This is a genomic window from Nitrosomonas sp. (genome assembly GCF_019752415.1).
Lineage (GTDB): Bacteria > Pseudomonadota > Gammaproteobacteria > Burkholderiales > Nitrosomonadaceae > Nitrosomonas.
Window position 1 is genome coordinate 1 of sequence record NZ_JAIEME010000025.1, and the last position, 57,553, is coordinate 57,553.

The following is a 57,553-nucleotide window of genomic DNA, read 5'->3' on the forward strand; positions in this document are numbered from 1 at the left end:
GCGGTCTTTCACGTCGCGTTTGTTGACGAACGGCTGAAAGTTGGAGCCGTACTTGATGCCGTAAGGCGGGTCGAGGTAGATCATCTGTACCTGCCCGGCCATGCCTTCCTTTTGCAGCAACGAGTTCATCACCAGCAGCGAATCCCCGGCAATCAGCCGGTTCGCCCAATCGCGGTCGTGTTTGTAAAAATCGATGGCTTCGCGTAGCGGCAGGTTTTCAAACGGCGCATGGAACAAATCCGGCTGAATTGCGGCGCCGGGTTTTCCTTTGCCGTCTTTCAGCTTTTTCTGCACCGCAGCCAGAATCGTCGCCGGATCAATGCGTTCGTGCACATGCAGTGACACAGTGTCCACTGAAAAACTGGTGCGTTCGGCCTTGCCGCTCCAGTTCAAATACGGCGACTGCATGCGTTTGAGCTGTTCCAGTGCCGCTTGCATCTGCTCTTTGTCTCCCGATGCCAGCGCATCATCGATCAAGGTTTCAATCGTTGAGCGGCTGCTATCAAAATTCAGCGCCGGATCGATATGCGGGTCGTATTGCCAGGCGGTTTTTCCTTCCACGCCGTCGGAATGCGTGTCGACCATGCCGACATGCGGATTGTTGGTGCGTTTATCGTCATGCCGGTAACTGAGCACTTCGGAAGACTGATTTTTGCCTTTCTTATGATCGGGCACAGTCTTTCCGGAGGATGATTTTCTCGGTGTCACGGCTTCTGGCGATGCTTCTTGCAACTCGAGTGAGAATTCATCATCGAGCAGGGTCTCCTGCTGTGGCTTTTGGTTTGAACCGTTCACTGCTGTCTTGTCTTCGTTTGCTGCCATGATTGAGTTCAACTTCCTAAGGTGAGATTTTGCCTGGTCGCCACTTTATAACAACAAGTTACTAATGATGGATCAATTCTACCAGTGAATAAACGCATCGCATCAAAGCATTTGGGCATCACATCATTGTTTTCTTTCTTCTGATAGAATCAGGCTGTTGGGTGAAATTCTGTCAAATTCTTGATGCTGGCAGTCTGACACGCTATTGGTTGATCCATTAAGTCATACTTTCCACATCAATAAAATCCACTCACTATGAATGCTCCTTGTCCGCTTGATAATGTTCGCATCGTTCTCAGCCACACCAGCCATCCCGGCAATATCGGCGCGGCTGCACGGGCGATGAAAACGATGGGATTGGGCGCGCTGTATCTGATCAATCCCCGGCTTTTCCCGGATCGAGAGGCGGATGCGCGTGCGGTTAGTGCGCGCGATATTCTGGATAAAATTAAGGTTTGCACCGAATTGGATGAAGCGTTGGAAAACACCGTGATGGTTGCTGCGATGACGGCGCGACCACGCGACCTTTCGCATGATGTGTTCAATGCACGGCAGGGTGCACGAGAATTATTGCGTTATGCGCGGCAACAGCCGGTCGCATTGCTGTTTGGCGCAGAAACATCCGGACTGACTACCGCGGAAGTGAATAAGTGCCAGATCATTATTCATATTCCCGCCAACCCGGAATTCACTTCACTGAACCTGGCAAGCGCAGTGCAAGTGATGGCGTATGAGTTGCGCATGGCGCTGATAGAAAACGAAGAACCTGCATCCCCGATTGGATCACCCGTTAGTTTTAATGATCTGGAGTTATTTTATGCGCATCTTGAACAGGCGATGATTGCCAGCGATTTTCTTGATCCGCAAAAACCCAAGCTGTTGATGCAGCGCATTCGCCGTTTGTTTGCACGGGCGCGGCTGGAGAAAGAGGAAGTGCAGATTTTGCGCGGCATTCTGACGGCTTTGGGCAAGCGCTGGTAGCATCCCAAGGCTTCTTTGCACCTATAGAACTCCTGAAAAACTCACATTGGTCATTCCGAACGCAGAGAGGAATCTTTGTAGATTTCTCGCGGTGCTCGAAATGACAGTCAGTCAAAGATTTTTCTAGTTTTCCTTAATCAAAGTACCCACACCTTGATCGGTCAATATTTCCAGCAGCAGTGCATGCTCTACTCGCCCATCAATAATGTGACAGGATTTGACACCCTTCTTGACGGCATCCAGGGCGGATCCAATCTTGGGTAACATACCGCCGGAAATAGTGCCGTCAGCAAATAACTCATCGACTTTCTGCGCGGTCAATCCGGTCAGCAAATTGCCTTCTTTATCCAACACACCGGGGATGTTGGATAATAAAATCAGTTTTTCCGCCTTGAGAATTTCAGCCAGCTTACCGGCAACCAGATCCGCATTGATATTATACGACTCACCTTCGGCACCCACACCAATGGGTGCAATGACCGGAATAAAATCTTGTGTATCGAGCAGCGCAATCAATGAGGGATCGATCGATTCAATTTCGCCCACCTGACCGATATTGATCCATTTTCCCGCTGTTTCGCGATCTGCCATGAGCATCTTCTTAGCGCGGATAAAAGCGCCATCCTTGCCCGTCAACCCAACGGCTTTGCCGCCGTGGCGATTGATTAGGCTCACGATGTCTTTGTTGACCGATCCGCCTAATACCATTTCTACCAAATCCATGGTTTCCGCATCGGTGACACGCATGCCTTGGATAAATTCACCTTGCTTACCAACACGTTTGAGCATGTCGTCGATCTGCGGACCACCGCCATGAACCACCACCGGATTCATACCAACCAGTTTTAGCAGCACGACATCGCGCGCGAATCCATGTTTAAGATTTTCTTCAACCATGGCATTCCCGCCATATTTAATCACGATGGTTTTGCCATGAAAACGCTGAATATAAGGCAACGCTTCGGATAAAATTTTGGCTTTATCTTTTGCTACGGAGTGGGGAGTCGACATGATTCTCTCAATCACTTATCAAATAATTTGTAATAAAAACGTATCGGCATATCTTCAAACGGCAATTCATTCACGCGCAATCTGCAAGAATTTTTCATCACGGATCAATTCATATAGGCTTAATTCTCGCCATAGCCGTCCTTCTGTATCCTTATAATTTGCGGTAACACCCTTAGGCAGTTTCTTTTTGGCCGATTTAACCGGTGTAAATTCAGACAAATTTCTAATACCCAGCATACTGTTGACTATGAAACCACCGAACATCTTATTCCCTGGAGAAGCAAGTAAGATTCGTGATTTTAGGTTGAATTGCGTTGGATTTCCGCCTAGATAGACACCTATATCTGTGATTCCGTAGAGATTCCCGCGCACATTGGCCAAACCAAGAAACCAGGGCTGCGTTAACGGAACGTGCGCTAATTTGGGTATCTGTATGACTTCACTGACTTCAGTCATTGGGATCAAATAGCGATCCTCTCCCACTGCCACACCCAGCACCGTAGATGAAGCATCACCTTTACCCGCGCTTTGGATCTGTTCAGTTAAAGTATGTTGGTATTCTTCTATGCTCATAATGCCTGTTAAGTCACTTTGTAATGCTGTGTTTTAGGCTATTGATTATTCGTGATCCGGCTATTTTACTGTATTATCAGGCATGCAATTTTGAATTCTGTGGAGTAAATTAAATGAAATATCTCAATCAAACTTGGCTGGCTCTTTTTTTAATCTTCCCATTTCTGGTAGGTTGTGTTCCGATGTTTGCAGTTGGTACAGCAGCAGGAACTGGCGCATATATCTCCGAGGATCGTAGAACCAGTGGCATGTTCATTGAAGATGAGGGCATTGAATTAAAAGGGTCGCGGCGTATTTATCAACAATTTGGCGATAAAGTACACATTAATATCACCAGTTATAATCGCATGGTTCTGTTAACGGGAGAAGCGCCGACAGAAACCATCAAGGGGGATATTGAGAAACTGATTATGGGTGTTGATAATGTGCGCAAAATCTTCAATGAAATCGCTGTTGCCGGAAACACTTCACTGGCTTCCCGCAGCAATGATACATTGATTACTTCCAAGGTAAAGACTCGCTTTTTAACCGAACGCAAGTTTCAGATTAATCATGTCAAGATTGTGACAGAGAATGAAGTAGTGTATCTGCTCGGTGTGGTTACCCGACAAGAAGCCGATAATGCAGCTCAAATTGCCAGTGCTACATCTGGCGTGAAGAAAGTCGTCAAAGTATTCGAATATCTGAATTAATTTCATGATACCAGCTAATTTGATAGCTGATTTGCAGGGAGCATTTCCTCCCGATCGCTTTTATACCGATCCGGTAGATTGCTATTCTTATGCTTATGATAACAGTCGCAAAATATTTCCGCCTGATGCCGTACTGTTTCCGCTAACCGGAGAGGAAGTGCAACACATCGTAGCGCTTTGCAACCAATATCAGATCCCGCTTATTCCCCGCGGGCGTGGTACCGGTACTGCGGGCGGTAGCTTGCCAGAATTTGGCGGCATTGCTTTATCGATGGAACGCATGACCAATATCATTTCTATCGACCCTGCGAATCGTGTTGTCGTGGTTGAGCCTGGTGTATTGAATCAATCCGTACAAGATGCTGCCAAGCCATTTGGTTTTTTCTGGCCGCCCGATCCTTCCAGTGCCATGTTCTCAAGTGTTGGTGGAAATATCGCCACCAGTGCAGGTGGCCCTCATGCGGTTAAGTATGGCACGACCCGTGAACATGTTCTGGGTTTGAAAGCTGTGACCGGCGCGGGAGACTTCATTACAACCGGCTGTTACACCACCAAAGGTGTCGTTGGATATGATCTTACGCGTCTTCTAATTGGTTCCGAAGGAACACTCGCTGTGATTACCGAGGCAACACTTAAACTAACTGCTTTACCCAGTGTCGTCGCTGGCATTACAGCACATTTCCACGATCTTTCAAGTTGCGCAGAAGCTATAGTTAATATTATGTCACTACCACAACTGCCAAGCGCTCTTGAATTTCTCGATTCCGGCTCGCTAAACCTGATACGTGGCCGCTATCCTGACATGCTACCAACGAATACAACCGCCATGCTGATGATAGAAGTCGATGGTTCCAAGAATGACATTCCTGATGCGTTATCCGCAATACTTGCGGCATGCAGAACCGGCGGATTGATTCATGCCAACCAGGTGAATGATACTGCGGCACTATGGAAAGCCCGCAAGGCTTTATCCCCTCTATTACGTGAAATTGCGCCTAAGAAGATTAATGAAGATGTTGTAGTACCGGTTAGTACCCTGCCCCAATTTTTACACGGATTGACACAACTAAGTACGCAACATCACCTGCACAATGTAAATTTTGGCCATGCTGGGAATGGTAATATTCATGTCAATTTGTTGATAAACCCTGATGATGCTGAAGAAGTTGCACGAGCCGAATGCTGTTTGGATGAAATATTTGACTTGGTTATCACGCTTCGAGGCACTTTATCGGGAGAACATGGTATTGGTAGCGAGAAACGTGCTTTTGTAACAAAAGAGATAGACCGTGCAACACTGGATTTAATGAAGAGCATCAAACATTTGTTCGATCCCAACAATATTCTTAATCCTGGAAAATTGTTTCCTAAGACTGAGTCAATCTGAGAACTATATTTAATTTTCGCTTGTAATATGTGACAACCACATAATAACCACATATTACAAGCGCAATATTTCTGATACTTAAAGCTTAAATTCTAAAAAAAGAAATAGTGATCTACTAACAGTGCCACGAATAGCAACGCTAAATAGAGTATCGAATAACGGAACGCTTCCCGTGCCAATTGGTCACTATAGTTTCTGTAAATTTCTACTGCGTAGTACATAAAAATTCCATTTAACACAATAGAACTTCCCAAATAAATTAGTCCACTCATTTGAGTTATATAAGGCAGAGTTGTCACAACACACAAAATGATTGTGTACAACAATACTTGCAATTTTGTAAATTGATCACCATGTGTCACTGGAAGCATAGGCATACCAATTGAGGCATATTCATTTTTTCTGTATAGCGCAAGTGCCCAAAAATGTGGTGGTGTCCAGGCAAAGATAATCAAAAATAACAACAGCGCATCTGCGGTTACATCACCCGTCACTGCAGCCCAGCCCAATACTGGCGGCATAGCGCCTGAAGCGCCGCCTATTACGATATTCTGCGGCGTCAGCGGTTTCAGAATCACGGTATAAATTATGGCATAGCCTACAAAAGTGCCAAGCGTCAGCCACATAGTGAGCTCATTGATCCAGTGATACAGCATAAAAAGACCCAATCCTCCGACAATCAGCAGAAAGAACAGAGTTTCTGGAACACTCACTTTGCCTTGTGGAAGGGGCCTTCCTTTCGTTCGCGCCATCACGGCATCCATTTTTTGTTCTACCAGGCAATTTAATGCTGCGGCAGCCCCAGCCACTAACGCAATACCTATCGTTCCAAAGATTAGGATATCCAAAGGTACCGCCCCGGGGACTGCCAGAAACATTCCAATCACTGCAGTAAATACAATCAACGATACAACGCGCGGTTTCGTTAAGCGGTAAAACTGATTAATACGGGTTGCTGTTTCATGCCAAGTCATACTAGTAGACATGTCTTTGATCTCCTTTATCCATCTTCATTGAATATTTTTATATTTGATTCAAGCGAATCCTGTCTGCTGAGACACAATCAAATCTTAATGCTCTATTTGCGAAACATGTAACAATCTTTTTATGTCATGACCCATTTTTGTCCCATCTACGTTTTCTGGGAAACGCATCATCAAATTACCTATTGGATCAATTAAGTAGATGTGTTTTGTTTGAATTTCTTTGGTTTCAATAAAACTAAGAATCTCGCTATCCTGAGCTTTAACAAAGAATGTGCCATCATATTCTTTAACTAATTCCGCATCTGGAATGACATCGTCATTAATTAGCCAAAGCCGTTCAATTCGATGTTTTTGTTTTCCCTGCACTAACCGTACTTGTCGCATAAAATATAATTTTTTCTGACAAGCTTCGTCACAGTGCCCAGAATCTACTGTCACCAGAACCCACTTTCCATGCAGATCCTTCATACGCAGGATCGTATTATCAGCTTGGTTGGTTGCTTTTCCTGTCACCTTAACGATCGGTATTAAATCACCATAGTGCTTACTTTCTGGTTTATATTCCAGAAAATATAAGGCATAAGAAATTACAACCGGAGCACACATTAATGCCAGAAGTAGTAAAAATTTACGCCTATTAGACTTTTGTATTTTTTCGTTTAACATTCAACACTAAGAAAATAATTATTGCTGTAGTTGCTAGTAAAAACCATTGAACTGCATAGCCTAAATTCTTGGCAGCACCTGAGTCTGGCCTATCCCAATCACGCATCAGTCCATCTTCTACATTATTCTTTTGCAATACCATCAGAGGTTGAATTTCTTGCCCTGTCTCCTCCTGATAGCGCTGCAGATTAAAGTCATTCCAGACCTTACCTGTTGTTACCATTTCAGACAGCTTGAATGTCCTCAATTCTGGTGCTACCACTAACCCAGTTACATTAATAACACCATTAATTTCATTGACATGCGGCAATACTGATCTGTCATATCCTGTCGCGACCCACCCTCTGTTGATCGCAACAAGTAACGCGCTATTCACAATCTTAAGTGGTGTAATAACGTGATAGCCCGCATGACCCTGATGAGTTTTATTATCCAGAAATATTGTGTGTTCAGAAAGAAATTCACCCTGCACTTCAACTTCTCGATACTGAAAATCTTCTAGCTTGACCAAAGTATTTGGCAATGTCACTGCGGGTTGCTTTGCATATTGTTCAAGAAGCTCATGCCGTGCATTTTTTTCATCAGCGCGAGATAACTGCCACTTACCCAATTCAATGAAAATGATAACAGACACTGCGGTAACTAAAACCACCCACAGCTTTGGTTCAAAGCGGTATCCCAATACAATCATTTTCTGTCTGTATAAATTTTGATACTCGATTGACTGTTATTTTTAGGAAATGTATGTCCTATATTTTTAGTCAGTTTTAGAAGAAATACTAACTGAATTTCTTATCTTTTATCTCGCAAATAAAAAATTCCAGACTTTTACACCTCACAAGAAATCTTTTCTTCTAACTAAACTCTTAGTGTCTGTGTGCAAAAGCTGGAATCTTCTCTACCACCTCTGTTTCTTTTACATCAAATAAACAAAAATAAACAGCCCTAACCATACCACGTCAACAAAGTGCCAGTACCAAGCCACTCCTTCAAAACCGAAGTGATTCTCAGGAGTAAAGTGCCCGGCTAAACTACGGAAGTAGATTACTGTCAGCATGATTGCACCCACAGTTACATGGAATCCGTGAAATCCAGTCAACATGAAGAAGGTTGAACCATAAGCACCTGTTGTCAATTTTAGATTCAAATCATTGTAAGCGTGAATATACTCATAAGCTTGGCAGCCTATGAATAATGCGCCTAAAAATATGGTAGCGAGCAACCATTTTTTGAGTCCATCGCGTCTGTTTTCTTTCAGTGCGTGATGTGCCAGGGTACAGGTTACACCCGACAATAACAGTAACAGTGTATTGAAAGCAGGCAACCCCCATGCTCCCATCGGGGTGAATTGTTCGTGTACGCCAGGTCCCGCGGTTGGCCATGCACCATTATATGAGGACCAGAAGCTATTTCCCAATACTGAGCTTTCTGCTTCTAGCCAAGGAATCGAAAGGTTACGCATATAAAACAATGCACCAAAAAATGCACAGAAGAACATTACTTCTGTCAAAATGAACCAGCTCATTCCCCAACGAAATGAACGATCTACCTGCTGATTAAATTTACCACTTTCACTTTCCCTTGCTACAGTTCCAAACCAACCAAATAACATATAAATCAGTATGGCAAAACCTACTGCTAACAGACCATATCCAAGCTCCATCTTATTCATGGTCAGGGCTGCGCCTGACCCTAAAAATAACAGCGCGGTCGATCCTATTATTGGATATGCCGATGGTGCTGGGACATAATAGTGTCCGGATTCTTGACTCATTCTTATCTCCTCCTACTTATGATTTATTTAATTTCTAACTACCAATTGAACTAATAACAACACACAGATTACAAATACCAAGCCTCCAATAATCCCGCCTATGACAACATGAACTGGCTTCAAAGTTGCAGCATCATTCTCAAGATCACTCTTTGTGCGGATTCCCATAAATGCGGCCATGACAGCTTTAGCAATCTGCAAAATACTAACGCTACTTTGTTTTTCAGTAATCTTATTCACTTCCTCTGCCTTATTTTGTAGCCACGCTTCCACTACCGGGTAATTCAAAGAAAGTATATGAAATAGTCACCGTATTTATCTCTGGCGGCAATCCAGGTTCAATTACAAATTGCACTGGCATTTGTCTAGTCTCATATGGCTTAAGAACTTGTTTTGTAAAGCAAAAACATTCAAACTTCTTCAAATGTTTATCCAGAAAACGCGGGCTGTAACTGGGTATCGCTTGCCCGTTTATTTCACGATCTGAGTCATTTGTAATTTCGTACATCACACTGATTGCTTCACCAGGATGAATACGAGCGCTGGTTTGCAGTGGTTTAAATTGCCAAGGCAATCCTCTTGTATTCGCATCAAATTCCACTGTAATCCAGCGCTTTTCATCCACCCAATTCTCTTTAACCAGTACGTCTGGTTTTAGCAGATTATTAATTCCAGTTACTTCACAGAATTTTTCATAAAATGGTACAAGAGCATATCCAAAAACAAACATTATTAATGTGAAAACCAACAACTTTTTCATCATTACTACATTAGCTTTCGATAAGTTAGTTACCATATTGTTTGTAAATAACCGTTAAATAAAGTGCTACCACCGTAAATAACAGAAACAATCCAGTTCTTAGCTTTTTACGCTTTAATTCTGTATCTTGTGACATACGCTTTTCTCTGACTGTCTTTACTTAACAATCGGTGGTGTTTCAAAACTGTGGTATGGCGCCGGTGATGGCAAATGCGTCCACTCCAGAGTTGTTGCTCCATCCCATGGCGACTGAGGTGCTTTTTCCCCATTACGTATACAATCAATCACGAGGTAGAGGAATAGAAGCTGCGTCAGTCCAAACCCAAACGCGCCAAGGCTAGAAATCATATTAAAATCCGCGAATTGCAAATTGTAATCAGGAATTCTACGCGGCATACCAGCTAATCCCAAGAAATGCTGAACAAAGAATGTCGCATTAAAGAAAAACATCGATAACCAGAAATGCCATTTACCAAGCGTTTCACTGTACATATGACCGGTCCACTTTGGAATCCAGTAATATACGCCAGCAAATAAGGCAAATAAGGCACCTGACACGAGAACATAATGGAAATGGGCAATTACATAGTAAGTATCCTGTACTTGGATATCAATAGGTACAATTGCACAAATCACACCGCTAAAACCACCAATCACAAACAGGAATATGAAACCTATTGCGAATAACATAGGAGTTTCGAAAGTCATCGAACCACGCCACATTGTTGCTGTCCAGTTAAACACTTTTACACCAGTTGGAACTGCGATCAGCATCGTTGCATACATGAAAAATAGTTGCCCAACCGTTGGCATCCCTGCTGTGAACATGTGATGCGCCCAGACTATACAAGATAAAATCGCAATAGATGCTGTTGCATAAACCATTGATGAGTATCCGAATAGTGGCTTTCTTGAGAATGTTGGAATGATTTCAGAAACAATACCAAAAGCTGGCAAAATCATAATATACACTTCTGGGTGCCCAAAGAACCAGAAAATATGCTGAAACAGAACTGGGTCTCCGCCACCGGCTGCATTGAAGAAACTTGTGCCAAAATGACGATCTGTCAGCAGCATAGTTACGACACCAGCCAGAACCGGCATCACCAAAACCAGCAAATAGGCAGTGATCAACCATGTCCATACAAACATTGGCATCTTCATCATTGTCATACCTGGCGCGCGCATATTTAAAATGGTCGTGATGATATTAATTGAGCCCATAATTGAGGAAGCACCTAAAATATGAACTGAAAAAATCATTAGATCCACGCCCAGACCACCTTGTGTTGAAAGTGGCGGGTAGAATGTCCAACCACCTGCTGCTGCACCACCTGGTACAAAAAATGAACCTACAAGCAGTGTTGCCGCTACAGGTAACAACCAGAAACTCCAGTTATTCATCCGAGCAAAAGCCATATCGGGCGCACCAATCATCATCGGTACTTGCCAGTTAGCAAAACCCACAAACGCTGGCATGATGGCACCAAACACCATTATTAGCCCGTGTAACGTAGTAAATTGATTAAATAGTTCTGGCTGTAAAATTTGAATACCGGGTTGATATAGCTCTGCTCGTATTCCCATAGCCAAAAAACCACCTACCATAAACATAGTAAAACTAAACCAAAGATACATCGTACCTATGTCTTTATGATTGGTCGTTTTAACCCAGCGCATTATTCCACTGGGATGATGATCATCATGTTCGTGACCATGTACGTCACCGTGTACTGCTGCCATAGTTATCTCCTTTTACTTATTTTCTATATGCATTGATGTCTTAACAGCGGATGCACCTAACTGTGCAGCCACCCATTTAGAATAATCATCTGCATTCATCACTTCAACCACAATTGGCATAAATCCATGATCTTTACCACACAATTCAGCACACTGTCCACGATAAATTCCAGGAGCATCTGCTGTAAACCATGAATCACGAATAAAACCTGGAACAGCATCTTGTTTAACGCCTAATGCTGGCACCCACCATGCATGAAGCACATCATTTGCTGTGATAATTACCCGCACCTTCTTACCTACAGGTACAACGACACGATTATCTACTTCTAGCAAATAATTTTCGCCCTTAGGTTCTTTATTTTCATATTGAGCTCTTGGTGTCGACAATTTACTATAGAAACTAATCCCCTCTCCCTCCCCTTGGAGATAGTCATAACCCCACATCCATTGATAACCAGTTGCTTTGATGGTCATATCAGGACTAGATGTGTCCTTCATAGAAATAACTGTCTTAGTCGCAGGCAATGCCATAACCACAAGAATAATACAAGGTATTACAGTCCAGATAATTTCTACTGTAGTGCTGTGATGAAAGTTTGCTGCTTTGTATCCCACAGATTTGCGGTGCTTGAGTATGGAGTAAAACATGACACCAAACACACCAATAAAAATAACCAAACAAATCCACATAATCCAAATATGCATATCATAGGTTTCTCTCGCGATGATACTTTGCGGCTCTGGAAAATTATATTTAGACCCTACTGCCATACTTGAATACAAAGCGAGAGTGGATACCCCCGCCAGGGTTGCTACTAATTTACTTCTCATATTCCCCCCCACATGATTACTAATTTTACAGATTTCAGGTACGACTACAACGCTACAAACCTGAACGCTTATCCTGTTCAGCCAGCTACGGAAGTCATACGCCAAAATCCTGTTTTGTTAAAACCACACCATTATTGACGATAGTTACATTTCCTTGGCCGAATTCCCTTACTATCCGCAACTTAGATTTTCTTAGTTATAGAATCTTCTACACGCTAATTAATCGAATGGAAATTCTAGCACGGCGCTGCTGCCCAAACAAGGAAAAATCATGATTTTTATAGCAATATTCCCCTTCTTTTAAAATGGTATTCTTGTTTGGATACACATAAAGAGCATTGATAGGGCGCAGAATTCACACCTTACTTTTCTTTAGTGAATATCGATATTCTCAGCTGAGTTATTAGCTTTAACGTTTCAGTTTCAAGTTTGACTTCTTGTTGAAAGTTTACCGCTACAGATATTTAATATCTACAAGTACACTTAATACTCAAACAGCAAAGCAACTTAATTAGAGTGTGATGTCCATTGAATATTAAATCTAACTGAGAATGCTCAACCTTAGAAGAAATAAGTTTGCCAAAAAAATCTCTCTCTTGAATGCCTGTAGATCCAGAAAATCTGTATCACACTAATTTAACCAAAAGCATAATAAATAAAAAAACCACAACGACAGGGAAAACAAAACCCATCCAATCTGCCAATGTGCCCTTTGCGCTATTCTTCATCATATTCCGGGTAGCTGGTAACAGGACAATAATGAACATTAGAAGCGCCAAAGCAGAAACAATTTCCATCCAGTCCATATATTCGCTCTTCCTGAATGCTTTCTTCTACAAAACTCTTTGTCTAAAATAAAACCCCGGTTCAAACCGGGGTTTTAAATGTTCATACCCATCGTTGGGAACTAGTCATCATTTCCCATAATACCCAATATTTGTAGTAAGCTAATAAAAATATTGAAGATTGTCATGTACAAGCCAATGGTCGCCAGCACATAGTTAGTTTCACCACCGTGAATAATGCGACTGGTGTCATACAAGATAAAACCGCTCATAATCATGATAACTACAGCTGAAATCATCAATGACATGGCTGGTATCTGCAAGAATATATTCGCTAGTGCTGCCAATAGCACCAAAAGAAAACCCACCATCAAGAAGCCACCCATAAAACTGAAGTCTTTTCGTGTAGCCAGCGCATATGCTGACAATCCCATGAAAATGGCTCCGGTGCCTCCTAGCGACAACGTAATGATATTTCCACCATTAGGCAATGATGCATACATACTCAGTATTGGTCCCAATCCAAATCCCAGCATACCAGTAATGAGGAAAACAATTCCTATACCGGCTGATGAGTTAGCAAAACGAGGCAGAACAAACATGGCAATCACCATTCCACCAATAACAGATATCATGTATGTCATCGGTGGCATATTCATGAACATTGAAAGTGCAGCAGTAAGCCCACTGAACAATAATGTCAGGGATAAAAGCATATATGTACTGCGTAACACTTTGTTTGTCGCAATGGCTGACGATGATCCTTGAGCAGCTGTTGAGTAATTTTGATTCATAAAAACCTCCACTATAAAATTAATCCAAGACTATTCTAACGACAAATAAGACTATAATAAGCGAGATATAGTTCAAGGCATAATAGCATGAATTATACTGATCTATTAATTACCCTATTCTTGTGTAGCTTTTGCTAATGTAAAGTTGTAAACAAGAAAGAATCCTCCTCGCTCTAATAAAGTAATATTCATATTTACGGGCCCGGCATCAAATTTTGCAATGCCTGAATAATTGATGCGCTTCTCACCCACAAGTGAGAATGCACTGACTGTACGCGAAAAATTAAGTTCTTCAATAGACTGAAATCGACCAAAACCACGATACAGATTCATCAGTTTATCCAATTGTTCGTCACTCACTGTTTGCTTAGCTTCTGGTGCCAAATGCGTCAACAGCACGTGCTTTTCCCAGCCAGATATTTCAGTCAGTATCCTGGCAACAGCTGGCTCTGCGCTCTTAGTGTAATAATCTTTTTCTCGATTGGTGTAAAAATACAACATAACAACCAATGTAAGCAATAAAGCTACGATGATGCGTAATGTTTGAATTTGCATAAGCCGTGAACGATAAAATGATTGATTATAAGTTATTATCTTCCCAGAAAGCGCCGCTTAACCCATTTCTTGGCAATGCGATGCCAAAATGTTGATAAGTCGCTGCAGTTGCCATGCGCCCCCTTGGCGTACGCTTCAGGAATCCTTGCTGAATCAAATAAGGTTCTAGCACATCCTCAATTGTGTCACGCTCTTCACTAATTGCCGCCGCGAGATTATCCACACCGACTGGCCCCCCACTAAATTTTTCTATTACAGCCAACAACAACTTTCGATCCATGACATCCAACCCGATTGCATCCACATCCAACATACTTAATGCTGCTTCGGCTACTGCATATGTCACATGCCCATCGGCTTTAACTTCTGCAAAATCACGCACACGACGCAATAATCGATTAACAATCCGTGGCGTACCGCGCGAGCGACGCGCAATTTCAAATGCGCCATCGTGCGATATCTCCACTTTTAATAACCCAGCAGATCGGATGACAATTTTGCTAAGCTCTTCCGGTGTGTAAAATTCCAAACGTGAAACAATACCGAAACGATCGCGCAATGGATTAGTAAGCATACCTGCACGCGTGGTAGCACCAACTAAGGTAAATGCGGGCAAATCCAATTTCACAGAACGCGCGGCTGGCCCCTCACCAATCATAATATCAAGTTGATAGTCTTCCAGAGCCGGATAAAGTATCTCCTCGACCATCGGAGACAAGCGATGTATTTCATCAATAAATAAAACATCGTTAGGTTCCAAGTTTGTCAGCAAAGCTGCCAGGTCGCCCGGACGTTCTAAAACCGGACCAGACGTTTGGCGCAAATTAACGCCCATTTCTCTGGCGATGATATGTGCAAGTGTAGTTTTACCTAAACCTGGCGGGCCGAATAACAAAACATGATCAAGTGCTTCATGGCGATTTCTGGCTGCTTCAATGAATATCTGCAATTGCCCACGAATCTTTTCCTGACCGACATACTCTTCCAACTGTTTTGGGCGTAGCGCTCGTTCAAGAATTTCTTCTTGGGATGACGCAGGTGCAGCAGCAACAAGTCGATCTGTTTCAATCATTCATTAGGTCCGTCCAAGTCACATTCCGATTACTTTTCCTTAGATAGTAGTTGCAACGCTTGCCGTATGCCATCGGATACGGTCGCATTCGATGCGATTTTCTTAATGGCCCAATCGGCTTCCCGATCATTGTAACCTAATGATAACAATGCATTGAGTATGTCATTGTCATTGGTTCGCTTCGACGAACTCTGATTTAAGTCAGTCCCTGTAGTGCCCAGCTTATCCCGCAACTCAAGCAATAAGCGCTCAGCTGTTTTTTTCCCGATACCGGGCACTCGAATGAGTCGCGTACTATCCTGTTCTTCCACAGCACGATACAAATCAGTCACACTCAAACCTGACAAAAGCGACAGTGCAGTTCTTGCACCCACACCAGAAATTTTGATCAGTTGACGAAAAGTCTGACGCTCTGATTCTGTTGCGAAACCAAATAACAGATGCACATCTTCACGTATCAGAAGATGCGTATACAATGTTGCTTGTACACCTATCACCGGAAGATCATAAAAAGTACTCATTGGCACATCTATTTCATAACCAACCCCCTGAACATCCAACAGTACCTGCGGTGGGTGTTTTTCCAGCAAAATTCCGGTTATTCGCCCTATCATACTAAACGCCCTCGTTTCATGCGATAGCCCGTTGTCGCAATCTTTCCAAGCCCCATTCCACCATGGGCGTGACATATCGCACAAGCCAATGCATCTGCAGCATCAGCACTTGGACTGCCAGCTAGATTAAGTAACCGCATAACCATTTCTTGCACTTGATCTTTTTTGGCATGACCATTACCCACTACTGCTTGTTTTATTTGCAACGCGGTATATTCAGCCACAATCAAATCATTCATCACTGCTGCGCAAATAGCCGCGCCACGTGCTTGACCTAGTAATAATGTAGACTGAGGATTGATATTTACAAAAACCTGCTCAATAGCAACATGTTCGGGCTTGTATTGCGTAATAACTTCACTCAAATTATCCAGAATTAACTTGAGGCGAGAAGGCAATTCACCTTCAAAGGTTTTAACACTGCCACTGCTGACATAGGTTAAGTTACTTCCAATTTTATCGATCACACCAAAGCCGGTAATACGTAAACCAGGATCTATGCCAAGAATACGGATTTTGTCACCTGCCGATACAATACTTATTATTCTTCAAGAATTGCTGTGGTGTATACATTCTGCACGTCATCAAGATTTTCCAGAGCATCCAGTAATTTTTGCATTTTTACAGCATCATCACCAACCAATACAGCCTCATTGCTTGGTTTCATGGTCACTTCCGCCAACTCAGCCTTAAACCCCGATTTCTCCAGTACCTCTTTAATGTTTATAAATACATAGGGATCAGTAATTACTTCAATACTACCATCCTCATTGCTGATCACATCTTCGGCTCCACTCTCCAATGCGACTTCTATGAGCTTATCTTCATTAGTTCCAGGTGCAAAAATTAATTGACCGCAGTGTTTGAATAAGAAATTGACGGAACCGTCCGTACCCAGATTGCCACCATACTTAGTAAAGGCATGGCGTACATCAGCCACAGTGCGAACACGATTATCTGTCATGCAATCAACCATCACAGCAGCACCCGCTATGCCATAGCCTTCATAACGAATTTCTTCATAATCAGCGCCGTCCAGAGTGCCGCTGCCACGCTTAATCGCACGCTCCACATTGTCCTTCGGCATATTCTGATCGTATGCTTTATCCACCGCTAAACGCAAGCGCGGATTACTATCAGAATCCCCGCCACCCATGCGGGCAGCCACAGTAATCTCCTTGATGAGCCGAGTAAATACCTTACCGCGTTTAGCATCTTGTGCGGCTTTTTTGTGTTTGATATTAGCCCATTTGCTATGACCTGCCATTTATCTGTGCCCTTTATGAAAGTAGACTTCTGTTACCACCCGATAGCTTATGGATAAAGTACTGAACTCTAGTCACTTAAAACGATTAATTATTTTATATAACATGCTTCAGAATTAAATATATTTATTCCCATCTTTATCAGATTATTCTTATTCTACTGTTACTGCTTTAGCGAGATTCCGTGGTTTATCCACATCAGTTCCCTTCTCTAAGGCAACATGATAAGCCAATAGCTGAAGCGGTATCGTATGAAGAATTGGACTGAGTAAACCAGCATGCTCTGCTAATCGGATTACGTGCAGATTCTCTCCTTGCGCTATCTGGGAATCTGCGTCCGCAAACACATAGAGTTCGCCACCTCGCGCATGCACTTCTTGCAGATTCGATTTTAGTTTACCCAACAGTTGATCATTGGGCGCAATTGCAACAACTGGCATTTCGCTATCTACTAAAGCTAACGGACCATGTTTTAATTCCCCAGCCGCGTAGGCCTCAGCATGTATATAAGAAATCTCTTTGAGCTTAAGTGCGCCTTCCATAGCAACAGGATAATGAACACCTCGTCCAAGAAATAATGCATGGCGCTTTTGTGCAAAGTTTTTAGCCCAAATCTTTACTTGCGGTTCGACTTGTAGTGCATGCTGCAGAGCTACCGGTAAATGACGTAGCGCCATGATCATCCGTTGTTCATCTTCATTAGATAATTTATGGCGCATCTTCGCTAGTGTCACCGTTAGCAGTAAGAGTGATGCTAGCTGCGTAGTGAACGCTTTAGTCGAGGCCACACCAATTTCCGGACCTGCCCGGGTGAGGAAACGCAGATCAGTTTGCCGTATCAGAGCACTTTCCGGTACGTTGCAAATGGCAAGGCTATAGTGATGGCCCAGTTTCTTCGCATAACCCATGGCCGCTAGAGTATCTGCGGTTTCACCCGACTGGGAAATACCAACCACTAATGTAGTGGGGTCTGCAATGGGGTCACGATAACGGTATTCGCTCGCTATTTCAACATTACATGGCAATCCAGCAACAGTTTCCAGCCAGTAACGAGCAACTAAGCCTGCATGATAGCTGGTTCCGCATGCTAGTATCAGAATGCTGCTGGTTTTATTAAATATTTTCTCAGCTTCGCTACCAAATAAATTGGGTGAAATTGATTGCGCACTAAATACCATTTCCAGCGTATTTGCCACAGCACTTGGTTGTTCAAATATCTCCTTCTGCATGAAATGTGCATACGGCCCCATTTCTATTGCTTCACTCGCCAGATTACTTTCATGAACCGTACGTGCCACTTCTTGCACTAAACTGCCATTAAGACAGTTGACAATGCGATATCCGTTGCATGTCAGTTCAGCAACATCGCCTTCTTCCAGATAAATCATATTCCTGGTTGCTTTTAATAATGCAGATGCATCAGAAGCCGCATAATTCCCGCTTTCACCTAAACCTAGCAATAATGGCGCTCCGTTACGTGCAACAACAAGCTTTTCAGGTCGAGATTCTTCCATTACAGCAATTGCGTAAGCACCTTGTAATTCAGCAATAGATTCACAAACTGCTTTTAATAAATCAGCGGTCCGCTTAAGATTAAATGCTATGAGATGTGCAATAACTTCGGTATCGGTATCCGATATAAATTCAAACCCTTCCGCCTGTAAGCGCTTGCGCATTATTTCATGGTTTTCAATTATTCCATTATGCACGATAGCAATTCTAGTATCTTTTCCTACAGTTCCGGAAAAATGGGGATGCGCATTACGTTCTGACGGTGCTCCATGCGTCGCCCAGCGTGTATGGGCAATGCCCGCAAGCCCCTGTGTCTTCTGCTTAATTGCAAGTTTCTGCAGTTCGGTTACGCGGTCCGTCGTGCGTAATCTTTGCAGGCCATTACACGTCACCACCAGTCCGGCAGAGTCATACCCTCGGTATTCTAAGCGTAGCAATCCTTCCAACAACATTGGAACGACATTTGCATTAGCTACTGCACCAACTATTCCGCACATAGTTCACCCTCCTCACCATTCAAGCTGATAAATCAAAATCTACTGCATAAATAATTCTATTTTAAATTTTTAGCTTCTGCGGTCGCTTCCACCCAGCAATACTCAGTTGCTTCGATCTGGATAAAGTAAGTTGTCCCTCCGGCACATCCTTAGTGATAGTCGATCCAGCTCCGATTGTGGAACCTTTAGAAATTCTCACTGGCGCAATAAGCTGTGTGTCTGATCCAATAAATACGTCATCTTCTACGATTGTTTGATGCTTATTAGCCCCATCATAATTGCAAGTAATTGTTCCAGCACCAATATTGACATTTTTCCCTACTATGGAATCGCCAATATAGCTTAAATGATTTGCTTTACTTCCTAAAGCGATCTGACTATTCTTCACCTCGACAAAATTACCGATATGCACTTTGTTAGAAAGTTTGGTTCCAGGACGTATTCGTGCATACGGTCCAATCTTGCAATTTTCACCTATCTCTGCATCTTCAATCATGCTATATGGTAGTATAGTAGTGTCTGTATCCACCTTTACATTCTTCAAAATGCAGTGCGCCCCCACTTTTACAGAACCACCCAGCTTAACCATTCCTTCAAAAATACAGCCAATATCAATTTCAACATCCGATCCGCAGACAAGCTCTCCTCGTATATCAATTCGAGATGGATCTATCAAACTAACACCCAGATGCAGAAGCGCATCAGCACAATGTCTTTGATAGACTCGCTCAAGCTCTGCAAGTTGAGACTTGTTATTAATACCCATTACCTCCCAAAGATTTTTGGCTTGTGACGATTCGACTTGAATGCCTTGTTGAACTGACAAGGCAATGACATCGGTCAAATAATATTCATGCTGCGTGTTTTTGTTTTCAATTTTTGGCAACCAGTTATGTAAATAATCATTAGGTACCAGCATTATGCCGGTATTAATTTCATGAATCTCTTGTTCCTCAGTATTGGTGTCTTTTTGCTCTACAATAGCTTTAATTGCTCTTGTTTCAGGGTTGCGCACAATTCTGCCATAACCAAAGGGATTCTCGACTTCAGCAGTTAACAACACACAGTGCTTTTCCTCTGCTTTAACTATTAACTCTCGCAATGTTTGAGTGCTGATTAATGGCACATCTCCATACAGAATAAGCGTCAATCCATCTCTATCAAGATGCGGCAGTGTTTGCATTAGTGCATGCCCGGTACCCAATTGTTGGGGTTGCAGAACCCAAGTTAAATCATCACCGGCAATTGATTGTTTTACTATTTCCCCCCCATGCCCGATGACAATGCAGATTTTATCAGGTGATAACAATCGGGCCGTGTTAGTAACATGCATTAACAATGAACGTCCTGCCAAAGTATGCAATACCTTTGGAAGAGAAGAGCGCATGCGTTTTCCTTCACCTGCTGCAAGTATTACTATATTAAGTTTAATCACAATATTGAACTCCCTTTATTTTTAAGTTTATTCAATTCGATTCATCATGTATAACGAAATATACACTCTTCATTTATAAGGAGTATAGCGTGAGGATATGATCAGGAGCGTGTTTTGTTTCTCAATACTTTATCATTTATTGATCTAACCGGAGATATTTGGTTGAAATAATTAGCTAAAACTCAGACAACATACACAAAAAAGGCGACATAAGTCGCCTTTTTTTCATTCCGTATTTAATTAGTGTCCACGTTTTCTTAGTTTATCAATTGCGGCCAATTGCGCCATGGCTTCGATTAATTCTGCCTGGGCTCTTGCATAATCTAATTCAGACACTTTATTCTTCATAGCCTCTTCTGCTGCACGTTTTGCTTCAATAGCCTTGGCTTCATCAAGATCATGACTTCGAACTGCAGTATCTGCCAGTATGGTAACAATATCAGGCTGAACTTCTAACATTCCTCCTGAAACATATATCAGCTCTTCCTCTTTTAATTGTGCTTTTATCCGAACCATCCCAGATTTAATTCTTGTCAACATCGGAGTATGCCGCGGATAAATACCTACTTCACCCATTTGTGCTGGTGCAACTAAAAATTCCACTGGACCGGAATAGATAGATTCTTCAGCACTAACGATATCAAGATGAAAAATAGTACCCATTGATATTTTCTCTCAATTTATTGAAGGGTTTTGGCTTTTTCAACGGCTTCTTCGATGCCACCAACCATGTAGAACGCCTGTTCTGGCAGATCATCGTACTCGCCTTCAACAATACCTTTAAAACCTTTGATTGTATCTTTAAGCGATACGTATTTTCCTGGAGACCCGGTAAAGACTTCTGCAACGTTAAATGGCTGTGATAAGAAACGTTGAATCTTTCTCGCACGACTAACTGCCAATTTGTCTTCAGGTGATAATTCATCCATACCTAAAATAGCAATGATGTCTCTTAATTCTTTATAGCGTTGCAATGTTTGCTGTACAGCACGTGCAGTATTGTAATGTTCTTCACCTACAACTTGTGGATCAAGCTGGCGTGAAGTAGAATCAAGTGGATCCACAGCAGGGTAAATACCTAACGATGCGATATCACGAGACAATACCACGGTCGCATCCAAGTGACCAAAAGTTGTTGCTGGAGATGGATCTGTTAAGTCATCAGCTGGGACATATACAGCTTGTATTGATGTAATTGAACCTGTTTTTGTCGATGTGATCCGTTCTTGCAAACGCCCCATTTCCTCAGCCAGTGTCGGTTGATAACCCACTGCAGACGGCATACGCCCAAGCAATGCTGATACTTCAGTTCCTGCCAAGGTATAACGGTAAATATTATCAACAAAGAATAACACATCACGACCTTCGTCTCGAAATGACTCTGCCATGGTCAATCCCGTCAGCGCTACGCGCAATCGATTTCCGGGTGGCTCATTCATTTGTCCATAAACCAACGCAACCTTATCAAGAACTTTAGATTCTTTCATCTCATGATAAAAGTCATTTCCTTCACGAGTACGTTCCCCCACACCCGCAAATACCGAGTAGCCACTGTGTTCAATCGCGATATTGCGAATTAACTCCATCATGTTAACGGTCTTGCCAACGCCCGCGCCACCAAATAATCCGACTTTTCCACCTTTTGCAAACGGACAAATCAAATCAATAACTTTTATGCCAGTTTCTAATAATTCGGTCGATGCCGATAGTTCGTCGAAAGCGGGGGCTTCTCGATGAATGGACATGGTTTTTTCTGCACCAATTTCACCCATCTCATCGATTGGACGACCCAGCACATCCATAATACGTCCCAATGTTTTTGTCCCGACAGGTACAGTTATTTGTTTACCCGAATTTTTAACCATCATTCCACGGCGCAATCCATCCGAAGATCCCAATGCAATTGTGCGCACCACACCATCGCCCAGCTGCTGCTGTACTTCCAGAGTAAGTTCGGAACCTTCCATTATTAACGCATCATATACCTTTGGGATGAATTCACGTGAGAATTCCACATCAATCACCGCTCCAATACACTGAACAATTTTTCCTTGACTCATTGTTGTTCCCTAACTAGATACTAAAAATGTTTTAAACAGCCGCCGCACCGCCGACAATTTCCGACAATTCCTTGGTAATTGCCGCTTGACGAGATTTGTTATAAATCAATGTCAATTCATCAATGACACTTCCTGCATTATCAGATGCAGCCTTCATCGCCACCATCCTTGCAGACTGCTCAGACGCCATATTTTCAGTGACTGCCTGATATATTAACGCTTCGACATAACGTACCATAATATCGTCTATAACAGGCTTTGCTTCGGGCTCATAAATATAATCCCATGTAGCTTTTGGTTTATCGTTAGTTTGATCTCCCTTCTGCATACGCTCATCTGTCAATGGCAGCAACTGTTCCATCACGGGCTCTTGCTTCATAGTATTGATAAAGCGATTATAAAAAACATACACTCGATCGAATTGGTCCTGCGTATAGCCATCCAATACCACTTTAACCGCACCTATGAGTTTCTCCATATCAGGAGTATCGCCTAACCCTATAACCTGCGACGTAACACTTGCACCGATCCGGCTCATGAAACCCAGGCCTTTATTGCCTATGCAACAAACTTCAATTTGTTCACCATCCGCCTGCCAAGCCTTCATTTGATTAATAGCTTTACGTAGAACATTAGTGTTCAAACCACCACAAAGCCCTTTATCTGAAGTCACAATAATAATGCCAATACGTTTTACCGTATCCCGCTCTATCAAAAATGGATGTCGATATTCTGTATTTGCCCGACTCATATGTGCTGCGACATTACGTATTTTTTCACCATAAGGCCGCGCTTTTTTCATACGATCTTGCGCTTTACGCATTTTAGAAGCCGCCACCATTTCCATGGCGCGCGTTATCTTTTGCGTATTCTTTACACTTTTTATCTTATTTCGTACTTCTCTGCTGCCAGCCATTATTAATATGTTCCATTTTGCTTGAATTCTTTGATTGCAGCGGTTAAATCCTTTTCAGTTTCCGCATCTAGCTCTTTAGTATTTTCAATCTTATCAAGTATTGCTCCATGCTGATTACGTATATAGCTCTTCAGCGCAGATTCGAATGCCAATGCCCGCCTCACTTCAATATCATCAAAATAACCATTATTAATGGCAAACAAAGTAAGTGCCATTTCTGAAACACTAAGTGTTGCATATTGCGATTGCTTCATCAATTCAGTTGCCATTTTTCCACGCTCAAGCTGCTTACGTGTCGCCTCGTCTAAATCAGACGCAAACTGAGCAAATGCAGCCAATTCACGATATTGCGCTAATGCCAGGCGTATGCCACCGCCTAATTTCTTAATAACTTTAGTTTGTGCCGCACCACCAACCCGAGAAACGGACACGCCTGCATTAATTGCCGGTCGAATACCCGCATTAAACAAGTCTGTTTCCAAAAATATTTGCCCATCCGTGATTGAGATCACATTGGTTGGCACAAAAGCAGTTACGTCACCGGCCTGCGTTTCAATGATTGGTAGAGCAGTCAGTGATCCGGTCTTACCCTTTACTGCCCCTGAAGTCGCCTTTTCGACATATGCGACACTTACTCTTGCTGCTCTTTCAAGCAAACGTGAATGAAGATAAAACACATCGCCTGGATACGCTTCACGGCCTGGTGGACGTCTTAATAACAATGAGATTTGTCTATATGCCCATGCTTGTTTCGTTAAGTCGTCATAAACAATCAACGCATCCTGACCCTTGTCTCGGAAATATTCACCCATCGTGCATCCAGAATAAGGTGCTATAAATTGCATTGCTGCGGATTCTGACGCGGTTGCTGCCACTACAATGGTATATTCCATTGCTCCATGTTCTTCCAATTTACGTACCACGTTTGCTATCGAAGAAGCCTTCTGTCCGATCGCGACATAGATACAGAACATGTTTTGACCTTTCTGATTTATGATCGCATCAATAGCCACAGCAGTTTTTCCTGTCTGACGATCGCCGATAATCAATTCACGCTGCCCACGTCCAACTGGCACCATCGAATCTACCGACTTCAAACCTGTTTGAACTGGTTGATCGACAGACTGACGCCAAATCACACCCGGCGCTATCTTTTCGATAGGCTCAGACCTTACTGCAGTAATTGGTCCTTTCCCATCAATAGGCTGCCCTAGAGAATTCACAACACGGCCCAACAAGCCTTCTCCAACAGGCACTTCGAGTATACGTCCAGTACATTTAACTGTATCGCCCTCACAGATATGTTCATATGCGCCCATAATAACTGCGCCTACTGAATCTCGCTCAAGATTCAGCGCCAAACCGAAGGTATTACCGGGAAATTCCAACATTTCACCTTGCATCACATCTGACAAACCGTGAATACGCACAATACCGTCCGTTACAGAAACAATAGTTCCTTGTGTACGGACTTCTGCTGTATCAACAAGTCCTTCAATCCTTTTTTTAATCAGTTCACTGATTTCGGATGGATTTAACTGCATTTCATTTAACTCCTAGCTTTTAAGGGCAACGGCCATGGCTTCAAGTTTACCGCGAACTGAGGCATCAAGAATCTCATCACCAATTTCAACTTTAATTCCACCTATTAATTCTGGATCCACACTTACTTGTGCCTCTATCTTGCGCTTAAATTTTTTCTCGAGATCATCGATCAATTTTTTCAGTTGCTTACTTTCCATTGTAAATGCACTTACGATATTCGCGTCCAACACACCTTCGTGCTGCGCTTTTAGTTGCTCAAACAATTGATTAATCTGCGATAGTACTGTTATCCGTTTATTTTCCGCCAATAGCATCATCAGATTACGAGCATCAGAATTAAATTTATTTCGCCCAATCTCCAGAAACAATTCTCCGATCTGCTTTGCAGAAACCACCGGATTGCCAATGAGTGGCTTTACATGCTCATCTTCTGCAATCTCTACCGCAAGCTGTAACATTTTTGACCATTGATCCAAACTATCACTAGCAACTGCCAGCTTATAAACAGCCTCTGCATAAGGTCTTGCAACTGTAATCGCTTCAGCCATTATTTCAAATCTTCCCCAATAGAAACGAGCATATCGGCATGCGCTTTGGCATCGACTTCACGTCGCAGTATTTTTGCTGCGCCGGCAACAGCTAGTTCAGCAACATGTTGACGTAGCGCTTCCTTTGCACTAAATACCTCATGCTCTATATCTGCCTTTGCGCCAAGAATTATACGATCGCCTTCTTCTTTTGCTGTTCTTTTAGACTCTTCAACAATCTCTGAGGCTCGTTTCTCAGCTTGTAAAATTATTTCTGAGGCACGCTGTTTGGCTTCTTTCAATACATCAGAAGAGCGTTGACTTGCCAACTCTAATTCATGACGTCCGCGTTCTCCAGCCGCCAATCCATCGGCAATAGTTTTTTGACGCTCTTCAATTGCACGCAATAACGGCGGCCATACAAATTTAACAGTAAACCAAATAAATACTGAAAAGGCTACCGCCTGAGAGATTAAAGTAAAGTTAATATTCATGACAAGCCTGTAAAATCTGATCTATCCAGCAATAACATTATTATTGAATAACTGCCAGCAATGGATTACCAAATGCAAACAGCATTGCCAAACCCACGGCAATAATAAAGGAAGCATCGGTTAAGCCGAGCAACAAAAATACCTTGCCTTGCAAAGTAGGTATCATTTCTGGTTGACGTGCCGCGCCCTCAAGAAAACGGCTACACATCACACCCACTCCGATACACGCGCCTGCCGCACCAAGTCCAATCATCAAACCAATACCTATTCCGGTATATGCCTGAATCATTGCCAAATACTGCAAATTCTCCATTTTAGATTCCCTTTGTTAAAGATTAAAAATATACTACAAAAATAAAGCTTATAAATCTAGTGAGATTCATGTGCCATGGATATATAGACTACTGTTAGCATCATAAAAATAAAAGCCTGCAAGGTAACAATCAAGATATGAAATATCGCCCAACCTGCTCCTAGAATTGCACCAAAAATTGCACCCGATACACCTGTTGCTGCCCACATACCTAATAGCAAGAAAATTATTTCACCCGCGTAAATATTCCCGAATAAACGCAACGAGTGCGATAGCGGCTTAGAAACATACTCTATGAAATTAAACAACAGATTCAATACCCATAGCAGCGGATTTTTCCCAAATGGCGTACAAAAGAGCTCATGCATCCACCCCCCCCAGCCTTTGATCTTTACATTGAAGTAAAGCATCAAGAACCATATTGAAAGAGCCAAAGCGAACGTTGTATTTACATCTGTCGTCGGCACTGTCCGCCAATTATGCAAACCGAATGCATGCTCATAGATCCAAGCCATAATGTCTATTGGCAGAATATCCATAGCGTTCATCATCAAAACCCACACAAATATCGTTAACGCTGTAGGTGCAACAAACACATGTCGATTGCCATGAAATGTATTTTTAACCTCATTATCAATGAACTCAACCGCAAGCTCAACAAATGCCTGGCGTTTTGATGGCACACCAGGCGTTGCCTTACGAACAATCAGCCAAATAGATCCAAAACTAATAACACCGAGAATTAAAGATGTAACCAGGGTATCAACATGCAGAACCCAAAATGAGCCTTCGCTGACTTGCGTTGTTAAATTAGTTAAATGATGATTAATGTATGATGTTGGAGTAAGTTCTGTATCTGATGCCATGCGCTGCCTGCTCTACCATTAAATTTATCTTATTTTGTATCGTCTGATACAAATAACGCCATGCTATAGACTAAAACATTGAGGATAAACGTTCCAATAAACGCGAATGCATTTACATTCTCATAATTATTAAACACCATCCATAACATGCTCACAGTCAATATTATTTTTACTGCTTCAGCCCTTAATGCCGTTCTAATTGTTCCTTCCGCAGTATATCCTTTATGCCGAGATACAATTATCGCAAATGCTGCCGAGGATATCACGCTTACTGCCCCACCTAGTACCGCCGATACTGCGCCATGAATACTTAGGAAAAACCAAATAACAATTGCTGCTATCAATGTAACAAACAATTGCAGACGCAGAACAATATTGAGCGGCCTATTTTTTATCCAAGACATGCTATCTACCTACCCTTGGAACAGACAGCGTTATCTACGCTTAAAAAAGGCGTCACTATAGCTGAACCATTCACCTCAGTCAATGAAAATTCGGATCCATCAATCTATAACAGACCGTTAAAATATTCTCCGAAGTGTAAAGTCAAGCTTTTATAGTCTTTCAAATACTGCGGCCACTCCTTGACCGCCACCTATGCACATGGTCACCAGGGCATATCTGCCGCCACAACGATGCAGCTCATAAATAGCCTTAATCGTCAAGATACTGCCAGTCGCTCCGATGGGGTGGCCTAACGCAACAGCGCCACCATTCGGATTGGTCTTTTCCGGATCAAATTGCAGCTCTTTTGCTACAGCACACGCCTGTACAGCAAAGGCTTCATTGGATTCAATGACATCAAGATCCGCTATTTCAAGATTCGCGCGCCGCAATGCACTCTGAACAGCCGGTATGGGTCCGATGCCCATATATTTTGGATCAACACCGGCATGACCATAAGAAACCAGCCGTGCTAATGGTTTCAAGTCGCATTTCTGAGCAGCTTTACTCTCCATAAGCACCAGTGCAGCGGCGCTATCATTAATACCGGAGGCATTGCCTGCTGTTACGGTACCGTCTTTTTGAAAAACAGGACGCAGCTTAGCCAAAGTTTCCATATTTGTGTTTTCACGGGGATGCTCGTCAGTATCAAAAAGGATTTTTTCTTTATGTATTGTTATTTCAATAGGCAATATTTGCTCTTTAAAATAACCGTTTGTTATCGCATGAAGGGCGCGGCGATGACTTTCTACCGCAAATTCATCCTGTACTTCACGGCTGATTCGCCATTTAGTGGCAATATTCTCGGCAGTAATGCCCATATGCACGTTATCGAATGGATCGGTCAATGCCCCGATCATCATATCCACCGTACCACCGTCATTCATGCGTTGCCCCCACCGCAATTCGGGTAACAAATAGCCTCCCCGGCTCATGGATTCAGCACCACCGGCGACCGCCACATCGGTGTCATTCAGCAGAATATTTTGACTCGCCGATATGATCGCTTGTAGGCCACTTCCACACAGCCGATTCACTGTCAATGCGGAAGTACGCTGCGGTAAGCCGCCGTTGACACAAGCAACGCGCGCCAAATACATATCACGAGATTCTCCATGTATCACGTTGCCAAAAACCAAGTGTCCGACTTCATCTGGATCAATCCCCGCTCGCAACACCGCTTCTTGCACAACCTTTGCCGCCAAGTCAGCTGGAGCAACCTGTTTAAGTGCGCCACCATAGTCACCGATAGCCGTGCGTACACCACTTAGAATGACAACATCCCTCATGAATTTTCCTTTATTGATCCCTTAGAGTAGCTTCGCAAGAAATACGAATTCCCTTAAAATTATGTTCTTACATCGGATCTAATTGAGAATGGATCACGTTTGTTTCGATTAAGTAGAGAATTATTCTTTGAATAATTTTTGTTATCGGAAACGACCAGATTTTATCTAAGATTATGATTTGTTGAATTATTAGTAACGGTTTAGGGCTTATGCTACAGATCATTCATCCATATTAATAGCTCAAAAAACATCGCACCATCTGTGAGAAGACGATCCGTACCAACAAGATTGTCTTCTCAATTCATTTGGATATATTATTTCTTTACGAAATCAACCAATTTCTGATACGTGAACAAGTAATCCTGTGCTTGTAATGGCGTATGGCATTGCACGCAATTCAAATCATTACTTTTTGCAGTGCCGTCAGGATTGTAAACAGCAAATCCCCAGTCGCCTGTACGGTTTTCCTTAGGAAAAGCGGCATCCCAGTTATCCCTCTTTTCCATCACAGCAACTGCTGACAACGAATCGATTTCAAAGGTACCGTCACTACCTGCAATAGGTTTACCATCTGCATCTTTTTTTGGCGTATATATTTCCATAATCATGACAGCACCAGAGGCGCTCATATTTCCTTGTGTATAACTGGAAATCGCAACCTCGTTGGCATACAACTTAGCAACCTGCGTTTGATTCGCGCGATTCATAGTTGCATATTTTGTAAAGGTTTTTTCATAACCTTCTGGAAATTTAACGTGTTCAGGATCTCCACCTGCATTGGCGTAAAGCGGAGCTATGACAAGTACTGCGGCAACTGCTTTCAAAGTAAACTTCATATCTTTCTCCTTCTTAGATGTTGTTTCTGGATTTGGGCTACTATCATACCGCATTCGATGAATATTGATGACTGGGTTACTATTTTCGTTCTGCTATTTTGCAAGATCAAGGACCAGCGTGACAGACAAATAAATGACCAACAACGCAAGTGCCAAATGGATCATAAAACGCACAGGATTCTGCGCAACAGAATCCACGAAGGTTTTATTCTTTCCTTCTTGTTTTAAGCGATCGTACTCCTCCCGCATTCTGACCGTTCGTTCATTTTGATAAGCATCGAGTAATGCTTTCGCCTTCTCAAATTGATCGTCATCGCTGAGCCATATTGCCGGCATTGATACTCCCCAGTTGCCCGGCGATGTTTCATAAAAATCAATCGCATTATTGGTTAACAATTCGCGCACATCATTCGTTTCATCATCGGGTACGCCATTAAGTCGGAACAAAATTTTTGCCATAGACGGTCTTTTCTTATGTTATTTTCTGCTATAGAAAGTTTTGCATTGCAATTTGATGCTATCTTCACATCAAATCTGTTGTCAAGTTATGAAAAATAGCCGGTACATAAATTACACACTCACAGGTAAATCTGAGCAAATGAAAAAAACCATACTCATTACAGGATGTTCAAGCGGGATCGGTTACTGTGTGGCCAAAGCACTGCATGCACGCGGCTATCGCGTGTTCGCCACAGCCAGAAAACGAGACCGTGTTGAAATGCTTCTGGCCGAAGGTTTGGAAAGCTTCCGTCTGGATTTAACCGACTCAAACTCGATTCACTTCGCATTTGAAGAGGTTATGCGTCGTACGGATGGTGAACTGTACGCCCTATTTAATAATGGCGCATACGGATTGCCGGGTGCCGTGGAAGACTTGAATCGCGATGCCCTGCGTGCACAATTCGAGACCAATGTCTTTGGCTGGCAGGAACTCACCAATCTGGCGATACCGGTCATGCGCCGCCAAGGTTACGGAAGAATTATCCAAAACAGTTCGGTGCTGGGCTTTGTTTCTCTACCTTTCCGGGGTGCGTACAATGCTTCCAAATATGCCATTGAGGGACTCAGTGACACGCTCAGGCTAGAGCTAAGAGGTACTAACATTTACGTCAGTCTGATTGAGCCGGGGCCGATCGCCAGTCAGTTTCGCATGAATGCCGTCAAGGCACTGGCAAAATATATCGACATTGAAAACAGCTTTCACCGCGAAAAATACCAGGGTGTATTAGCACGCTTGAATAAGCCGGGTCCAGCCGTTCCCTTCACACTGCCGCCTGAAGCTGTACTCAAACGGGTAATCCACGCATTGGAAGCTGCCAAACCACAGCCGCGCTATTATGTAACATTTCCCACTTATCTTTTTGGTATTCTCAAGCGCATTTTAAGCGCACGTGCTTTGGATGTGCTGCTGGCCAAATCCGGGAATAACAACTAACAGGTTCTATAGTTATGAAACCAAGGTCTTTGCTGCTGAAGCCGCACACGCTTGCAGGATTTTCCAGGCTATATTACCCATGAATGAATCTCCCTTCAGGGATGCGTTGACTGTTGTGTCATCAATTTTTTGTAGCAGCAGGGCAAACGCGTAAACAGATTTGTCATTTTCACCGCGTTGTGCAGCTGACAGAATTTCCGGGGCCGGATTGCCATAGATGAGAATAGCATCGGGATTCGAGGGGGCGTAAGTCGAATAAGCGTTATGCAGATACCTTGTATCGTACGCATGAATCTCCGACGCTTGCATGTCTGGATATTGCCGATTCCTGAATTGCAGGGCACGCATAAATGACCTGCCATCGGACTGCAGTTTATTCGCCACACAACTTGCAAGCGCGGAATGTTCCCCCACAAACTTTTCTTCAAAAAGCTCAGCTTTTTCTTTTGAATCGGATAAGCTCGCACATGCCGTTATGAAGAATACGGTTAACAACATAATCAATATCTTCAAACAAACACTCCTGAGAAAAATCAGAGCATGATGCCGGATTACAAGAACCGGATCTTTACGCAATGCTATCCATTGAAATAAACATAGGGCTTCATGGGAACTGAAGATTCATTAAATTCCTTGTTTTCTTCTCTATTCTGATTTTTATCCCACCACATACTTCTTGCGGCCAGTCGCTTTTCTTGTATATGCGGATTTTTTTCCAGAAATTCACGCATAAATTTTGTGTGCTCAGATTCGTAACTGTAATCCATAATTTCACCCTACGCTTTAATGCAAAAGCAGAACTTTAGCACAGACCCGATTTTCTATACAGCTCAGGTTGTTTGATTCATCTTGTAATCACACTGATTGCTTGCAGCAATGCTAGAATAGCAGCAAAACATTTTATAACCTGCCTAGAACATACCCAACTTGAATATCTTTCATCACAAAGCTTTTTTCAAAATTATTTCTAGATTGGAAAACACTAACAGGCCATTACGCCACTTTTCCTGATGCTAGTTTTAGGCATTGAAACTTCTTGCGATGAAACCGGAATCGCACTGTTTGACACAAAACGCGGTCTGCTGAGCCATACACTCTATTCCCAAATTGAAATGCATAGTGAATATGGCGGCGTCGTACCTGAACTTGCATCGCGCGACCATATCCGGCGTGTACTGCCCTTGATCAAGGAAACGTTGCTTTCAGCCAAATGCGAATTGCACGAAATCAATGCTATCGCTTATACGCAGGGTCCCGGTCTGGCTGGCGCTCTTCTGGTAGGTGCCAGCATCGGCGCTGCACTGAGTTTTGCACTAAAAATTCCTGTGCTGGGCATCCATCATCTGGAGGGACATCTGTTATCGCCGCTGTTATCCACACCGGCACCGAACTTTCCATTTATCGCGCTGCTGGTATCGGGAGGTCATACGCAATTAATGCAAGTGGATGCGGTCGGACACTATAAATTGCTGGGTGAAACGGTTGATGATGCAGCAGGCGAGGCTTTTGACAAAACCGCAAAATTACTCGGACTGGGTTATCCGGGCGGCGCCGCCTTATCAAAACTGGCTCAGCAAGGCCAGTCAGGACGATTCAAACTTCCGCGGCCAATGCTCAATAGCGGCGATCTCAATTTCAGTTTTAGCGGGTTAAAAACTGCGGTACTCACCCTGATCAACAAACAAGAAATCACGCAACAAACCAGCGCGGACATTGCTTTAGCTTTTCAAGAAGCGATTGTGGAAGTATTAACAGAAAAATCACTGACCGCTTTATCACGGACCGATCTTACGCAACTGGTTGTCGCCGGAGGTGTAGGCGCCAACGATCAGTTACGTCAGAATCTCAGCAGCAAAGCCTCTGCAAAAGGAGCGACCGTTTTTTATCCGGAGCTTGAATTTTGCACCGACAATGGCGCCATGATTGCTTTTTCTGGTGCAATGCGCTTGCTAGCTTCCCCTGATAAAAATTGGCCACCAGCAAGTAGCTTCACCGTCAATGCGCGCTGGAATCTGGAAATGCTTGATGAACCGGATGATTGATCAAGAATCGGGGGATTTTTTCTCGCCGATACGGCCTTCTTTCCCTGCCAGCAAATTGACGATATTCGACCGGTGACGCCAGATCAGCAGCAGTGACATCGCCGAAACGGCCAGCGTCCCGGCTTCAAAACCCAGCAGGACGACGCTAAACAGCGGCGCCAATACCGCTGCGATCAAGGCCGACAGCGACGAAATGCGCCAAGTGAATGCAACCGCCAACCAGGTCGCCATCGCTAACAGCCCCAGCCACACATTCAAACCGAGCAATACGCCGACCGCAGTCGCTACCCCTTTGCCGCCCTGGAAACGCAAAAATATCGGGAACACATGCCCGAGGAATACCGCCAACGCCGCCACGGCCACCGCTTCATCGCCCAGCCCCCACACCGGCGAGTAAGTTTGCGCCAAGAACACCGCCAGCCAGCCTTTGCCAGCGTCGCCGAGCAAGGTCAAAACCGCCGCAGCCTTCTTGCCGCTGCGCAACACGTTGGTCGCCCCCGGATTCTTTGAACCGTAGGTGCGCGGGTCGGGCAATTTAAAAACCCAACTGGACACCACCGCAAAGGAAACCGACCCCAGCAAATAAGCCAGCAAAGCAAAAACCAATATCGTCATGAGTATTCGCACCACCCGAACAAAATAGAATAGAATCCCGTATCGCTCACATCCGCAAGACTTCCGGAAGCTCCCGAATAACCCGCACATTTTAGCGCTTAATCACCAATGGATATTATTTTTCTGCACGACTTTAAAGCCAAAACCTTGATCGGCATCTACCCGTGGGAGCGCATCGTTCCGCAAACGATTCAATTGGACTTGGAAATCGCACTTCCCACCAGCCGCGCATGCCAATCCGACAAAATCGAAGATGCTTTGGATTATGCATTGATCATTGAAAGAATTAACGAGATTTTAGCCAACAGACACTTTTCTTTATTGGAAGCATTGGCCGAACATATCGCGCAAACCATTCTGACAGAATTCCATTCGCCGTGGGTTAAAGTCAGCGTGGCAAAGCTCGGGATTATACGTGGGGTAAAAAAACTGGGCGTTTGCATTGAGCGGAGTGCTGATGTCGCATCAGCACAGTAAAAGTATAACCACAAACACGGCGTTTCATTTCTATCGCAATATAATCTTCCATTAAAGGTGTTAATTGGAAACAATAATATTAAAAAGATAGAATTGCATCGCTTCAAACGCTATAGGGATAAAACAATATCAACCCCTGAAGGATTCTGCCTATTAGCAGGTTCAAACAACTCGGGAAAATCTGCCTTTATTCAGGCATTCGCTTTATGGGAACTTTGCGAATCAGTAATTTCTTCAGAGCATGGTTTAAATGGCTTGCTTAACAAATATATTGTTAAGAAACAAGGTTTAGGTGTTAACGGAGAGAATTTTTTGCCTCTAAACATACCTTCCTTTAACACCTTTGGACTAACCTTAAGATTAATCCTGAGCAAGATCAGAAAGGTGATAGAGAAACACACGGCTATACCTTGTAGTTCGAAGTAAGGTGGCAAAATAGTTCCTATGTTCCTGAGCGTTATCTTAGATTCTCATTATCTTTGGCTAATGAAAGATTATTTGCAAAAACAACCAAATCAAATATAACTACCACGGAGATATTACCCAAAATTGCATATATCCCTCCATTCGCTGGAATATTGGTTGGTAAAGTTTTTCTTAGTATCAGATTCACGAGATATCTTTAAGAATCTTCAAAAAAATACGACAGATAACTCTTTATTTGATAATATTAATTCACTCATCTTTGCTCAGGAGGTGTTCAATGCGTACGTTACAAGCTATTTTGATCTTTTATGCTGTTGCACTAATGCTCTTCATGAATAATGCGGTTGCCGCTCAAGATTTAAGCGAGATTCAAAACCGATTTAATGCAGAAACCACCAACAAGCGTTTCAGTGTTCCGACTGATGCTGCATTAACATCAGCTCTCAAAGAAGCAACACAAAGAGGCACACCAACCAGAACGCAAAGCTTCGCACCCGGTTGTTTTGGTTTGGGTTGTATTTTGGGACAAAACAACTTTGGCTATGGCAGTTACTTTGGAGGTTATTCCCGCCCGTATTATGGTGGTTCTTATGCCGCCAATAATTATCTTCCTTATTATTCTGGTTGGTAATTTTCTGAACCGTGGTGAATGTAATTCTGGTATAAGCCATAAATAGTGCATTCGCTAATTGACAATGAACTGATAGATAATTTGCGTTGATCCTAAATAAAAAGTTTTTCATTTAATTACTACAAAAAGGGAGATGAAATGGGGCGCTTCACCAGCAAGAATACCTGGATACTGACCGGAATCATGATGTTTTCTTTGATTTTAAGTGGGTGTGCGGCAGTTCATACGTCCATTGCCAAGAAAGATCTGGATGTTCAAACTAAAATGAGTGACTCCATTTTTCTAGATCCAATTGAACCAAGCCAAAGAGTTATTTACCTGAATATCCGCAATACCTCCGACAAAACCAATTTTGATATCACACCTCCGGTTGCCAGAGCGTTGGAAGGCAGAGGTTACCGCATCACCACTAATCCCAAAGAAGCGCATTATTGGCTGCAGGCTAATATTTTAAGTGTTGACAAGGCCAGCCCTACCGCCGCAGAAGCTGCTTTAAGAGCTGGCTATGGTGGTATGGGGAGCGCCGCACTGGGTGGGGCAGTGGGTGCAGCCGCTGGCGGTGCAATGGATGGATGGACAGGTGCGGGGATTGGTGGATTGGCCGGCGCGGCTGCGTTTGGCATCGTCAGTACAATAGCGGATGCCTCGGTAAAAGATGTCACGTTTATGGCGATTACTGATGTTGAAATAGCTGAACGCGCCGAGGAAGGTGTCATCGTCCGTGAAGACCGGCAACAAGATGCTAAGCAAGGTGTGGGGGGTGCAAGAAGACAGTCTTCCACAAAAGTCAGCGAAATGAATAAATATCGTACTCGCGTAGTCAGTACGGCAAACAAGGTGAATCTGCTGTACGAAGAAGCTGCCGTTGAATTGACCAATGGATTGGCACGTTCCATTTCAGGGCTTTTTTAAAAGAAATTTCGAGCCAATTGATTACGTTCATGGTTTGAGAACTCACCATGAACGTACTTAATAGCTTTTCGTTCCCCTTGAAATTATCGAAAAATGTAATCGAAACATTCCATTAAAATGCAGCTTACTAATAAACTTTCGAAGATCATCGTGCAAAAAAAAACAATCAGCATGATTTTGTTTTTCTGTATTCTTGTTTCCCCAATTGTGGCACTGGCTCAAAAACAGAACTCAGCTCCAGATAGCAAGGAAGTTATCAATCGAATCAGTAAAGAGCTTGGGTTGAATGACACACAGAAAACCAAAGTCGAAGCCATACTCGATAATGAGAAAAAGAAAGTTGAAGCTGTATTCAATGAAGAGCGGAAGAAATTACAACAAATCCAAGAGATAACACGTACAAACTTACAGGCTGTATTAACACCCGAGCAAATGGAAAAACTCGATAAAAAAATGCGCGAACAAAGTAATAAGAATAATCCTCAGAAGAAATAGCAGTTTGATACGCCTAAATGACTTCAGATCATTTGTAATAATTTATGGAATAATCAGATATCGTGTTAGATCGGTTACGCCTGCCGCAGTAAATCCAGCACGCCGAATACGACAAGAATCACAAACACCACAGGCTCGTCCCAGCTCATCAGCCTGATAACAAGAAACGGTTAAACTGTAATCGACACCTGATGCAATTCCTTCCTGGATAATCTCTTTCTTGGTCATATGCATCAGCGGTGCATGAATGGTCAGTTTTTTGCCTTCAATGGCTGCCTTGGTTGCTAGATTCGCCATATTTTCAAAAGCCGTAATGTATTCCGGGCGGCAATCCGGGTAGCCGGAATAATCGACTGCATTCACACCGACGAAGATATCCTGACTATCCAGCGTTTCAGCCCATGCCAACGCCAGCGACAGCATAATGGTATTTCTGGCGGGTACATAAGTGACGGGGATATCTGTATTCTCTCCAGAAGTTGGAATTTCAATTGAATGGTCTGTAAGCGCTGATCCACCGAATGTTGTCAGATCGAGTTTTATAACCTGATGGGATTGAGAACCTAAAGATTGTGCGACTTTTTTTGCTGCTTCTAATTCTGATCGATGCCGCTGGCCATAATCGACACTCAAGGTATAACACTCGAATTGTCTGTTCCGGGCTATCGCCAGTATGGTTGCAGAATCTAATCCGCCAGATAGCAATACCACCGCTTTTTTCATGCGCTGATCAACTTTACGAACTTCACCGCCCCGGCCCCTCTCCCCACAGCAGTTTATGCATCTGAATCTGCATCCTTACCGGCAAGCTGTCACGCAATATCCAGGCTGCCAGTATCGCTGGATCCAAACTGCCATAAACGGGTGAAAGCAGGATTGGACATATTTGTTGTAACTGCCTGGTATGAATGATTTCGCAAGCCCATTGATAATCTGCTTCATCGCACAGCACGAATTTGATTTCGTCATGTTGTTTCAGATGAGCAAGATTGGACCAGTTATTTTTAGTTACTTCACCCGAACCCGGGGTTTTGATATCCATGACTTTGCACACACGCACATCTACTCTGGATAAATCCAATGCGCCGCTGGTTTCAAGTGATACGGAATACTGTGCATCGCATAATGCAGTTAACAAATCCAAGCAAGCTTTCTGTGCCAGAGGCTCACCGCCGGTCACGGTTACATAATTCGTTTGATAGCGAGCCACCTGGTTTAGTATTTCTGCTATCGATAGACTCTCACCGCCGGTAAAAGCATAAGCGGTATCACAGTAGCCGCAGCGCAAAGGGCAGCCCGTCAAACGCACAAAAACCGTCGGCAAACCAACTCGGCTGGTTTCACCTTGTAACGAAAAGAAAATTTCACTGATACGCAAGGTTGTCGTCTCTAACACTTGCATAATGATTGATCACCTGAAAGAAAAAAGAAACAGATTATATTACTTTGAAGGTAATGCAGAAAACAACAATTGACCGGCTATTTGTTCAAGCGAGGAGTTTATTTGATGTTAGCCAAGCGTTGCTTGGCTTTTTTTGCGGCGTCACTATTTGGGTATTTTGCCAGCAGATTTTCTAACGTATGCTTACTTGCCTTGCTATCGCCCATTTCCTGCTGGCTGCTGGCAATATTCAGAAATGCATCCGGCACCTTGCTGCTATCCGGATACGTGCTAATCAATTTTCTCTGTGCGTGAATTGCCAGTTGATAATCCCGCAGTGCATAGCGTGCATTGCCAATCCAATAAGCAGCACCAGGTGCCAAATTGGATTGCGGATAATTCCCCAGGAAGCTTTCGAATTGCGCAATTGCATTGGCATACTCACCATTCTTGAATAAGTCATACGCTTCTTTATAAGCGCTATTTTCTGCTGGCCCCGAAGGCGCTAGTTCATTTGCTGATACCACACTTGAAGCGGGCGCACCGGAAGCAGCAGCTTCATCCGATGATGAAGTTTCCGGCACCACACCACCAGCTAGTGGTGGTGCAGCTACTTGTTCTTTAACTGAGGTGCTATCGGAAAAGCTTGCTGGCGCTGCAGGAGCGGAAGAACTCTTCTTACCAGGTTGCTCAATCTGGCGCAACCGATTGTCCAAATCAATATAGAAATCCCGCTGCCGCTTCTGTAACAAGGCATTGTCATTACTCAGCATTTCTATTTGTCCGTTCAGTTTTCCCAATTCGAGCCCAAGCGTTTCAACTTGTGCATAGAGTTCAAGTAACGCTTGGCTGTTCAATGCTTGCTCCATCTTAGCAATACGCGCTTCCATTTCACTGACTTGCTTACGTAATGCGGTAATCTGTTCGCGTGCTTCATTATCACCAAACAATGAGGCATAACTGACATTACAGCTTAGCAGTAACAACAGTAAGAAAACGCGTATCAACATCTTTATTCACCCCGGTAAAGGATATCTGTGCGGCGATTCTGACTCCATGCCGATTCACCATGTCCCAATGCACGCGGCTTTTCTTCGCCCAAGCTGACCGATTCAATTTGCTCATCTCGCGCACCTGCCAAGGTCATCATATTTCTGACGCTATCGGCACGACGCTGTCCTAAAGCCAGATTGTATTCACGGCTGCCACGATCATCGGTATTCCCTTGCAGGATTACGCTGGCACTTGCATTATCACGCAAGAACCTGGCATGAGACAGTACCAGCTCTCTGTATTCACTTTTAACGGTGTAGCTATCATATTCGTAATAAACACTTCGCTGGGACAAAATACTGTTAGGATCCTGCAGTTGACTGAAATAGCTGGGCCTGTCTGAACCTGATCCCATCAAATCACTACCTCCTGAACCGGCACCCGCACCTGCGTTGAGATCATCAACTTCTGGTTGCGTGGTTTGGCTAGCGCAAGCTGATAACAGAACAATCAATGAAATCCCTAATAATTTCCTCATTTATAACTCCCTTAAATTAAAAATTTTACTTCCAAGTTGGCAAAGGACCCCATGCCGGTTCCCTAATATCGCCTATTTGTACTGAAAGATGCTGCCTTGTCTGCCCATCCCTGGAAACTGCGGATAATATACCATGCCCGTTAATCTCAGTTGCATATAAGATCATCTTACCGTTAGGCGCAAAACTAGGCGATTCATCAAATTTGGAGTTTGTCAGTATCTGTACCTGCCGTGATCCAATCTCCTGAACAGCTACGTTAAACTGACCATTGTTCCGATGGATAAAAGTAAAACCTTTACCATCTCGACTATAATCCGGACTGACATTGTAGCTACCTTCGAAAGTAAGCCGCTCGGCATTACTGGTTTCAGTATTGGTTACCGGCATTCGATAAATCTGCGGGCTGCCGCCACGATCGGAAGTAAATAAAATGTATCGGCCATCCGGAGAAAAATTTGGCTCCGTATCGATTCCAGAACTTCTGCTTAATCTTTGCAAGCCACTTCCATCTGCATTCACAAGAAATATTTGCGACCCGCCTTGCCCGGTCAATACAACAGCCAGTTTTTTACCATCCGGAGACCAGGCGGGTGCGCTGTTACTGCCTTTAAAACTGGCAACCGCTCGACGCTCACGCGTCGCTAATTTTTGTACATACACAATCGGCTTTTTGTTCTCAAATGAAACATAAGCCAATTGATTACCATCGGGTGACCAAGCAGGAGAAATAATCGGCTCCGTGTATTCGATGATGGATTGCGCGTTATAACCATCCGCATCAGCGACCTGAAGCGCATACTTATTACCGCGTTTCAACACGTAAGCAATACGAGTACTGAATACCCCAACATCACCCGTCAATGCTTCGTAGATAACATCCGCAATCCGATGCGCCGCCATACGCAATTGTGCCGTAGGAACCGTGATTGCCAATCCGGTCAACTGTGATTTTTTAGCGACATCCATCAGGCGGAATTGAATTTCCACCTGATCACCGGAAATAGCTACTACACGGCCAATTACCAATGCATTAGCGCCACGATTGGCCCAGTCGGAATATACGACTTCCACAGGCGCGTGCGGCGACAAGCCAGCAGGATCTACCAGTTTAAACAAACCAGTCCGTTGCAAATCAGCACTAATCACTGGCGTAATACTTTGCTGAAGTTTATTTTCATCAGCAAAAGGAACAATAGCAATAGGAATGCGTGATGCCCCGCCGCCAAAAATCTCGATATTCAGTTGCGCGTACACGGGCGCACTGATCAGGCATAAAAGCAGAATCAATGCACGATAAATAGATTTGGACCGATGTATTGACATAAGTATTAAATTTTCAAAAAGCAAAAAATTCCCCATTGATTATAACAATCATTCACGATAATGCACTGTAATATTCAAGTTACGAAATTCATTAAATAATGCAGGATCAGACGGTAACGGTAATGGCTTTGACAAAAAGATTGCACGTTCGACCGCATTATCAAAAACCGCGTGCCCGCTACTCTTACTTAACCGGACATCGAGAATATCACCGCCTGGAAGCAGTGTAACGTTGAATTCAGCAACCGGATTACCCGGCAAATCCGGTGGCATCACGATTCTGCTCTTTATCTTGGCAAGAATCAGCGCTTTATATTTCGATATCTCATTCGTTACCTGATTCCTTGCCGCAGCTTGTTGTGCAGCGCGTTGCGCTTCGGCTTCCCGCTGTGCTTTTGCTTCCCGCTCACGTTGCTGTTGTGCTGCCAGCTCTTTTTCTTTCTGTTTCTGCAGCTCCTTCTGCTTTTCCAGTTCTTTTTGCTTCTCTAATTCCTTTTGTTTGTCTAATTCTTTCTTATTTTCAAGCTCTTTCTGTTTTTCTAACTCTTTCTTTTTCTCAAGTTCTTTCTGCTTTTCCAGTTCTTTTAATCTTTCTTGCTCTTTAGTTTTTTCTTGTTCTTTTTTCTTTTGTTCTTCCAAATCCGGCTTAGTCTCTTTAAGCGGCTCAGGCTTCTGCTTCAACGCGATATCTGGTTTCTTTATAGGCGATTCCACAAGCGCTTTCTGTGGTGCAGGTTTGACCGGCTCTGACTTAACCGGCTCTGGTTTGGCTGGTTCAGGTTTGGGTGGCTCCGGTTTAAGTGGTTCCGACTCCGGTTTTGGCTTGACGGGTTCTGGAACTGGTTTAAGTTGCTTTGGAGGCGGTTGAGTTTTGACTGGTTCCTGGATAGGCTTAGGTAATTCAGTCCATATATCGACAACCATGCCTTCTGGTGGATGATCCTTCCAATCCAAACCAAAAATCATTATCGCAACGAAAATAAGATGTACCAGTAGCGCCAGTACACCTGCCAATAATATTCTAGGTTCGGAAGGGGATGAATTGCGTAAGACGCTCACACTCATTACATATCATTCATTTTTGTTGAGCCAGCAAACCCACTTTCTGCACTTGATTCTGTTGCAGAATATCCATTACTTTAATCACTTCTTCGTAACGCACATTTTTATCCGCTGCAATCACAACCGGTTGCTCAGCATTCTGCGCTTGCTTCTGTTTAATGGCTTCAATCAATTGATTTCTGTCTACTTTCTGTTCTGCCGCTGTTTTGGCACGATCACGCAAAGTCAGACTGCCATCTGCTTTAATGATCACTTCCAAAGGCGCTACTGGTGTCGCTAAGGATTTACCAATTTGTGGTAACTCGATCTGTCCATGGTTAATCATCGGCGCTGTAATCATAAAAATAATTAACAGTACCAGCATCACATCAATGTACGGCACCACATTGATCTCATTCATTAATCGATGTTTGGCACGACGCGCCATAAAATCCCCTCAGTTCTTTCTATTCGGCTGCTCGCCGTTGCAACACATTGGACAATTCTTCCATAAAGCTCTCAAACCGCGTTGCCAGTTGATCCGTTCTGCTGGCGTAACGGTTATAAGCAACTACCGCCGGAATTGCCGCAAACAAACCCATCGCCGTTGCTATTAAGGCTTCCGCAATTCCGGGTGCAACATGTGCAATGGTTGCTTGCGTAACGCTGGATAAGCTGCGGAAAGAATTCATAATTCCCCAGACGGTGCCTAACAAACCAATATAGGGACTGACTGATCCAACGGTGGCCAAGAATGACAAGTGAGATTCCAAATAATCCATTTCCCGTTGATAGGTAGCGCGCATGGCTCTGCGGGTACTTTCCATCACTGCGTCAAGGTCAGATCCGACCGGATGCTTGTTAAACTCACCAAAACCGGCAGCAAATATTCGCTCCAAACTGCCTGACTCATAACGTGAACTGATGATGCGTTGATGCAATGCATTCAAATCGACACCACGCCAGAAAATATCTTCGAATTCATCTGTTTTCTTTATTTCATAGCGGATGACGAATAATTTACGAAAAATAAACCACCACGATGACAGTGAAATCAATACTAAAATCAACATCACCAGTTGCACCAGCAAACTGGCGCTACTGATCAGATGAAGAAATGACATGTCTTGTGTTACTGTTGTACTCATGCGAACTTCCCAATTTTCTCACGTAATGGCACAGGGATACTCACTGGCTTGAGCTTTTCTGCGCCGACACACACCACATGAATCGTGGCACTCACTAGCTTGACATGGTTGCATAAAATTTCCTGAGATAACGTGATTCGACTTCTGCCTATCTCTGCAACTGCTACCGTCACATTCAATAAATCATCCAGTACCGCTGGCTTGAAATACTCGATTTCAAGCGAACGCACCATGAACAAGATCTTATGAATTTCAATCAATGAATTGACATTAAATTCCAACTCCCTGAGCCATTCATAGCGTGCCCGCTCCATAAAATTCAGGTATGTTGAATGATATACCACGCCACCCGCATCAGTATCCTGATAATAGACACGAATAGGGAGTGAGAAGTTATTGTTTAACATTCCGAGCTGGGTACCTAAATTGTACTGATACTTTGCGTATCTTATTCAGATGGCTAACAGAATCTGAATCCTGTGCATTATTAACCTGCTCCAGCGTCATGTTATAACCACAAGTCAGCAGGTCAGTCTGATGTAAAACCTGGATATTTATTCTAATAACAAACTCAGCCAATTCTCTTACGCCTTGCGTAAGCGATACAAATTATAAATTATAAACGTTGCCTGATTGAACTTTATTGCAAAAAATTCTGTGTCGCACTTACTTAAAATTGAAGATGCACCAATTTCCGTTCAAATTTCTCTAAGCAGGAAAAACCCCGGTAGACAAATAACGATCGCCGCGGTCACAAACAATCAGCACAATCACCGCATTCTCAACTTGAGCGGATATCCTTAACGCAGCCGCCAAGGCCCCTCCTGATGAGATGCCTGCGAAAATTCCTTCTTCTCTGGCCAGCCGTCGCGTCAGGTCTTCAGCTTCGTTTTGAGAAACGAACAACAGTTCATCAACCCGTTTCGGGTCATATATTTTAGGCAAATAAGCTGGGGACCATTTGCGAATGCCTGGAATTTGCGCTCCCTCTTCCGGCTGCACACCAATAATTTTAATCGTTGATTGTTGTTCTTTAAAGAATCTCGCACAACCCATGATCGTACCAGTAGTTCCCATACTACTGACAAAATGTGTAATCTTTCCTTGGGTATCCCGCCAGATTTCTGGTGCCGTACCTTCGTAATGCGCCAAAGGATTATCCGGATTAGCAAATTGATTAAGAATTATTCCTTGTCCTTCATTCTGCATCTTCTCCGCTAAATCCCGCGCATGCTCCATACTTCCTGCTTTTGGAGTGAGTATAATTTTTGCGCCGTATGCGCTCATGGATTGCCGCCGTTCTATACTCAAATTCTCTGGCATGATCAATACCATGCGATAACCCATAATTGCGGCAGCCATTGCCAGCGCGATACCGGTATTACCACTGGTCGCTTCAATCAGCGTATCGCCCGGTTTAATTTCTCCACGTTGCTGTGCATGAGAAATCATCGACAACGCCGGCCGGTCTTTTACCGAGCCGGCCGGATTATTACCCTCGAGCTTGGCGAGTATGACATTACTGGTTGCTCCAGGCAGGTGCTTAAGTTTTACTAAGGGCGTATTACCAACAAAATTCTCAATCGTTTTATACATGAGCGCTAATCTTATATTAGATCGTTTGAGATTATCACACATGCGGCCTGCAATGAAACACTGCGCTCATCCAAATAAAAACCCCCTCTGAATTTTCTTCAGAAGGGGTTTTTTAATCTAAAACAAAAACATTACTCCGGTTTAGATGGAGCCTCTGCGCTTTTCTCGCCTTCTACGGTAACCACATCACGCAGCTGTTTGACAGTTCCAGAGCCAATGCCACTGACCTTCTCCAAATCATCTATCGAAGCAAAGAGACCGACTTTCTCACGATACTCAATGATCGCTTTTGCTTTGGTAGGGCCAATCCCTTGCAGAGCTTCCAGCTCAGCTTGCGAAGCTGTATTGATATTAACAGCTGCAAATGCAGTGCCGGTAAACAGGAACATCAGAGCCATTATAAGAAAAAATTTCTTCATAGAATCTCCTTTATCAAGTACAAACACTGATGCATGAAACAAAAAACGCTTCAGTTTTTGTGGGTTAGAAAATACCCGCATACATAACTCGAAACCGCTATGCACACCGGCAAAAGTGATAACGGATTCAGCAGGAATTAATTTAGCCGCACATGAATCATCTATATTTCAGATACTTGACTATACAGTCTGTGAAAAAATTGAATAGAGCCGGGGTTAATCAAGCGTTACGAAAGCGTGAGTGTTTAACGATCAGAATCGTAATCAGCGGCAATACAAATCCAATAATTGTGACGGTAATCAACAGATGCCCTAACTCGCTATAGTCTGCCGGAATAGTCACTTGACCTGAGGCAATATCTTTCACCTCACGTTTCACTTCATAAAACTGATTGAGATACTTGGTTCCCAGTTGCGAGGCGGACAAAGCCAAGTTCGTAAAGGATGCCATCACCGCAAAAAAAGTAGCTTTAAGTTTTTCCGGTGCAGAATTTGCAATCCAGGCCAACATCGGGATCATAGCAATCTGACCCAGCGGTGATTCCAGTGCGGTATCAATCAGCACAATGAAACGCGCATCGACCACTCCCCCCGTTACTGACGCAGTCCACTCATGCAGACCAAAATACATGCCAATAATCGGCGCCGAAAGGAAAGTACCGACGACGGTAAGAAAGCCGATGATGTAAGCAATCGAGCGCTCGGCCATAAAGCGGCGGAAAATAAACATGCCGAATAGTGTCAATACGGCGCCAACCAAAGACAATACGGCGAGAAACTGCTGATCAAAGCCCAATGTATCAATCATCCACCAAGTGGAACCGGCACCCGGTCCGGGAATCGCACGGAAAACGAATATCATCACGGCTGTACCGACCAGCACATTACGCGCATCCGGTTCAAGCTCTCCAGTCAATCGCCACATCAGAAATATCACGATTGCCATGGAAATAATAAATACGATTTCTTCTCCACCGGATATACGGCTCAGACCGACGCCCAATGACAAGATAGTAAAAACTAATCCCCCGCCCAGAATCCACCAGTTAATGGATGGTGGTTCTGAATGAAGACCCATTAATACACCCGCCTCCTGCCGGCTATGACCTTGCGCAAGAAAACGTTTCATGTCACGCCGCTGCAACCAAGATGCGAAAACCACACCAAAAATTGAAACCAGCGGAATAATTAATGCCAATTGATAAACAAATAAATAGACAGCTTCTTTCTCAGCTTCTGGCAGCGTTCCAGCATCACGTAACAAAAAAACATTGGCGATGGATACCAGCACACCCCCGCCTATGATGGCGACACGCCCTAAGGTTTGCATGGTGACATGCATTAATTTACGTTTATCCGGATCCAGCTTCTGACCATTCTCATCGACACGCGGCACTGCTTCAACGGTCATAGCATCTGCCACCACATCCTGTAAAACATAACCAATCGGTGCCAGTAAAGCCGATATCACAAACCAAGTTTCAACCGAAGCCATGTTTGCCATCGCTTCGGTATGTCCAAGTAATCCGATCATGATCAGCAAGCTCAGCATGATCAAGCTGGCTCCTAAATACACCAGCAAACCTTTCCAACGCCACACCAGATCGACCAAATGACCTAAAGGCATCTTTAACGCCCACGGCAACATCATCCAGAATCCAAGCATGGCTAGAAATTCGGCGGAGAGTCCAAGCTTTTCCTTCACGTAGAAAGTGCCAACAATACCAGTCAGACCGGAAATGCCTGCAGCAACATATACCATCAGCGGCGGCAAATAAGACAGCCGCATTTCACGCCCTAATGCAAGAATATTAGCGCTAAACCATTGGGAAATGACGGATAAAAATCCGTTAGCTGGTAATAGATTCTTCATAAATTTTAGTTTGCTTCAGATTTGATTTTCTTGAATACGATTACTGTTGTTTAGGCCGTATACCTACTTTGACTTGGATTGTTTTTTCCTGCTTATTGCGGATCACAGTGACCGCAACCGTGTCGTTGGGTGATAACGCCGCAACCCGATTAAGCATGTCTGATGAATTCTTCATCGGCTTACCTTCGACAGCTATGATGATATCGCCAGGTTTGATGCCCGCCTTGTCTGCCGGACCATCTCTGAGCACACTCGCCACCAAGGCTCCGATTGGATTATCTAGGCCAAAAGATTCTGCCAGGTCTTGTGTCATATCCTGCATACTGACACCCAACCAGCCTCGAGTCACGCTGCCAGACTGGATAATTTGTTCCATGACCTGTTTAGCCACATGAATAGGAATGGCGAAACCAATGCCCAGTGAACCACCGCTGCTGGAATAAATCGCCGTATTAATACCGATCAAGTTTCCAGACGTATCGGTCAGCGCCCCTCCCGAATTACCCGGATTGATCGCCGCGTCGATTTGAATAAAATCTTCAAAAGTATTAATCCCAACTCGGCTCCGGCTCATTGCACTGACTATACCCATGGTAACACTTTGCCCGACGCCAAAGGGATTTCCTACTGCCAGCACCACATCACCGACCTTAACCTGTTGTGACTGGCCAAAAGTAATGGCAGGTAATTCTTTCAGTTTTATCTTCAGCACTGCCAGATCTGTTTCAGGATCTGAGCCGATAATGCTCGCTTTGGCTTTTCTACCGTCGACCAAGGCAATTTCAACTTCATCCGCAGCTTCCACCACATGATGATTGGTCAATATATAGCCATTAGGACTGACAATCACGCCGGAACCCAGACTTGATGTACGGCGCGCTTTGGTTTCAGATTGTTCACCAAAGAATCTGCGAAACATGGGGTCATTCAGCAACGGATGAGAAGGTTCTTCTTTTATTTCTTTACGGGTGAAAATGTTGACAACGGATGGCATAGCTATTTCGGCCGCCTTGGAATAACTGTCTGATCTTTCCGCATCAACGACAGGTGCGGCCTCTTTGACCGTCACGATTTCTCCCCGGGGTTTCCAGGGAAGCAATTCAGGCCGGAGCGTGGAGATCACAAAAAAAATAGCCAGCAATACCGCAGCCGTTTGTGCAAAAATCAACCAGAGTCTGTACATCAAAGCGTGTCACTCCAAAATTAAAATTATTGCGGTACTATTGATAGTAGTATATGCGCGAAGGAGAAAATCAATGCATAGAGATGAATTGGAAAATCATCTGAATCAATTACTGGATATACCCCGCTTCCATGATTATTGCCCAAATGGCTTGCAAGTGGAAGGGCGCAGCAACATTCTTACCATGATTAGCGGCGTTACGGCTTCACTCGATCTTCTGCAAGCAGCCGCAGCAGCCAAGGCAGATGCCGTTCTCGTTCACCATGGCTATTTCTGGCGCGGAGAGGATACACGCATCACCGGCATGAAAGCCCGTCGCATTGCGTTGCTTATGCACCAACAAATGAATTTATTTGCCTATCATCTGCCGTTAGACGCGCATCCGCAGTTCGGCAACAATGCGCTATTAGGAAAGAAACTGGGATTTATCGAAACGGGTCATTTTGGCGATCAGGATATTGCTGTACAGGGAGAATTGGCCCAAGCTACAACCCTGAGTGCTTTGGGGGAGAAAATATCACGGACTTTGTTACGCAAACCGAAGATGATCGGTGATCCGGATAAAACTATCCGGCGCATCGCATGGTGCACCGGTGCCGCGCAAGGCTATTTTGAAGCAGCGATTCAGCAAGGTGTTGATGCCTACATCACCGGTGAAATCTCAGAGCAAAATGTTCATGCCGCACGGGAATCCGGTGTCGCATTTATCGTTGCGGGACACCATGCAACTGAGCGTTATGGTGTCCAAGCATTGGGCGACCATCTTGCACAAAAATTCGGCATCCAGCATCAGTTTATTGATATTGAGAATCCAGTCTGACAGGTCATAATCTGGCAATATTTCAATCAGAATATATAATAACGCGTTGAATGGCCGTTGCTATCAATCTTTGTTTTCATCATCTTTCTTTTTTTTACCTGAAAACATGGTCCACCAGATAATAAAAGCTAATAATACCAATACCACAGCTGCTTCGACTGCAAGTAACCACATAATTTAAGTTTGCTATATCATTAAAAATCAAGCCGTCACTTTAACCAATATTTGATGAAAAACCAATTAAGTTTTATTGTAGCCGCTTCGTTCCTGTTGCTCGCCGCCTGCACGACAGGAACAATCAGTCCCACCCTGCCACCGAGTCAGCCGACCGAAACTGTAACACCACTGCCGGAGAAACCGCTGACAAAATCCATCCATAAACGCGCTCAATGGTCTGCGTTAACTGGTTGGGCGGATGATGATCTGTTCCCTGCATGGCAGGCTTTTTTGAAAAGTTGTACGGTTTTAAGCAAACAACCGGTCTGGAAAGAAAATTGCAAAGCGGCTATTTCACTGCAGAAACCCAATAACACAACACTGAGAAATTTTTTTGAAAGCTATTTCACGCCCTACCAGATTATCAATACCGATAACAGTGAAGAAGGATTAGTGACGGGCTACTACGAACCGCTGCTTAAAGGCAGCCGAAAACCCTCCAGCCGTTATCGCTACCCGATTTATGCTACACCCAATGAACTGCTAACCATAGATTTAGGCGCAGCATATCCGGAACTTAAAGATCTACGCCTGCGTGGCCGCCTGGATGGGCGCAAAATAGTCCCTTATTACAGCCGGGCAGAAATCATGACTAACCCGAAAATATTGAACGGTTATGAACTCTTGTGGGTAGAAGACGAAGTGGAATTGTTTTTTCTGCACATCCAAGGTTCCGGTAGAATCGTTTTCGATAATGGAGAAATGATGAAAATAGGCTTTGCCGATCAGAACGGCCACCCGTATAACTCCATTGGCAAGCTTCTGGTACAACGCGGCGAACTACCCCTGGAAAAAGCATCCATGCAAGGCATCAAGCAATGGGGGCAACAAAAACCGAGTAAGTTGCCTGCGTTGTTGCAACAAAACGCACGTTACGTATTTTTTCGTGAACTACCCGCCGATTTATCCGGCCCAATCGGCGCTCTGGGTGTGCCATTAACAGCTGGGAGGAGCATCGCCATCGATCCGCTCTCAATCCCGCAAGGCGCACCGGTATTTCTGGCAACCACCTGGCCAAACACCAATAAGCCTTTGAATAGACTCATGGTAGCCCAGGATGTCGGTAGCGCCATCAAAGGCGGAATTCGCGCGGATTTCTTCTGGGGATTTGGCCATGAAGCTGGCAATCAAGCGGGCAGAATGAAGCAATCTGGGAAAATGTGGGTGTTGATGCCTCGTAGTTATACGGCACCTGCATTGACGCGGCAATAGAAAAAGCTTGCTGAATTACTCCAGCAAGCTTTTTAGCGTGATTACCTTGAAACTTTATTTGCTCTTACTTGCGCTTTCCAGTTTTTCCTCAATCGCTGCCGCCGGAATCATGCCGCCCACAATCGAACCATCTGCAAAAACTAATGTTGGCGTGCCGCTTACTTTATTCTCTTGACCAGACTTTACCAGTACGTCCAAAGGTGTTTCGCAATCTTTACTCGTCGGCGCAACACCCTTCAGCATAAAATCATCCCAAGCTTTTATTTTATCATCTGAGCACCAGATCTTTTTGGATAACTCCATCGATCCTTTGAGCACCGGATACAGCAAGGTATAGATCGTAACATTCGTCACATTGAGCAATTCTTTTTCCAATTGCTTGCAGTACGGACAATTAGGATCGGTAAAAATCGCCACTCGGCGCTTGCCGTCACCCTTCACGATCTTGATCGCCGATTGCAACGGCAAAGAATCTAGCGGAACACGTCGAGCTGCCTTGATCTCCTGAATCCGTTCATTGGTCATGCTCGTCCGGGTCTTGGTGTCGATCACATGACCAAAAAAGAAATAATCGGCTTTAGCATCAGTATAAAACACCTCATCGCCCACAACCACTTCATACAACCCTAAATAAGGCGTTTTCTTCACGCTCTCAATTTTACTATCCTCAAAATGAGGCTGAATGGCCTTTCTTAAAGCTGCTTCATCAGCCCAGATTGCTTCAGAAAAAAAACCAAATACCAAGATTGAAATGAAAAGCTTCCAGCGCATAGTCATGATGACTCCAGTTTTAAAAATGTAATTTAATTCAAAGCGTTCTGCATTAGTTGATTCTTAATCAGCGGCAAGTGATTAGTTATCTCAAGGCCTAGATTCCGTAACCTGGCCAGTGTCGGATTGGAATTGTTGAATAATTTCTGCAAGCTATCGGTCACTAACTCTAAAGCCAATATGTCTTCCTTGCGCGCCAGCTCGTAACGCCGTAATAGCATAAAATCACCGCAATCTGTTTGCAATCCCCGTGCGCCGAGTACCGCGGCAAGTTCTCGCGTATCCCGCAAACCCAGGTTAACACCCTGACCGGCCAGCGGATGTATGCCATGCGCTGCGTCACCGATCAACACCAGTCTTGGCTTGACCAATTTCTCCACATGCACAAAATTTAACGGGAAACCCACTGGCGGTGTAATCAGTTGTAATGCCCCCAGCGTATGCGAAGCGGCCGCTTCCACCCGCCGGCAGAGATCTTCCGCCGGTAAATTGCGCAGTATCTCGGCCTGCTCTTCACTGGTTGACCAAACCATGGATACCCGCTTATCCGGTAATGGCAGCAACGCCAACACGCCATCTCGCCTGAACCATTGATGCGCAATATGACGGTGCGACAATTCCGCGCTAAAATTTGCCACCACACCAATCTGGTTGTAGGCGTGTTGTTTCACATCGATTTCAGCTTGCCTGCGCACCCAGGAATTTACGCCATCCGCACCTACCACCAATGCAGCCTGAAGCTGACTGCCGTCTGCCAATTGCACATCGACATGCGACTCCTGCCAGACAATTGCAGTACATTTTGCTGGGCAAAATATTTGCATATTCTCGTTCGGGGATTTAAGCACTTCCCAAACGGCTGTTTGCAGCTGGCGATTTTCCGCGATAAACGCAAGCTCCGATATGCCAATCTCATACGCGCTAAAATTAATGTGCGCGCTATTGTCATCACCAAATACCGCCATCTCATAAACCGGTGCCACACGTTCAGCTTCCAAGCGCTGCCACACCCCCAATTCTCCCAGAAAAGCCGCACTCCCCGGGCTGATCGCATAGACCCGGCTATCCCAACTCTCATCTCGCGGCAATGGCATAGGTTCATGCGGCTCTATCAGCGCTATTTTCAATCCGCTATCCTTCAGCGCAGCCACCAGGCTTGCTCCAACGAGTCCGCCACCAATCACTATCATATCGAATTTCATAAAACTGATTATACAACCGCTTTGCAACGGGCGGGTAACACAAACTGCATACTCGCTGCGCACAGGATTTTGTTCATTAACTCGACGAATCCGATGCCCGTGCAACTTAGTCAACAAACTTTAATCCTAAACACTGAATTAAAGTGCAAACGAACTGGTCTCAATCCCATGAAAACACGCATAAACCCTTGTCAAGTCACATTTTTGAGCTTGACAAACTATCCTCTCAAAGGCAGAATGCCGCCTCTTGCGTCTATGCATATGGCGAATTAGCTCAGTGGTTAGAGCAGCGGAATCATAATCCGTTGGTCCCCAGTTCGAATCTGGGATTCGCTACCAAATAAAACAAGGGGTTATCTTAACAGACTAATCCCTTTTTCTTTTCTGTGGGGCACTGTTGGGGCCATCTCAAAAAACAAACCACAGAAAATTACTCATCCTTATACTTCCATACCCTCATACTTCCGCGTCTTATATGCTAGATAAGACACTGTTCAATCTTGTTTTTCATATCTTAACAAATCCACCACAAAACCCACAAAAGCACTCTATTTTATTTTTAATAGCCCCATAGTTGCCCCATACAATAATTAATTAATTATATCTAATTGATAATTAATTACTGTACTTATGTTTACACGTGATTATATGTCCGTTGTTGCTATTTATGGTCACTATGTTGTAATCTGCTCAAAGTGATTAATCACTTGCAGGAGCAATTATGGCAAATATCGAAAAGCGTGTTTCTAATGATGGAAAAATCAGTTATCGGGTAAAGATAAGATTAAAAGGTTATCCAAGCCAATCCGCCACATTTGAACGCCTTACTGATGCGAAGAAATGGACGCAGCAAACAGAATCAGCAATTCGTGAGGGTCGCCACTTCAAAACCACAGAAGCGAAACGCCATACCCTAACCGAATTGATAGACCGCTATTGCCGGGATGTATTAGCTAAAAAAACAAAGAATGCCCGAGACCAAATACGGCAATTTGAATGGTGGAAAGCTGAAATAGGTAGTCATGCCCTATCAGATGTAACACCGTCTCTGCTTGTTCAGTACCGTGACAAACTAACTAATGGCATGACTTCGCATGGTAAGCTTCGCTCACCAGCTACCGTGAATCGGTATATGGCCGCCCTATCAGTTGCCTTCACTACAGCCGCAAAAGAATGGGGATGGATTGATGATAACCCCATGCGCAAAGTAACCAAGCCCAGAGAATCACGCGGGCGCGTTCGTTTCTTGTCCGATGAAGAACGTATATGCTTATTAAAAGTCTGCAAAGAATCCAGCAGCCCATATCTATACCCTGTTGTGGTGCTGGCATTGTCTACTGGAATGCGCCGAGGTGAAATTATGGGTCTGACTTGGGACGTGATAGATTTAAACCAAGGCCGTGCAATACTGCATGAAACTAAAAACGGCGAACGCCGCGCCGTGGCGATTACTGGTCATGCTTTGGAATTATTAAAGGAATTGTCCAAAGTTCGCCGGATTGATAGCAATTTAATTTTTCCATCCAAGGAAAACGCACCACAAAAGCCACAGAAGCCTATAGATTTACGCACACCATGGGAAACAGCCGTAAAAAAAGCCGAGCTACAAGATTTTAAATTTCATGACCTACGTCATAGTGCTGCAAGCTACTTGGCTATGAATGGCGCAAGCCTAGCCGAAATTGCCGAAGTATTAGGACATAAAACCTTGCAGATGGTTAGGCGATACGCTCATCTATCGGAAGGCCATACCGCCCGCGTAGTGGCTTCCATGAACGACAAGATTTTTGGAAACGTGTAGTTGCCATGTCTGAAAATATAACTCAAAGCAATCTCGAACTATGGGATGTAGTCGAAGCAATTAAACAAATAACACATGACGGTCTGCTAGATACAATTGAAATTATGAATCAACCTAATTTTTTCGTAGATCGATATGTTCGAGGTGGCATGCTGAGAGCTGAGGCTGAAATCAGAATTAGCGGAATGATTAATATTGCAATAAGGACAGGTCAAATTAAAGACCTTGACACACCAGCAAATTGGATTGCATGGGCAAAGCGCAATGGTTTCGCTACTGATCATCTTAAATCTTCAAACCAAGAAGAAAAAACTGATTCAAAATCAGATAATAAAAAGGAAAATGAGTTACATAGTTTGATAGAAGATATCTATAAAAGCCTTGGTTGCCCAAAAAACAATGGAATTATTTGGAAAACACTGAAATCAGATCAAAAAGATAAGGCATATGATAAAAATGAGATTGTGCAGGAAATTACAGGAGATATTATTTATTGGACTTCCCGCCGTGGAATAGAGCAAACGATGAAACGAAAAACTTTTGATAATTTTCTTTCAACATTACGAAAAAAATAATTTATCCCGGCTACCGTCCCGCCTTCCCGATGTGATGTTAGCTGGGAAATGTGCAGTGTAGAGTCTTAGCCAGAACATCCTGTTACATAGCAATCTTGCGCCGTAACGGGTAACTGAAAAGGATTTACGATGCATAATAATATTACCGTAACGCAAGCTATTAAATCAGCTTATCCCGATTTACCTTCACAACCCCGCACACTGTTGACTGTTCGCCAGTTCAGCGACAAACATTCGGCTTTCACGCAAGGCGCAATCCGCAATCTAATTTTTTTAGCTGAAAGTAGAAAAACATCAAGAGGCATTATCACAGGCAATGGTCTGAATATTGCCCTGGTAAGAATAGGCCGAAAAGTGCTTATTGATGAAGCCAAGTTTTTTCAGTGGATTGATGAACAGCAAGAAATCAGCAAATGAAGGCACTTGCTCAATCACTTCAGAACGTTAAGGCTTATATTCGCCCCGTTGATTTTTACCGCAGCGAATTACCCGCAATGCCGCCGCAGCGTGGCAGTGGATGGCGTGATGGCGGATTATGTCCATTTCATCTTGATAAGCACGCCGGAAGCTTTCGAGTAAATCTTGAAACCGGTGCTTTCCTTTGCTTTTCTTGTGGTTCCAAGGGTGGGGATATTATCGCATTCATTCAACAGCGAGACGGCCTGAGCTTTCCGGAAGCAGTGCAAAAACTATCGAATGAATGGGGGTTATGATGCAGGGCATACCCGAAAAATTCAAAGGCAAACTGCGCCGATTTGTTTGGGAGTATCGAAACCCTCAAAGTGAAACACTTGGTTATGTTGCCCGCTTTGATGATGATGGCAAGAAGAAAGAGATTGTGCCCTATTTTAAACGCAGCAACGGGCGCGACTGGCAGCATGGCAGCGCAATCGAACCGCGCCCATTGTTTGGATTGGATGTATTAAATCAAGCTGAACTTAAGCGTGCTGTATTCATTGTTGAAGGCGAAAAAGCCGCCACAGCCTTGCAATCTTTGGGATTGGTGGCGATTACTTCGCAAGGCGGTAGCAAAGCAGCCCTTAAAACAGACTGGAAACCATTAAATGGGCGTGAATTCGTTTATATGCTTCCTGACAATGATGAGGCTGGGGAAAGCTATATTAAGGTCGTGGCTGCAATCCTGATGAACCTTGATAAACCGCCTACGATAACCATAGTACGTTTACCCAATCTTCCGCCTGCTGGTGATGTTGTTGACTGGATAACATCTAAAATTGTTGAAGTTTTACTGGATTGGGATGGTTATGAGCCAATACCAAAAAGTGTGATTGATAATGGCACTTTGCTGAATGATTTTAAAGAAGCAGTAAAACAGCATAGCGAACCAGTGCCCGATGAATGTAAAGCTGATTCAGAGCAGCTAAATATGAACAACTGGCCAGCGCCTATCAGCTTGGAATCCGTCAGGCTTCCGCCATGGCCGGATGATGTCTTTCCTGGCAGCATTCAGGACTTTGTAACTGCTTTAAGTAAATCCACAGAAACCCCGCCTGAATTATCTGCAATGATGGTGCTGGCAGCAATCAGCGCCGCCGCTCAAGGCAAATACCGGGTGCGTGTTAAAGCTGATTATTTTGAGCCTGTAAATATTTGGACATGTGCAGCGCTTCCACCGGGTAGCCGGAAAACAGCCGTACAAATGGCAGCAACTGCGCCGTTGACCAAATGGGAAAAACTGCAACGTGAAGAATTAGAGCCTGCAATTCAGAAAGCACAAGCCGATGATGCAACCATACGCGAACAAATAAACTTCTTACGCAAACAGGCAAGTAAAGCCAAGGGCGCAGAGTTTGAACAGCTAAAAAAAGAGATTGCCGATATTGAATGTTGTAGGGCGGGTTATTTGGTATGGGCGAAGAATATGAAAAATATTAAATCATGCATTTATTGTTTATGTTAGAGCAAAACTAATCTCATTTATTTCTAATTTGAACAAATGGAAGAATTCGATAACCAATCAGAAGCTCTAATTACTGCAGCCAAAAATGAATTGGCGCGTCGAGGAATGCCGTTTTCAGAAAAAAATTTTATACGCTACGTAAAAAGTGGTAATGCTAATGCGGTGCAACTGTATTTACGTGCGGGTATATCACCAAATGCAAGACTTGATACGGAAAGTGCCTTAGCCGCCTCAGCGAATCATGGCCACAGGCAGATAACAGAACTACTTCTTAACGCTGGCGCTAATCCCGTTTCTTTGCTGGATGGTCTTAAAATCAGCAAATCTTCACGAGACGTTTGGGATCGACTATCGAGTCTTACAGGGGTATTTACCTTTCTTTCTAGCTTGTTCATTGCAGCTATTGGGTGGCATTTTACTAGCTCCTATAACGAGCGGCAACTAGCACTGACAAGTTC

66 protein-coding genes, 1 tRNA gene and 1 pseudogene (1 of these 68 cut by a window edge) are annotated in these 57,553 nt (G+C 43.8%); 18 read left to right on the forward strand and 50 right to left on the reverse strand.

What is annotated here, in order from left to right; genetic code table 11:
* Positions 1–822, reverse strand: a pseudogene (locus K2P83_RS04640) (site-specific DNA-methyltransferase); the annotation flags it as partial.
* A 255-nt stretch (positions 823–1,077) separates the two neighbouring features.
* Between K2P83_RS04640 and K2P83_RS04645 the strand changes: the two are divergent.
* Positions 1,078–1,803: an RNA methyltransferase gene (locus tag K2P83_RS04645; RefSeq protein ID WP_292926758.1), complete on the forward strand. Its 726-nt coding sequence runs from the start codon at positions 1,078–1,080 to the stop codon at positions 1,801–1,803.
* Positions 1,804–1,926: 123 nt separating this feature from the next.
* Here K2P83_RS04645 and argB read toward each other — a convergent pair whose 3' ends face one another.
* Positions 1,927–2,814, reverse strand: a complete 888-nt coding sequence (gene argB / locus K2P83_RS04650) for an acetylglutamate kinase (protein ID WP_292926760.1) — start codon at positions 2,812–2,814, stop codon at positions 1,927–1,929.
* A gap of 66 nt (positions 2,815–2,880) precedes the next feature.
* Positions 2,881–3,387 (reverse strand): chemotaxis protein CheW, encoded by a 507-nt coding sequence (locus K2P83_RS04655; protein WP_292926762.1) that lies wholly within the window; start codon positions 3,385–3,387, stop codon positions 2,881–2,883.
* Between the two features lie 113 nt (positions 3,388–3,500).
* Between K2P83_RS04655 and K2P83_RS04660 the strand changes: the two genes are divergently transcribed.
* On the forward strand, positions 3,501–4,079 hold the full coding sequence (locus K2P83_RS04660; RefSeq protein WP_292926764.1) for a BON domain-containing protein: 579 nt from the start codon (positions 3,501–3,503) through the stop codon (positions 4,077–4,079).
* Between the two features lie 4 nt (positions 4,080–4,083).
* A complete protein-coding gene (locus K2P83_RS04665) occupies positions 4,084–5,466 on the forward strand; it encodes an FAD-linked oxidase C-terminal domain-containing protein (RefSeq protein WP_292926766.1) in 1,383 nt (460 codons plus the stop codon).
* Between the two features lie 92 nt (positions 5,467–5,558).
* Here K2P83_RS04665 and cyoE read toward each other — a convergent pair whose 3' ends face one another.
* From cyoE to K2P83_RS04810, 29 genes are all read right to left on the reverse strand, one after another.
* On the reverse strand, positions 5,559–6,452 hold the full coding sequence (gene cyoE, locus K2P83_RS04670) for a heme o synthase (RefSeq protein WP_292926768.1): 894 nt from the start codon (positions 6,450–6,452) through the stop codon (positions 5,559–5,561).
* Between the two features lie 84 nt (positions 6,453–6,536).
* Positions 6,537–7,118, reverse strand: coding sequence for a hypothetical protein (locus K2P83_RS04675; protein WP_292926770.1), 582 nt, complete (start codon positions 7,116–7,118; stop codon positions 6,537–6,539).
* Positions 7,090–7,809, reverse strand: coding sequence for an SURF1 family protein (locus K2P83_RS04680; protein WP_292926772.1), 720 nt, complete (start codon positions 7,807–7,809; stop codon positions 7,090–7,092). The genes K2P83_RS04675 and K2P83_RS04680 overlap by 29 nt, the downstream gene beginning before the upstream one ends.
* Before the next feature lie 225 nt (positions 7,810–8,034).
* A complete protein-coding gene (locus tag K2P83_RS04685; protein ID WP_292926774.1) occupies positions 8,035–8,892 on the reverse strand; it encodes a cytochrome c oxidase subunit 3 in 858 nt (285 codons plus the stop codon).
* Between the two features lie 27 nt (positions 8,893–8,919).
* The gene (locus K2P83_RS04690) at positions 8,920–9,132 is read right to left on the reverse strand and encodes a DUF2970 domain-containing protein (RefSeq protein WP_292926776.1); all 213 of its coding nucleotides are present in this window, start codon (positions 9,130–9,132) and stop codon (positions 8,920–8,922) included.
* A 10-nt stretch (positions 9,133–9,142) separates the two neighbouring features.
* The gene (locus tag K2P83_RS04695; RefSeq protein ID WP_292926778.1) at positions 9,143–9,688 is read right to left on the reverse strand and encodes a cytochrome c oxidase assembly protein; all 546 of its coding nucleotides are present in this window, start codon (positions 9,686–9,688) and stop codon (positions 9,143–9,145) included.
* A 120-nt stretch (positions 9,689–9,808) separates the two neighbouring features.
* Positions 9,809–11,395 (reverse strand): cytochrome c oxidase subunit I, encoded by a 1,587-nt coding sequence (ctaD, locus tag K2P83_RS04700; protein ID WP_292926780.1) that lies wholly within the window; start codon positions 11,393–11,395, stop codon positions 9,809–9,811.
* 12 nt (positions 11,396–11,407) lie between these two features.
* Positions 11,408–12,229, reverse strand: a complete 822-nt coding sequence (gene coxB, locus K2P83_RS04705; protein WP_292926782.1) for a cytochrome c oxidase subunit II — start codon at positions 12,227–12,229, stop codon at positions 11,408–11,410.
* A 626-nt stretch (positions 12,230–12,855) separates the two neighbouring features.
* Positions 12,856–13,035: a hypothetical protein gene (locus K2P83_RS04710; protein ID WP_292926784.1), complete on the reverse strand. Its 180-nt coding sequence runs from the start codon at positions 13,033–13,035 to the stop codon at positions 12,856–12,858.
* Positions 13,036–13,136: 101 nt separating this feature from the next.
* On the reverse strand, positions 13,137–13,808 hold the full coding sequence (locus tag K2P83_RS04715) for a Bax inhibitor-1/YccA family protein (protein ID WP_292926786.1): 672 nt from the start codon (positions 13,806–13,808) through the stop codon (positions 13,137–13,139).
* 114 nt (positions 13,809–13,922) lie between these two features.
* Entirely contained in the window at positions 13,923–14,363 is a 441-nt protein-coding gene (locus K2P83_RS04720) for a hypothetical protein (RefSeq protein ID WP_292926788.1), read from the reverse strand.
* Positions 14,364–14,388: 25 nt separating this feature from the next.
* A complete protein-coding gene (ruvB, locus tag K2P83_RS04725) occupies positions 14,389–15,435 on the reverse strand; it encodes a Holliday junction branch migration DNA helicase RuvB (protein ID WP_292926790.1) in 1,047 nt (348 codons plus the stop codon).
* 29 nt (positions 15,436–15,464) lie between these two features.
* On the reverse strand, positions 15,465–16,049 hold the full coding sequence (gene ruvA, locus K2P83_RS04730) for a Holliday junction branch migration protein RuvA (RefSeq protein ID WP_292926792.1): 585 nt from the start codon (positions 16,047–16,049) through the stop codon (positions 15,465–15,467).
* Positions 16,046–16,564 carry a crossover junction endodeoxyribonuclease RuvC gene (gene ruvC, locus K2P83_RS04735; RefSeq protein ID WP_292926957.1) on the reverse strand — a complete coding sequence of 173 codons (519 nt, stop codon included), beginning with the start codon at positions 16,562–16,564 and terminating at the stop codon, positions 16,046–16,048. The genes ruvA and ruvC overlap by 4 nt, the downstream gene beginning before the upstream one ends.
* Before the next feature lie 26 nt (positions 16,565–16,590).
* A complete protein-coding gene (locus K2P83_RS04740; protein WP_292926794.1) occupies positions 16,591–17,316 on the reverse strand; it encodes a YebC/PmpR family DNA-binding transcriptional regulator in 726 nt (241 codons plus the stop codon).
* A 150-nt stretch (positions 17,317–17,466) separates the two neighbouring features.
* A complete protein-coding gene (gene glmS / locus K2P83_RS04745; RefSeq protein WP_292926796.1) occupies positions 17,467–19,323 on the reverse strand; it encodes a glutamine--fructose-6-phosphate transaminase (isomerizing) in 1,857 nt (618 codons plus the stop codon).
* Between the two features lie 61 nt (positions 19,324–19,384).
* Positions 19,385–20,758 (reverse strand): bifunctional UDP-N-acetylglucosamine diphosphorylase/glucosamine-1-phosphate N-acetyltransferase GlmU, encoded by a 1,374-nt coding sequence (gene glmU, locus K2P83_RS04750; protein ID WP_292926798.1) that lies wholly within the window; start codon positions 20,756–20,758, stop codon positions 19,385–19,387.
* A gap of 240 nt (positions 20,759–20,998) precedes the next feature.
* Positions 20,999–21,421, reverse strand: coding sequence for a F0F1 ATP synthase subunit epsilon (locus K2P83_RS04755; RefSeq protein WP_292926800.1), 423 nt, complete (start codon positions 21,419–21,421; stop codon positions 20,999–21,001).
* A 17-nt stretch (positions 21,422–21,438) separates the two neighbouring features.
* Complete coding sequence (atpD, locus tag K2P83_RS04760; RefSeq protein ID WP_292926802.1) at positions 21,439–22,818, reverse strand: F0F1 ATP synthase subunit beta; 1,380 nt, start codon at positions 22,816–22,818, stop codon at positions 21,439–21,441.
* Positions 22,819–22,849: 31 nt separating this feature from the next.
* Complete coding sequence (gene atpG, locus K2P83_RS04765) at positions 22,850–23,734, reverse strand: F0F1 ATP synthase subunit gamma (protein WP_292926804.1); 885 nt, start codon at positions 23,732–23,734, stop codon at positions 22,850–22,852.
* Positions 23,735–23,736: 2 nt separating this feature from the next.
* Entirely contained in the window at positions 23,737–25,278 is a 1,542-nt protein-coding gene (gene atpA / locus K2P83_RS04770; RefSeq protein WP_292926806.1) for a F0F1 ATP synthase subunit alpha, read from the reverse strand.
* A gap of 12 nt (positions 25,279–25,290) precedes the next feature.
* Positions 25,291–25,827, reverse strand: a complete 537-nt coding sequence (locus tag K2P83_RS04775; RefSeq protein ID WP_292926808.1) for a F0F1 ATP synthase subunit delta — start codon at positions 25,825–25,827, stop codon at positions 25,291–25,293.
* A complete protein-coding gene (locus K2P83_RS04780; protein WP_292926810.1) occupies positions 25,827–26,300 on the reverse strand; it encodes a F0F1 ATP synthase subunit B in 474 nt (157 codons plus the stop codon). The genes K2P83_RS04775 and K2P83_RS04780 overlap by 1 nt, the downstream gene beginning before the upstream one ends.
* Positions 26,301–26,340: 40 nt before the next feature.
* A complete protein-coding gene (gene atpE, locus K2P83_RS04785; protein WP_013646518.1) occupies positions 26,341–26,613 on the reverse strand; it encodes a F0F1 ATP synthase subunit C in 273 nt (90 codons plus the stop codon).
* 56 nt (positions 26,614–26,669) lie between these two features.
* Entirely contained in the window at positions 26,670–27,479 is an 810-nt protein-coding gene (gene atpB / locus K2P83_RS04790) for a F0F1 ATP synthase subunit A (protein WP_292926812.1), read from the reverse strand.
* 29 nt (positions 27,480–27,508) lie between these two features.
* Entirely contained in the window at positions 27,509–27,883 is a 375-nt protein-coding gene (locus tag K2P83_RS04795) for an ATP synthase subunit I (RefSeq protein ID WP_292926814.1), read from the reverse strand.
* A 150-nt stretch (positions 27,884–28,033) separates the two neighbouring features.
* Positions 28,034–29,212, reverse strand: a complete 1,179-nt coding sequence (locus tag K2P83_RS04800) for an acetyl-CoA C-acyltransferase family protein (protein WP_292926816.1) — start codon at positions 29,210–29,212, stop codon at positions 28,034–28,036.
* 314 nt (positions 29,213–29,526) lie between these two features.
* Positions 29,527–30,036 carry a cytochrome P460 family protein gene (locus K2P83_RS04805; RefSeq protein ID WP_292926818.1) on the reverse strand — a complete coding sequence of 170 codons (510 nt, stop codon included), beginning with the start codon at positions 30,034–30,036 and terminating at the stop codon, positions 29,527–29,529.
* Between the two features lie 105 nt (positions 30,037–30,141).
* Positions 30,142–30,507 (reverse strand): DUF6164 family protein, encoded by a 366-nt coding sequence (locus tag K2P83_RS04810; RefSeq protein ID WP_292926820.1) that lies wholly within the window; start codon positions 30,505–30,507, stop codon positions 30,142–30,144.
* Positions 30,508–30,646: 139 nt separating this feature from the next.
* On the opposite strand from K2P83_RS04810, the gene K2P83_RS04815 reads away from it, so the two are divergent.
* On the forward strand, positions 30,647–31,483 hold the full coding sequence (locus tag K2P83_RS04815; RefSeq protein WP_292926822.1) for an SDR family oxidoreductase: 837 nt from the start codon (positions 30,647–30,649) through the stop codon (positions 31,481–31,483).
* A 12-nt stretch (positions 31,484–31,495) separates the two neighbouring features.
* On the opposite strand, the gene K2P83_RS04820 is transcribed toward K2P83_RS04815, so the two are convergent.
* Together K2P83_RS04820 and K2P83_RS04825 are read right to left on the reverse strand one after the other, a co-directional pair.
* On the reverse strand, positions 31,496–31,996 hold the full coding sequence (locus K2P83_RS04820) for a hypothetical protein (protein WP_292926824.1): 501 nt from the start codon (positions 31,994–31,996) through the stop codon (positions 31,496–31,498).
* Positions 31,997–32,061: 65 nt separating this feature from the next.
* Positions 32,062–32,250 (reverse strand): DUF3460 family protein, encoded by a 189-nt coding sequence (locus K2P83_RS04825; protein ID WP_292926826.1) that lies wholly within the window; start codon positions 32,248–32,250, stop codon positions 32,062–32,064.
* Between the two features lie 243 nt (positions 32,251–32,493).
* On the opposite strand from K2P83_RS04825, the gene tsaD reads away from it, so the two are divergent.
* The gene (gene tsaD, locus K2P83_RS04830; protein WP_292926828.1) at positions 32,494–33,525 is read left to right on the forward strand and encodes a tRNA (adenosine(37)-N6)-threonylcarbamoyltransferase complex transferase subunit TsaD; all 1,032 of its coding nucleotides are present in this window, start codon (positions 32,494–32,496) and stop codon (positions 33,523–33,525) included.
* Here tsaD and plsY read toward each other — a convergent pair whose 3' ends face one another.
* Complete coding sequence (plsY, locus tag K2P83_RS04835; RefSeq protein ID WP_292926959.1) at positions 33,526–34,146, reverse strand: glycerol-3-phosphate 1-O-acyltransferase PlsY; 621 nt, start codon at positions 34,144–34,146, stop codon at positions 33,526–33,528. It abuts the gene before it with no gap.
* 102 nt (positions 34,147–34,248) lie between these two features.
* Between plsY and K2P83_RS04840 the strand changes: the two genes are divergently transcribed.
* The 4 genes from K2P83_RS04840 to K2P83_RS04855 all read left to right on the forward strand — a co-directional run bounded on the left by K2P83_RS04840 (position 34,249) and on the right by K2P83_RS04855 (position 37,081).
* A complete protein-coding gene (locus tag K2P83_RS04840; RefSeq protein ID WP_292926830.1) occupies positions 34,249–34,617 on the forward strand; it encodes a dihydroneopterin aldolase in 369 nt (122 codons plus the stop codon).
* A gap of 703 nt (positions 34,618–35,320) precedes the next feature.
* Positions 35,321–35,674 (forward strand): hypothetical protein, encoded by a 354-nt coding sequence (locus K2P83_RS04845; RefSeq protein WP_292926832.1) that lies wholly within the window; start codon positions 35,321–35,323, stop codon positions 35,672–35,674.
* 138 nt (positions 35,675–35,812) lie between these two features.
* A complete protein-coding gene (locus tag K2P83_RS04850; protein ID WP_292926834.1) occupies positions 35,813–36,586 on the forward strand; it encodes a complement resistance protein TraT in 774 nt (257 codons plus the stop codon).
* A gap of 150 nt (positions 36,587–36,736) precedes the next feature.
* Entirely contained in the window at positions 36,737–37,081 is a 345-nt protein-coding gene (locus K2P83_RS04855) for a hypothetical protein (RefSeq protein WP_292926836.1), read from the forward strand.
* Positions 37,082–37,123: 42 nt separating this feature from the next.
* On the opposite strand, the gene queC is transcribed toward K2P83_RS04855, so the two are convergent.
* The 13 genes from queC to K2P83_RS04920 form a co-directional block, all read right to left on the reverse strand.
* Complete coding sequence (queC, locus tag K2P83_RS04860; RefSeq protein ID WP_292926838.1) at positions 37,124–37,804, reverse strand: 7-cyano-7-deazaguanine synthase QueC; 681 nt, start codon at positions 37,802–37,804, stop codon at positions 37,124–37,126.
* A 22-nt stretch (positions 37,805–37,826) separates the two neighbouring features.
* Positions 37,827–38,483 (reverse strand): 7-carboxy-7-deazaguanine synthase QueE, encoded by a 657-nt coding sequence (gene queE, locus K2P83_RS04865; protein ID WP_292926840.1) that lies wholly within the window; start codon positions 38,481–38,483, stop codon positions 37,827–37,829.
* A gap of 98 nt (positions 38,484–38,581) precedes the next feature.
* Entirely contained in the window at positions 38,582–39,472 is an 891-nt protein-coding gene (gene ybgF / locus K2P83_RS04870; protein ID WP_292926842.1) for a tol-pal system protein YbgF, read from the reverse strand.
* A gap of 2 nt (positions 39,473–39,474) precedes the next feature.
* The gene (gene pal, locus K2P83_RS04875; RefSeq protein WP_292926844.1) at positions 39,475–39,993 is read right to left on the reverse strand and encodes a peptidoglycan-associated lipoprotein Pal; all 519 of its coding nucleotides are present in this window, start codon (positions 39,991–39,993) and stop codon (positions 39,475–39,477) included.
* A 25-nt stretch (positions 39,994–40,018) separates the two neighbouring features.
* Complete coding sequence (tolB, locus tag K2P83_RS04880; RefSeq protein WP_292926846.1) at positions 40,019–41,317, reverse strand: Tol-Pal system beta propeller repeat protein TolB; 1,299 nt, start codon at positions 41,315–41,317, stop codon at positions 40,019–40,021.
* A gap of 48 nt (positions 41,318–41,365) precedes the next feature.
* Entirely contained in the window at positions 41,366–42,382 is a 1,017-nt protein-coding gene (gene tolA, locus K2P83_RS04885) for a cell envelope integrity protein TolA (protein WP_292926848.1), read from the reverse strand.
* A gap of 10 nt (positions 42,383–42,392) precedes the next feature.
* Positions 42,393–42,806: a protein TolR gene (gene tolR, locus K2P83_RS04890; protein ID WP_292926850.1), complete on the reverse strand. Its 414-nt coding sequence runs from the start codon at positions 42,804–42,806 to the stop codon at positions 42,393–42,395.
* A gap of 19 nt (positions 42,807–42,825) precedes the next feature.
* The gene (tolQ, locus tag K2P83_RS04895) at positions 42,826–43,506 is read right to left on the reverse strand and encodes a protein TolQ (protein ID WP_292926852.1); all 681 of its coding nucleotides are present in this window, start codon (positions 43,504–43,506) and stop codon (positions 42,826–42,828) included.
* Positions 43,503–43,913, reverse strand: coding sequence for a tol-pal system-associated acyl-CoA thioesterase (gene ybgC / locus K2P83_RS04900; RefSeq protein WP_292926854.1), 411 nt, complete (start codon positions 43,911–43,913; stop codon positions 43,503–43,505). The genes tolQ and ybgC overlap by 4 nt, the downstream gene beginning before the upstream one ends.
* Before the next feature lie 301 nt (positions 43,914–44,214).
* Entirely contained in the window at positions 44,215–45,102 is an 888-nt protein-coding gene (cysM, locus tag K2P83_RS04905) for a cysteine synthase CysM (protein WP_292926856.1), read from the reverse strand.
* Positions 45,103–45,233: 131 nt separating this feature from the next.
* Positions 45,234–45,521 carry a ComEA family DNA-binding protein gene (locus K2P83_RS04910; RefSeq protein WP_292926858.1) on the reverse strand — a complete coding sequence of 96 codons (288 nt, stop codon included), beginning with the start codon at positions 45,519–45,521 and terminating at the stop codon, positions 45,234–45,236.
* Between the two features lie 220 nt (positions 45,522–45,741).
* Positions 45,742–47,394, reverse strand: coding sequence for a hypothetical protein (locus tag K2P83_RS04915; RefSeq protein ID WP_292926859.1), 1,653 nt, complete (start codon positions 47,392–47,394; stop codon positions 45,742–45,744).
* 40 nt (positions 47,395–47,434) lie between these two features.
* Complete coding sequence (locus K2P83_RS04920) at positions 47,435–48,577, reverse strand: Do family serine endopeptidase (RefSeq protein WP_292926961.1); 1,143 nt, start codon at positions 48,575–48,577, stop codon at positions 47,435–47,437.
* A 73-nt stretch (positions 48,578–48,650) separates the two neighbouring features.
* Between K2P83_RS04920 and K2P83_RS04925 the strand changes: the two genes are divergently transcribed.
* Both K2P83_RS04925 and K2P83_RS04930 read left to right on the forward strand, forming a co-directional pair.
* Positions 48,651–49,397, forward strand: coding sequence for a Nif3-like dinuclear metal center hexameric protein (locus K2P83_RS04925; RefSeq protein WP_292926861.1), 747 nt, complete (start codon positions 48,651–48,653; stop codon positions 49,395–49,397).
* 228 nt (positions 49,398–49,625) lie between these two features.
* A complete protein-coding gene (locus K2P83_RS04930; RefSeq protein ID WP_292926863.1) occupies positions 49,626–50,825 on the forward strand; it encodes a murein transglycosylase A in 1,200 nt (399 codons plus the stop codon).
* Positions 50,826–50,879: 54 nt separating this feature from the next.
* On the opposite strand, the gene K2P83_RS04935 is transcribed toward K2P83_RS04930, so the two are convergent.
* Entirely contained in the window at positions 50,880–51,602 is a 723-nt protein-coding gene (locus K2P83_RS04935; RefSeq protein WP_292926865.1) for a DsbC family protein, read from the reverse strand.
* 26 nt (positions 51,603–51,628) lie between these two features.
* Positions 51,629–52,798: a UbiH/UbiF family hydroxylase gene (locus tag K2P83_RS04940; RefSeq protein WP_292926963.1), complete on the reverse strand. Its 1,170-nt coding sequence runs from the start codon at positions 52,796–52,798 to the stop codon at positions 51,629–51,631.
* Positions 52,799–53,061: 263 nt separating this feature from the next.
* On the opposite strand from K2P83_RS04940, the gene K2P83_RS04945 reads away from it, so the two are divergent.
* From K2P83_RS04945 to K2P83_RS04975, 7 genes are all read left to right on the forward strand, one after another.
* Positions 53,062–53,137 (forward strand) — tRNA-Met (locus tag K2P83_RS04945).
* Positions 53,138–53,519: 382 nt separating this feature from the next.
* On the forward strand, positions 53,520–54,599 hold the full coding sequence (locus K2P83_RS04950) for a site-specific integrase (protein WP_292926867.1): 1,080 nt from the start codon (positions 53,520–53,522) through the stop codon (positions 54,597–54,599).
* Between the two features lie 5 nt (positions 54,600–54,604).
* Positions 54,605–55,174, forward strand: coding sequence for a hypothetical protein (locus K2P83_RS04955; protein WP_292926869.1), 570 nt, complete (start codon positions 54,605–54,607; stop codon positions 55,172–55,174).
* A gap of 129 nt (positions 55,175–55,303) precedes the next feature.
* Positions 55,304–55,591, forward strand: coding sequence for a hypothetical protein (locus K2P83_RS04960; protein WP_292926871.1), 288 nt, complete (start codon positions 55,304–55,306; stop codon positions 55,589–55,591).
* Positions 55,588–55,887, forward strand: a complete 300-nt coding sequence (locus K2P83_RS04965) for a CHC2 zinc finger domain-containing protein (RefSeq protein ID WP_292926873.1) — start codon at positions 55,588–55,590, stop codon at positions 55,885–55,887. Before K2P83_RS04960 ends, K2P83_RS04965 begins: the two co-directional genes overlap by 4 nt.
* A complete protein-coding gene (locus K2P83_RS04970) occupies positions 55,884–57,095 on the forward strand; it encodes a DUF3987 domain-containing protein (protein ID WP_292926875.1) in 1,212 nt (403 codons plus the stop codon). The genes K2P83_RS04965 and K2P83_RS04970 overlap by 4 nt, the downstream gene beginning before the upstream one ends.
* A gap of 36 nt (positions 57,096–57,131) precedes the next feature.
* Positions 57,132–57,553, forward strand: partial view of a hypothetical protein gene (locus tag K2P83_RS04975; RefSeq protein WP_292926877.1) — the start only. The gene runs 934 nt beyond the window's last position; 422 of the gene's 1,356 nt are visible here — the first part of the coding sequence; it begins with the start codon at positions 57,132–57,134; the stop codon falls past the right edge of the window.

Bases quoted from the DNA above. Each gene is read 5' to 3' on its own strand.
- K2P83_RS04645 (WP_292926758.1), top strand. From the start codon at position 1,078: ATGAATGCTCCTTGTCCGCTTGATAATGTTCGCATCGTTCTCAGCCAC.
- argB (WP_292926760.1), bottom strand. From the start codon at position 2,814: ATGTCGACTCCCCACTCCGTAGCAAAAGATAAAGCCAAAATTTTATCC.
- K2P83_RS04655 (WP_292926762.1), bottom strand. From the start codon at position 3,387: ATGAGCATAGAAGAATACCAACATACTTTAACTGAACAGATCCAAAGC.
- K2P83_RS04660 (WP_292926764.1), top strand. From the start codon at position 3,501: ATGAAATATCTCAATCAAACTTGGCTGGCTCTTTTTTTAATCTTCCCA.
- K2P83_RS04665 (WP_292926766.1), top strand. From the start codon at position 4,084: ATGATACCAGCTAATTTGATAGCTGATTTGCAGGGAGCATTTCCTCCC.
- cyoE (WP_292926768.1), bottom strand. From the start codon at position 6,452: ATGTCTACTAGTATGACTTGGCATGAAACAGCAACCCGTATTAATCAG.
- K2P83_RS04675 (WP_292926770.1), bottom strand. From the start codon at position 7,118: ATGTTAAACGAAAAAATACAAAAGTCTAATAGGCGTAAATTTTTACTA.
- K2P83_RS04680 (WP_292926772.1), bottom strand. From the start codon at position 7,809: ATGATTGTATTGGGATACCGCTTTGAACCAAAGCTGTGGGTGGTTTTA.
- K2P83_RS04685 (WP_292926774.1), bottom strand. From the start codon at position 8,892: ATGAGTCAAGAATCCGGACACTATTATGTCCCAGCACCATCGGCATAT.
- K2P83_RS04695 (WP_292926778.1), bottom strand. From the start codon at position 9,688: ATGGTAACTAACTTATCGAAAGCTAATGTAGTAATGATGAAAAAGTTG.
- ctaD (WP_292926780.1), bottom strand. From the start codon at position 11,395: ATGGCAGCAGTACACGGTGACGTACATGGTCACGAACATGATGATCAT.
- coxB (WP_292926782.1), bottom strand. From the start codon at position 12,229: ATGAGAAGTAAATTAGTAGCAACCCTGGCGGGGGTATCCACTCTCGCT.
- K2P83_RS04710 (WP_292926784.1), bottom strand. From the start codon at position 13,035: ATGGACTGGATGGAAATTGTTTCTGCTTTGGCGCTTCTAATGTTCATT.
- K2P83_RS04715 (WP_292926786.1), bottom strand. From the start codon at position 13,808: ATGAATCAAAATTACTCAACAGCTGCTCAAGGATCATCGTCAGCCATT.
- K2P83_RS04720 (WP_292926788.1), bottom strand. From the start codon at position 14,363: ATGCAAATTCAAACATTACGCATCATCGTAGCTTTATTGCTTACATTG.
- ruvB (WP_292926790.1), bottom strand. From the start codon at position 15,435: ATGATTGAAACAGATCGACTTGTTGCTGCTGCACCTGCGTCATCCCAA.
- ruvA (WP_292926792.1), bottom strand. From the start codon at position 16,049: ATGATAGGGCGAATAACCGGAATTTTGCTGGAAAAACACCCACCGCAG.
- K2P83_RS04740 (WP_292926794.1), bottom strand. From the start codon at position 17,316: ATGGCAGGTCATAGCAAATGGGCTAATATCAAACACAAAAAAGCCGCA.
- glmS (WP_292926796.1), bottom strand. From the start codon at position 19,323: ATGTGCGGAATAGTTGGTGCAGTAGCTAATGCAAATGTCGTTCCAATG.
- K2P83_RS04755 (WP_292926800.1), bottom strand. From the start codon at position 21,421: ATGGGTACTATTTTTCATCTTGATATCGTTAGTGCTGAAGAATCTATC.
- atpD (WP_292926802.1), bottom strand. From the start codon at position 22,818: ATGAGTCAAGGAAAAATTGTTCAGTGTATTGGAGCGGTGATTGATGTG.
- atpG (WP_292926804.1), bottom strand. From the start codon at position 23,734: ATGGCTGGCAGCAGAGAAGTACGAAATAAGATAAAAAGTGTAAAGAAT.
- atpA (WP_292926806.1), bottom strand. From the start codon at position 25,278: ATGCAGTTAAATCCATCCGAAATCAGTGAACTGATTAAAAAAAGGATT.
- K2P83_RS04775 (WP_292926808.1), bottom strand. From the start codon at position 25,827: ATGGCTGAAGCGATTACAGTTGCAAGACCTTATGCAGAGGCTGTTTAT.
- K2P83_RS04780 (WP_292926810.1), bottom strand. From the start codon at position 26,300: ATGAATATTAACTTTACTTTAATCTCTCAGGCGGTAGCCTTTTCAGTA.
- atpE (WP_013646518.1), bottom strand. From the start codon at position 26,613: ATGGAGAATTTGCAGTATTTGGCAATGATTCAGGCATATACCGGAATA.
- atpB (WP_292926812.1), bottom strand. From the start codon at position 27,479: ATGGCATCAGATACAGAACTTACTCCAACATCATACATTAATCATCAT.
- K2P83_RS04795 (WP_292926814.1), bottom strand. From the start codon at position 27,883: ATGTCTTGGATAAAAAATAGGCCGCTCAATATTGTTCTGCGTCTGCAA.
- K2P83_RS04800 (WP_292926816.1), bottom strand. From the start codon at position 29,212: ATGAGGGATGTTGTCATTCTAAGTGGTGTACGCACGGCTATCGGTGAC.
- K2P83_RS04810 (WP_292926820.1), bottom strand. From the start codon at position 30,507: ATGGCAAAAATTTTGTTCCGACTTAATGGCGTACCCGATGATGAAACG.
- K2P83_RS04815 (WP_292926822.1), top strand. From the start codon at position 30,647: ATGAAAAAAACCATACTCATTACAGGATGTTCAAGCGGGATCGGTTAC.
- K2P83_RS04825 (WP_292926826.1), bottom strand. From the start codon at position 32,250: ATGGATTACAGTTACGAATCTGAGCACACAAAATTTATGCGTGAATTT.
- tsaD (WP_292926828.1), top strand. From the start codon at position 32,494: ATGCTAGTTTTAGGCATTGAAACTTCTTGCGATGAAACCGGAATCGCA.
- K2P83_RS04840 (WP_292926830.1), top strand. From the start codon at position 34,249: ATGGATATTATTTTTCTGCACGACTTTAAAGCCAAAACCTTGATCGGC.
- K2P83_RS04845 (WP_292926832.1), top strand. From the start codon at position 35,321: ATGCGTACGTTACAAGCTATTTTGATCTTTTATGCTGTTGCACTAATG.
- K2P83_RS04850 (WP_292926834.1), top strand. From the start codon at position 35,813: ATGGGGCGCTTCACCAGCAAGAATACCTGGATACTGACCGGAATCATG.
- queC (WP_292926838.1), bottom strand. From the start codon at position 37,804: ATGAAAAAAGCGGTGGTATTGCTATCTGGCGGATTAGATTCTGCAACC.
- queE (WP_292926840.1), bottom strand. From the start codon at position 38,483: ATGCAAGTGTTAGAGACGACAACCTTGCGTATCAGTGAAATTTTCTTT.
- ybgF (WP_292926842.1), bottom strand. From the start codon at position 39,472: ATGTTGATACGCGTTTTCTTACTGTTGTTACTGCTAAGCTGTAATGTC.
- pal (WP_292926844.1), bottom strand. From the start codon at position 39,993: ATGAGGAAATTATTAGGGATTTCATTGATTGTTCTGTTATCAGCTTGC.
- tolB (WP_292926846.1), bottom strand. From the start codon at position 41,317: ATGTCAATACATCGGTCCAAATCTATTTATCGTGCATTGATTCTGCTT.
- tolA (WP_292926848.1), bottom strand. From the start codon at position 42,382: ATGAGTGTGAGCGTCTTACGCAATTCATCCCCTTCCGAACCTAGAATA.
- tolR (WP_292926850.1), bottom strand. From the start codon at position 42,806: ATGGCGCGTCGTGCCAAACATCGATTAATGAATGAGATCAATGTGGTG.
- tolQ (WP_292926852.1), bottom strand. From the start codon at position 43,506: ATGAGTACAACAGTAACACAAGACATGTCATTTCTTCATCTGATCAGT.
- ybgC (WP_292926854.1), bottom strand. From the start codon at position 43,913: ATGTTAAACAATAACTTCTCACTCCCTATTCGTGTCTATTATCAGGAT.
- cysM (WP_292926856.1), bottom strand. From the start codon at position 45,102: ATGTATAAAACGATTGAGAATTTTGTTGGTAATACGCCCTTAGTAAAA.
- K2P83_RS04910 (WP_292926858.1), bottom strand. From the start codon at position 45,521: ATGAAGAAATTTTTTCTTATAATGGCTCTGATGTTCCTGTTTACCGGC.
- K2P83_RS04915 (WP_292926859.1), bottom strand. From the start codon at position 47,394: ATGAAGAATCTATTACCAGCTAACGGATTTTTATCCGTCATTTCCCAA.
- K2P83_RS04920 (WP_292926961.1), bottom strand. From the start codon at position 48,577: ATGTACAGACTCTGGTTGATTTTTGCACAAACGGCTGCGGTATTGCTG.
- K2P83_RS04925 (WP_292926861.1), top strand. From the start codon at position 48,651: ATGCATAGAGATGAATTGGAAAATCATCTGAATCAATTACTGGATATA.
- K2P83_RS04930 (WP_292926863.1), top strand. From the start codon at position 49,626: ATGAAAAACCAATTAAGTTTTATTGTAGCCGCTTCGTTCCTGTTGCTC.
- K2P83_RS04935 (WP_292926865.1), bottom strand. From the start codon at position 51,602: ATGACTATGCGCTGGAAGCTTTTCATTTCAATCTTGGTATTTGGTTTT.
- K2P83_RS04940 (WP_292926963.1), bottom strand. From the start codon at position 52,798: ATGAAATTCGATATGATAGTGATTGGTGGCGGACTCGTTGGAGCAAGC.
- K2P83_RS04950 (WP_292926867.1), top strand. From the start codon at position 53,520: ATGGCAAATATCGAAAAGCGTGTTTCTAATGATGGAAAAATCAGTTAT.
- K2P83_RS04955 (WP_292926869.1), top strand. From the start codon at position 54,605: ATGTCTGAAAATATAACTCAAAGCAATCTCGAACTATGGGATGTAGTC.
- K2P83_RS04960 (WP_292926871.1), top strand. From the start codon at position 55,304: ATGCATAATAATATTACCGTAACGCAAGCTATTAAATCAGCTTATCCC.
- K2P83_RS04965 (WP_292926873.1), top strand. From the start codon at position 55,588: ATGAAGGCACTTGCTCAATCACTTCAGAACGTTAAGGCTTATATTCGC.
- K2P83_RS04970 (WP_292926875.1), top strand. From the start codon at position 55,884: ATGATGCAGGGCATACCCGAAAAATTCAAAGGCAAACTGCGCCGATTT.